Origin of the sequence: Paenibacillus massiliensis subsp. panacisoli DSM 21345, from assembly GCF_000426545.1 — a bacterium.
Taxonomy (GTDB): Bacteria; Bacillota; Bacilli; order Paenibacillales; family Paenibacillaceae; genus Paenibacillus; species Paenibacillus panacisoli.
The window spans coordinates 1-57,671 of sequence record NZ_AUFO01000017.1; the positions used below are offsets into that span (position 1 = coordinate 1).

Sequence of the window (57,671 nt, forward strand, 5' to 3'; positions counted from 1 at the left end):
AAGTGCAGTAATGCATGGAGCTGACCAGTACTAATCGGTCGAGGGCTTATCCTAAAGTAAAATGCAATGATTCGTTTCGGTTCCAGTTTTCAGGGTGTAACACCTTGAGGCATATGCTGTAACATTTATACGCACAGATGTGCTGTACCAAATGTTTCGCATACCGTGTTTGTTTCACAAACACTCGTTTGGTGGCGATAGCGGAGGGGTTCCACACGTACCCATCCCGAACACGACCGTTAAGCCCTCCAGCGCCGATGGTACTTGGACCGAAGGGTCCTGGGAGAGTAGGACGCCGCCAAGCACAAGAACCACTGCCGATCTTCGGTGGTGTTTTTTTTATATTCTGATCAGGTAAAAGAATAGCTATACATACCAATGCCATGGGCCAAAGTAACTGCAACACAGTGCTTTGGTTTCTTTTGTATATTGAGGGTGGTAAGGTTAGTTTACTACCTTTTCTATGGACTAGACTCAGCCAGAATGGCTATTACAGTAAGTCTGGAAGAGACATCTAAGCTTCGGTATCTCATACAAAGGGTAACTCCAAGTAAGTATAATAAATAAAATTTATAATAATTTAGTACCAAGTACTAAGACTTGATGCTATAATTATATCTATAGTAGGATAGTCTAATCTATATCATATGCAAGCTCTCAAAAATCTGTGGGGTGATACGAAATGATGCAATCCAAAGCTATAATTACAGCTATAGGCGCCTATGTACCTGAACGAATATTAAGTAATGCAGATCTGGAGAAGCTGGTGGATACCAGTGATGAATGGATTGTCCAGCGGACAGGGATGAGGGAACGGAGGATTGCAGCTGAGCATGAATTCGTATCTGATCTGGCGACCCGCGCTGTAGAGGATCTGATACGTCGTTATGCCATTCGTGTAGAGGATGTGGATATGATCATTGTAGCCAGTAGTACAGTGGAATATGCTTTCCCCAGTGCAGCATCGCGTGTACAGGCGAACCTGCGTATTCCGCATACAGGGGTCCTCGATGTGAATGCTGCGTGCGCGGGATTCACTTACGGGCTACAATTGGCCAATAGTCTGGTGACCAGCGGTTTACATCGCAAAGTATTGGTGATCGGAGCAGAGACGTTGTCCAAAATCACGGACTATACAGACCGGACCAGCTGTGTGCTATTTGGCGACGGTGCGGGTGCAGTTCTGATCGAAGAAGCGGGTGAGGCCAAGGGAGGCTTTCTGGCTGCAATATCTGGTACGAATGGAGAAGGCGGTATCCATCTTTATAAGGCGGGACTTTCCAACCAGATGAATGGGGTTGCTCTACAAGGAAATGGAGCACTAGTGCAGAATGGGCGAGAGGTCTATAAGTGGGCTGTACGCATGGTGCCTGAGCAATTAACTGCGATGATTACCCAAGCAGGCCTGTTGCCTGAGCAGATTGACTGGTTCGTGCCGCATAGCGCGAATCTACGTATGATTGAAGCAATGTGTGAACGGGGACCGATTGGGCTCGAAAGAACGCTGACCAGCGTGGAGTACCGTGGCAATACCTCAGCAGCATCGATCCCTTTAGCCTTGCAGCTAGCTGTGGATGAAGGACGACTGAAGCAGGGACAGCAGCTTGCCTTGCTCGGCTTTGGCGGAGGACTTACCTATTCAGGGGTAATCGTACGCTGGGGCGCCCCGGATACACATTAGAAGAGACATTACAGCAGGCGTTACAGCAGACGTTACAGCCTCCTTAAGAGGAGACATTACAGTCTTTGAGACTGTGATTATCCGAGCACATGATTGTGTCCCACTGATAGTCCAACAAGAGGGTTCAAACGTCCATCCCCGGCGAGACTATTACCTTCATGCTATAATGGAATAATTGAGGAAAATTCAGCGTTATTCCCTGATGGGCTAGCAGAAAGGAAGAATTTGCATGAAAACGTTAGTGCTCGCCGAGAAGCCATCCGTCGCCAGAGAAATAGCACGGGTGATGGGCGCACGTGATAAGCATAAGAGCCATTTGGAAGGTCCGAAATATGTCGTAACCTGGGCACTTGGACATCTGGTCGGTCTGGCCGAGCCAGAGGATTATGATCATAAATATGGTACCTGGAACCTGGAGGATCTCCCGATCCTGCCCCAGCGAACCAAGCTGAAGGTGCTGAGAGAGACGAATCACCAGTACAAAGCCGTTCAACAGCTCATGAAGCGTCAGGACATTGGGGAGCTGGTCATCGCGACAGATGCCGCCCGTGAAGGAGAGCTGCTGGCACGCTGGATCATGCAGATGGCCCAGTGGAAGAAGCCGTTCAAGCGACTATGGATTTCATCACAGACGGATAAGGCCATCAAGGAGGGCTTCGCTTCCCTGAAGCCAGGTAGCCAGTTCGACCGATTGTATGAATCGGCTCGTTGCCGGGCAGAGGCGGACTGGATGATCGGGCTGAATGTGACACGGGCTCTGACCTGCCGTTTCAATGCACAGTTGTCAGCAGGACGCGTTCAGACCCCATCCCTCGGGATGATTATGGATAGGGAGAAGGAGATAACCGGCTTCCGGTCTCAAGAGTATGACACGGTGACTGTAGATTTGGGAGCATTCCAGGCTACTTGGCGTGCTGCTGGAGGGGATGCGCGGCTATTCGATCCGAAGCAGACGGAGGCGCTCAAGAAGCGTGTAGAAGGACGTAAAGGAACCATTGCTCAGGTCAAGAAGAGCGAAAAGGTCGAGCCACATCCACTGGCCTATGATCTGACAGAGCTGCAGCGGGATGCGAACCGAAAATTCGGCTTCTCCGCCAAGCAGACCTCCAATGTCCTGCAGCGGTTGTATGAGCAGCACAAGCTGGTTACCTATCCACGTACGGATAGCCGTTATTTGACTGCGGATATGGTATCGACGCTCAAGGATCGGATGGAAAGCGTTGCGGTCGGCCCTTATGCGTCACTGGCCAGACCCTTGCTCCGACAAAAGCTTAATATCACAAAGCGAATCGTGGACGACAGTAAGGTGACAGATCACCATGCGATTATTCCAACAGAGCAGACGTTGCTGCTGAACCAGCTTAGCCCCGAAGAGCGCAAGCTGTATGATCTGATCGTGCGGCGCTTCATCAGCCTTTTCTATCCGCCTGCCCGATATGATGCAGTGGCCATTACGGTCCAAGTGGGCGAGGATAACTTCCATGCAAAGGGAACCACGGTCAAGGATCATGGCTGGCGTGAGGTGTATGGAGGAGACTTTACCGATGATGAGGATGAAGCCGACGAGGATGCCCATGAGGGCAGTGGACGACTGTTGCCGGAGGTACAGAAGGGGCAGAGTGTAACGGTTAATCGTTGCCTGGTGAAAAGTGGGCGTACACAGCCACCTAAGAGATATACAGAGGCTGCTCTGCTCGCTCAGATGGAGAAGCATGGTCTGGGTACCCCAGCTACCCGTGCGGATATTATTGAGAAGCTCGTCAGCTCGGACACGATAGATCGGCAGGGGAACAGCTTGCATCCGACAGGAAAGGGCAAGCAGCTCATTGAGCTGGTCGCGGAGCAATTGCGTACACCAGAGCTTACAGCACGTTGGGAGGCTGAGCTGGAGCGAATTGCTCGCGGTCTGGGCAAGCCTGAGCCGTTTCTCGCAGGGATTCGTTCCATGGCGAAGGAACTGGTGGCGTCTGTGAAGGGGAGCAAGGCAGAATATAAACCGCACAATGTCTCCAACAGTCATTGCCCTGACTGCAATACTCGCTTGCTTGAGAAGAAGGGCAAACGCGGCAAATTCCTCGTATGTCCCAATGGAGACTGCGGCTACCGCCGTTCGGCGGAGAAGCGTCTATCCAATCGACGTTGCCCGCAATGTCATAAGAAGATGGAGCTCAAGGAAGGCAAGGCTGGTCTGTATGTGCAATGCTTGCCGTGCGGTATTACGGAGACGCTAGATAAGGATAGACAGCATGTCAATAAGCGGGAGCAACAGAAGCTGGTCAAGCAATATGCCAAGCAGGAGTCGATCGGCTCCAACCTGGGAGATCTGCTCAAGGCTGCGATGGAGAAAAAAGGGCAGTAGGCTGCACAGCAACAGTGATATAGCGATATAACAACGTGAAAAAATAACAATGTAGCAACATAACAACGTAAAAACATAGCAATATAGCGATACTCCATCATCGAAACACCGTAATGCTCCAACATTGTAGTGCTCTAACACTACCAATATTGCAGTATGTGGTGTAAATGAAAATGCAAACTACCTGAGTGTAAAGTATACATTTACTATGATGATAGAGCATGGATTTCATACGTTCTGCATGTTCAGCCAGAGGCTACGCCTCTGGCTTTGTTCATGATGGCTTCACAACAAAGCGGTTGCGATACTCCTTCGGCGTGTAGCCTGTATATTTCTTGAATACCTTGATGAAATAGCTCTGATCATGAAAATTCAGTAAGGAATAGATTTCACTTAGACTGTAATCCGAGAAAACAATCAGGTTCTTCGCTTCCTCTACCCGTTGCTTCTGAATGAAGCTCTTCAGACCCTCCCCGGTCTCATCCTTGAACTTGCGAGATAGATGCGAGGAGCTCATCTTCAAGTAATCGGCCAGACCACACAAATCCAGATCATCGTACAGGTGATCGAATATGTACTCCTGACACAGCAGGATATCCTTGGAAAAGTGGGCTCGCTGCACCTTCTCCACTCGTTCAGTGAAGTCAACGAGAATATCCTCCAGCAAGGGATGAATCGTATCAATCCTCGGCACATGCTCCACATACTGAATGTAATCATCACTCATGGTAAAGGCCAGCTCCGAATAGAGCCCTCCTTCAATAGCTGAGCGAGTGGCGAGGGTGATAGCTGAGATGATCAGGTTTTTCTTGCTACGAAGACTATCATTTTTGGATAGCGTGCCATAGACCCCTCTCATATCCGTATGCTGTTTGAGATAGAGTAGCATTTTCTTCTTGTTGCCTAGTCGGATCTGCTCAAAGATCTTTTTCTCAGCCAAATAGGATTTGTGGAACAGACTGTTCTCGCGCGGAGAGACGAGCTGGAGTTCTAACACGTCGTCTGTCTTGCTGTTCAGCATGCTTTGGTTCTCCTCGATGACCTGCTCCAGGCTAAGGGCTTCATGGTACACCAGATAGTAGATCAGGACGGCTGCGCTCAACAATTGGGTTGTATCGTGAGGGTAAGGAGCCGAGCTCTCCAACTGCTGATTCAGTAGATTCGTATCCAGGAATTTGCGGGAGCTTGGCCACAGCAGCAGTCTGCCTTCACAGTCTGCTGTCTGAACAGGTATGAGAATGATCTTATCAGCCTGCCTGTTGATGTAGGCCAGATGAATTTTCTTGGTGACTGGCATCGCAAGAAGCTGACTAATCCAATCCCGCGAAAGACTACTCTTGTCCGGGTTGGAGGTATAGGTGCTAGTATAGGACCAGGAAGATTCGGGATTAGGCACATTTTCAATATAGAATACAGGAATTTGCGTGGCATCGTAGGCGAGCTTGGCCGCCAATTGTATGTGTGCAGCACTGGGAAGAAGCACAGGGAACCTCCTTATTGAAGTAAAATCAAAAGGTTACTATTTATCGCAAATAAATACCATAATTATAAAAGGAAACGCTTTATATTTCAATTATAGAGTTGAAGCGCTTTCCTTCGTGGGATAAAGGGCTGTAAGCGGATTCTGAACAGGAATAATTAGCTACTGGCCTCAGACTCCCTCTGATTTGATGAAAGCGGTTATACATCAAGGAGGGCTGGGAAATGGAAACACAAGAAGAGGTCGTAACAAGAGTGCCCAAGGCATCAACCGGTAAGCACGATAATGAGAAAATGGCCTTGAAGGAAAAGGTCAGCTATGGCTTGGGGGATGTAGCATCCAACCTGATTTATACCGTCATTACGACGTATTTGACTTTTTATTTTACTGATGTATTCGGTCTGGGGGCTGCCGCAGTCGGTACGATGATGCTCGTCGTTCGCTTCGTGGATATGATTGATAGTCCGATCTTCGGAGTGCTGATTGATCGTACCAATACGAGATGGGGCAAATCCAGGCCATGGATTCTATGGTTTTGTATCCCGTTCGCGCTGTCATCTATGCTGCTGTTTATGGGACCTGATCTGAGTGAGTCGGGCAAACTGGTATACGCTTACATATTTTATATCGCATCGAGCGTGCTGTACGCAGCAGTCAACAATCCTTTAACTACGATGCTATCGAGCATGAGCAACAATGTTCAGGAGAGAACAGTAGCGAACATTTTCCGAATGGTTGGTGGACAAATTGGCGGTCTGATCGTCAACCTCAGTCTGCTTCCACTGGTGGCCTTCTTCGGAAATGGCAATCAGCAACAAGGCTTCTTCTATACGATGACACTCTTCTCTAGTGTTGGTGTTATCATGTTTCTGGTTACCTTTTGGAATACGAGAGAACGGGTACAAGGTGTCGCTGGCAATGAGGCGGTACCGCTGAAGGATGGTCTGAAAGCAATCAAGGGGAACAAGCCGTGGTTGATTGTGTCCCTGCTCGGACTCGTATTTTTCATGATGTATATTATCAAGCTGTCGGCCGGGATCTACTATATAACTTACAACCTTGGACAGCAGGAGCTCGTACCTACCGTCAATACGCTGGGTATGATGACTTTGGTGGGTATGCTGGCGGTACCTTTCCTAACCAAAAAGTACAGTAAGCGTGCGCTAGTAATAGCAGGTATGGTCATCAATATCGCTGGTATGCTGGTCATCTGGGCTGGTGGAGACCAGATCGGATTTATCCTGGCAGGGACAGTCATTTCTGCGATCGGCCTAGGCTTGCCTGGAGGACTGATCTTTACGCTGATGGCGGATACGGTGGATTATGGCGAATGGAAGTCCGGGATACGCTCACAGGGCCTTCTGGTATCCGCTGCCGGAATTGGCATTAAGCTGGGCTCAGGCCTGGGTGGAGCGATTCCAGCCTGGATGCTGGCTGCCGGGGGATATGTTCCTAATCAGGAGCAGACAGCTGCTGCACTCACGGCGATTACGACAAGCTACATTTGGCTGCCTGTTCTGTTCAGTGTGCTTGCCATTGTAATTATGTTCTTTTACAAATTCGAGAAGCCGCATGACGAGATCATTGCTGAGTTGGAATACAGAAGAGCACAGAGCCTGAAGAGACGGAAGAGCCAATAGGAGGTCTTGCCCACCAGTGATATGATCATTGGTGGGCAGGGCTATTTTTTCAAATATGCTGTGGTAGGTTAAATGCATACAAGAGCCAACTGTCGAATAAGTAGATCATCATATTTTGACTATAGGAGTAGGTTATATGTACTTAGTATTGGATATAGGTGGGACATTCGTGAAGTATGCGCTGATGAGCTCGGCAGGGGATATCGTCAGCAAGAACAAGCGTCCTATTGGTAGAACGAGTCTGGAGGAGCTACTGGATACAGTCTACTCCATCATTGATGAGCAGGATCTGACGTCAGTTAAAGGCATCGCTGTATGCTGCCCGGGTGCGGTAGATGTGAAGACAGGTGTTGTATACCACGGCGGCTCCTTCCCTTTTCTGCATGAAGTAAATCTGATGAAGTTGATACGTGATCGCTACGATAAGGATGTATCCATCGAGAATGATGGTAAGTGTGCAGCACTGGCCGAGCTGTGGCTCGGAAGTGTGAAAGGAGCGAAGGATTCTGTCGTGCTTGTGCTCGGTAGTGGAATCGGCGGCGGCATTATCATGGGTGGGCAGTTGCAGCGAGGTGCGAACCTCTCGGCTGGTGAGGTCAGCTATATCATGAGCGCGATGGACCCGGACACCCAAGAGGCGACTTATTTCGGCTTGGAGTGTTCGGCTGTGGAGATGGTACGCAGGATCGGCGAAATGAAGGGTCTTCAGGACCCTACTGATGGAGAGGCCGTGTTTGCCTTCATCAATCAGCAGGATGAGGAGGCGACGGCCATATTCAATGCATATTGCATGAAGGTGGCTGTCCAGATCATGAACCTGCAGTACATTCTTGATCCAGAGCTGTTCGCGATTGGTGGTGGCATCAGTGCCCAGCCTATACTACTGGAGCGATTGCAATGGTCGATTGCCGAGATTAAGCGGCTCAATCCGTTCCATAAGGCTAACCCGCAGGTCACGGCCTGTGCATTCCGAAATGATGCGAATCTGTATGGGGCATTGTATCACTTTTTCGTGGAGAAGGACGAATCTTTTCGCAGTCTGAGAGGGCTAAGGACGCAATAAGGTCCGCATAAGATTGCCCTTTTTCAGGCAACGTAAGCTGAGGAGGTGAATCGCCAATGCCACACAATAAGCCAGAGAAGATTCATAACCAGCAGAACAAGGATAGCATCCGAGAGGAGCATATTGCAGCACGACCCGTGAAGGCTGAGAGACGTCCAGCGAGTCTCAATGGTATTCCCAAGCAGGAATCTTAGTCTGCCGAACAAGTAATGGCAGCGGCTTACTGGCTGTACACTAGCCCCTTTAGATACCTTGATTAGCTGCACCACTGGCTATAGGTGCTGCAACCTGGATACTTTCTGCCTGCTATCGACTATCTGCCCGACTACTGACTATCTGATTGCATAGCGGTTCCTCCTGTTTCCTGCGTTGAACATCCCACCTGTGAGGACTATAATGAAGGTACGGGGAGATGTCCCGGGATAGGGGGACCGCTTGATCCGCATGATTACTGGATTAGTGATATGGTTTATATTTATTAATATTGTAGGTTACCTGGTGATGTCGGATGACAAGGAGCGTGCACGCAAGCGTCGTGATCGTATTCCTGAGCGCACTCTATTCCTGCTCGCGTTCATTGGAGGCAGTCTGGGAGTATGGATTGCGATGTATCGCAAGCGTCACAAGACGAAGCATAACAGCTTTGTGTTTGGTATTCCGCTGCTGTTATTTTTGAATGCTGTCATGTACGGCTATTTCTTGCCATAGGTATTCTTCGCTTACGAGAGTAACCGCAATAGGACAGAGAGCTTATAGAAGGGATGGATGCAACATGTTGTTCTCCAAAATTCTCGTAGCTTACGATGGTTCGAAGGCTTCCAACAAAGCACTGGATCGTGCCATTGATGTGGCCAAGGCTTCACCGGATACTCAGCTTACTATCATTCATGCGTTTGATTTTCCGCGAGTCTTCATTGGTGAGGGACTTGCACCGCTTCCAGCGTCCGTGAACAAGGATTATTATGATCTGGCTGTACAGCTTACCGAGGACGTGAAGACCCGCGTAGGGGAGAAAGGTGTGCAGGCACAGGTAGAGATGATTCAGGGCTCGCCGGCAGCTGTCATTCTGGACTATGCTGAGGAGCAGGGTGCCGATGTGATCTTCATTGGGAGCAGGGGACTCGGTGGCATTCGTGAATTCGTACTGGGCAGTGTCAGCCACAATGTCGTGCAGCATGCGAAGATACCAGTGCTGATCATTAAATAATCAAGCGTATGGAGTAATATGCCCTAATAGCTGCGTGTGCAGCGAATGCTACATAGCTTGGGTAAAGGAGCAGCTTGAAGACGATGCTGTCGAAATTTCAGGCTACTTGAGGTCCGGTCTATAGATGGGTAGCAGAGCGTAATAATTTTACAGGTTACCAAAGAAAACATTCCCGAGAAGTCGAAGATTTCGGCGTCGGGAATGTTTTTTGATTTGAAGGCGAACATTTGGTTCGTAGGAAAGTTTAATGTTCGCCTTTTAAGTTGACATCTGGTGTCGCAAATTGTTAAACTGTTGTATGTATTGTTATGAATTTTAAATGAATGAATCATACTCGTATATGCCGGGGATATGGCCCGGACGTTTCTACCCGGGAACCGTTAATTTCCGGACTACGGGGAATGAATGGGCTGGCTCCATAGTCGTAGTCTCTAGAGGCTTGGCTTCGCTGTCGCGCGCCGTCGAACCGACGGTGTAGATGCCTTCATTTCCTGGATTCCGGTATCTTGAAGATGAGTTTTATTTTCGAGGCCGGATTTTTTTGTGAAATTCATACGGATCTGACGAATAATAGCCGAATGAAGATGTAGAAGACGATGTTGTGGAAGACTAGATGATGTGGAAGATTATGAATGAGGCTGAAGATACCGAGTGCAATAAGATACAGGAGAGTGGACATTCATGACAGTTCAGGTAGGAGTCATCATGGGCAGTACATCCGATTGGGAGACGATGGAGCATGCTTGTACGATCTTGGACGAGCTGAAGATTGGCTATGAGAAAAAGGTCGTATCCGCTCATCGTACCCCGGATCTGATGTTCGAATATGCAGAAGCAGCAGCAGGCCGAGGCCTGAAGGTCATTATTGCAGGAGCTGGCGGAGCAGCCCACCTGCCCGGAATGGTTGCGAGCAAGACAACAGTTCCGGTCATTGGCGTACCTGTGCAGTCCAAGGCTCTGAACGGACTGGATTCCCTGCTATCCATTGTACAGATGCCCGGAGGAATTCCTGTGGCAACGGTAGCGATCGGTAAGGCAGGAGCGACGAACGCAGGCTTGCTGGCGGCACAGATTCTGGGAGCTTTTGACGAGGAAGTGCGGGTACGGGTACAAGCAAGACGCGATCACATTCGTCAGCAGGTGCTGGAGAGCAGTGATACGTTATGAGTGAGGAAAATAGCATGCAACCCGATCCTATGTCATCCACGAACACACAGGTTAATGCCAGCAAGCCAGTCTCCACTGTCATTGAGTCGGGGAGTACCATCGGGATTCTCGGAGGCGGTCAGCTTGGCAGAATGCTCACACTGGCTGCGACACCGCTCGGGTATCGCTGTGTGACGCTCGACCCGACTCCGGATTCGCCATGTGGACAGATTGCTAGGCAGGTGATAGCGGCTTATGACGATGTGGAGGCAGCGCGTGAGCTGGCAGCAAGCTGTGACGTCGTCACCTATGAATTCGAAAATGTAGATGCAGGAGTAGCAGCCTTGCTGGAGCAGGAATCGTATGTGCCGCAGGGAAGCAAGCTGCTCTACACGACACAGCATCGGCTGCGCGAGAAGCGTGCTATCGAGGCAGCGGGCGTACCCGTAGCCCCGTATCGGGAGGTCACCTCTGCGGACAGCATGCAGCAGGCGGTAAAGGAGCTCGGCTTGCCTTGTGTGCTGAAGACGGTCATGGGAGGCTATGACGGCAAAGGCCAAAGGGTCATTCGCCACATGGAAGAGTTACAGGATGCCTATGAGGAACTGAGTGCTGCCGGTGTAGGGCTTGTGCTGGAGAGCTTCGTTCCGTTCCAATGTGAAATATCCGTCGTTGCAGCTCGTAGTACGAAGGGGGAGGTACAGACCTTTCCTCCGGCTGAGAACATTCATGTGAATAATATCCTGCATGCATCTATAGTTCCGGCAAGAGTGTCTGAAGAGCTTCAGGCCAGAGCAGAGCAGCTGGCTGCGCAGCTTATCGAAGGACTGGATGCCGTAGGCTTGCTTGCTGTTGAGATGTTCGTCACCAAGGACGGCGAGATTTACGTGAACGAACTGGCACCAAGGCCGCACAATTCAGGCCATTACACGATGGATGCCTGTGCGACCTCGCAATTTGAGCAGCATATTCGGGCCATCTGTGGATTGCCGCTGGCTGATCCCCGTCTACTCACTCCGGTAGTAATGGTGAATATTCTGGGCGAGCATATGGAAGAGGTACTGGAGCTGCTGACATCGTCAGCCTCGCAGACAGCTACAGAGAAAGTCATACCGAAGCTGCACTTATATGGTAAGAGTGAGTCCAAGAACGGGCGTAAAATGGGACATGTCAATCTGCTCTGTCAAGACACAGAAGCAGCTATGCAGTGGATCGAACAAACCAATATTTGGAGGAATTATTAGTTATGATCGAACGTTACAGCAGACCGGAAATGAGAGCCATCTGGACCGAAGAGAACAAATTCCAAGCTTGGCTGGAAGTAGAACTGTGTGCCTGTGAGGCATGGGCAGAGCTGGGAGTTATTCCGAAGGAAGATACGGTGGCACTGCGCAACAATGCGACCTTCACCATTGAGCGGATTCTGGAGATCGAGCAGGAGACCCGTCACGATGTAATTGCCTTCACCCGTACCGTATCCGAGAGCCTGGGCGCGGAGCGTAAATGGGTACATTATGGCCTGACTTCAACAGACGTCGTGGACACGGCGCTTGGCTATCTGCTGAAGCAGGCGAACGATATTCTGGAGAAGGATATTCTGAACTTCATCGAGATCCTGAAGGATAAGGCGATTGCTTATAAGGATACTCCAATGATGGGCCGTACGCACGGCGTTCATGCCGAGCCGACTACGTTTGGTCTGAAGATGGCTCTGTGGCATGAGGAAATGAAACGGAATCTGGAGCGGTTCCGCAATGCCGCGAAAGGTGTACAATTCGGCAAAATCTCGGGTGCTGTTGGTACGTATGCCAACATTGACCCGTTCGTAGAGGAATTTGTCTGCCGCAAGCTGGGCACATCTCCGGCGCCGATCTCCACCCAGACGCTGCAGCGTGACCGTCATGCCGAATATATGGCGACGCTGGCACTCATCGCGACATCACTCGACAAGTTCGCACAAGAGGTTCGTGCGCTGCAGAAGAGTGAATTCCGTGAGGTGGAGGAAGCCTTCGCGAAGGGGCAAAAGGGCTCCTCGGCAATGCCCCACAAGCGCAATCCGATTGGCTCCGAGAATATTTCCGGTCTGGCTCGTGTTATCCGTGGTCATATGGTATCGGCGTATGAGAACGTACCGCTCTGGCATGAGCGTGACATCTCCCACTCCTCAGTGGAGCGCATCATTTTGCCAGATGCAACGATGCTGCTGAACTACATGCTGAACCGCTTCGGCAATATTGTGAAGAACCTGACGGTCTTCCCGGAGAATATGAAGCGTAACATGAGCCGTACGTTCGGCGTGCCATTCTCGGGCCGTGTCATGACGAAGCTGATTGACAAGGGCATGAGCCGTGAGCAGGCTTACGATACCGTACAGCCGCGTGCGATGCAGGCATGGGAAGAGCAACGCCAGTTCCGCGATATTGTGGAAGCGACGCCAGAGATCACGAATCTGCTGAGCGCTGAAGAAATTCAGGATGCGTTCGACCCTTCCTGGCATTTGAAGCATGTCGATACGATTTTCACCAAGCTTGGCTTGAACTAAGATAACTCTATATCCTACAGAAATGAGGCTGGATGATGGCTGTATCCACCGCTGCTCCTTGGATTGATGCTCCGCTCGTCTATAAGGGCAAAGTAAGAGAGCTATATGATCTGGGAGAGCATTATCTGATCGTCGTAACGGACCGTATTTCCGCTTTTGACTACATTCTGGAGCCGCCTGTACCAGAGAAGGGCAATGTGCTCAATCAGCTTAGTGCCTTCTGGTTCGAGAAGACACGCCATCTGATCGAGAATCATGTCGTGCATACGGATGTGTACCGTCTGGGAAGCATCGTGAAGGAGCCGGAATTGCTCAAGCATCGTATTATGGTGACTCGTAAAGCTGAACGAATCGATATTGAATGTGTCGTGCGAGGCTACATCACGGGGGGCGGCTGGCGTCAGTATTCATCGACTGGCGAGATTAACGGCATTCCGTTGCCGGAGGGACTTCGCAAGAACGAGCGCTTCCCGGAGCCACTCTTCACGCCAGCTGCCAAGAATGATGTAGGTCATGATGAGGATATCAGCCTCCAGCGCATGAAGGAGCTGGTCGGTGTAGAACTGACGGCGGAGCTCGAAGCCAAGAGCCTGGCGTTGTATGAATTTGCCCGTGAATACTGCGAGCAGCGGGGGATCATTTTGGCAGATTGTAAGTTTGAATTCGGACTCATTGATGGCAAGGTCATTCTGATTGATGAAATCTTCACACCGGATGCTTCACGCTTCTGGGCGAAAGAGAATTATGCGCTGGATGTCGAGATTGACAGCATGGACAAGGAGCCTGTACGCACATACCTGGCTGGCTCTGACTGGGACAAGAACAGTACGCCTGCACCGCTTCCTTCCGAGGTGGTCAGTGAGACAACGGCTAGATACACAAATATTTTGGAGCGTCTTACAGCCGAATAACAATTAGGCAGTAGAAGGCAGTGGATTATCAGGCAGTGGAATATCAGCAGCAGAAGCATAGTGAAGTAAGCATCGAGGCTGCAAGCAACGGTTACTCATTACTACGGCTTCACCATCTGAAGGAGGATATGAAGGATCATGATTAAAGCTACCGTCTATGTCACTATTAAACAAAGCGTACTCGACCCTCAGGGCGTAGCCGTACAAGGCGCACTGCATTCCATGGGCTTTGCAGAAGTAGAGAGCGTACGTATTGGCAAATATCTGGAGCTTCAGTTGGACACTACAGATCGTCAAGAGGCAGAGAACCGTCTGACAACGATGTGTGAGAAGCTGCTGGCGAATACGGTGATCGAAGACTACCGCTACGAATTGGAGGACTGACATCCATGAAATTTGCTGTTTTGGTATTCCCGGGCTCCAATTGTGACATTGACTGCTATAAGGCTGTCGAGGTTGCGCTGGGTGAACCCGTAGATTATGTATGGCACACGGCGACCGACGTCTCGCAGTATGACTGCATTCTCGTTCCTGGAGGCTTCTCCTACGGGGATTACCTGCGCTGCGGAGCGATCTCGCGTTTTGCACCCGTGATGAGTGCGGTAGCTGAGGCAGCGGAGCAGGGCAAGTATGTGCTTGGCATTTGCAACGGCTTCCAGATCCTGACCGAAGCTGGGTTGCTGCCAGGAGCGCTGCTGCGTAATCGTTCCATGAAGTTCCTGTGCCATGACACGGTGCTGAAGGTTGAGAATAACCGTACGCCATTTACCCGCGACTACGCCGAGGGCGAGGAGATCGTCATTCCGATCGCTCATGGTGAAGGCAACTATTACTGTGATGAAGAGACACTGGCGGAGCTTAAGGCCAATAATCAGATCGTATTTACGTATACTAACAATCCGAATGGCTCCTTGGCCGATATCGCAGGCATTAGCAACAAGCGCGGCAATGTTGTAGGCATGATGCCTCACCCGGAGCGTGCTACTTCGAACCTGCTGGGCTCAGAGGACGGCAAACGTATGTTTACATCGATTTTGAACGCATGGAGGGATCAGCATGGCGCAGCAAGTATCCGCTAAAGAACCGACAGCTGAGCAGGTCGCTGAGCATAAGCTGTATCAGCAAATGGGAGTATCCGACAGTGAGTATGAGCTGATCTGTGAATTCATGGGTCGCAAGCCCAACTATACCGAGATTGGCGTATTCAGCGTTATGTGGTCTGAGCATTGCGCCTACAAGAATTCCAAGCCACTGCTTCGTCGCTTTCCAACCAGTGGTCCTCGTGTCCTAATGGGGCCCGGTGAAGGTGCGGGGATCGTCGATATCGGAGATAACCAAGCCGTCGTGTTCAAGATTGAAAGCCATAACCACCCTTCAGCGGTTGAGCCCTTCCAAGGAGCAGCTACAGGTGTAGGCGGCATTATTCGTGACATCTTCTCTATGGGAGCCAGACCCGTAGCGGTGCTGAATTCTTTGCGCTTCGGCAAGCTGGAGAGCGATCGTGTGAAGTATCTGTTCGAGCATGTAGTATCCGGTATTGCAGGGTACGGTAACTGTATCGGTATCCCTACAGTAGGCGGAGAGGTTGTCTTTGACGAGGCTTATGAAGGTAATCCGCTTGTAAATGCGATGTGTGTCGGCCTGATTGATCATGACAAGATCCAACGTGGTGTTGCCAAGGGTGTAGGTAACCCGGTCTTCTATGTCGGTCCTCCGACTGGACGGGATGGCATTCACGGAGCAACTTTCGCTTCGGTAGAGCTGACAGAAGAATCGGAAGCGAAGCGTACAGCGGTGCAGGTCGGTGATCCGTTCATGGAGAAGCTGGTCATGGAATCCTGTCTGGAGCTGATTGACAGCGGTATTGTGTTGGGAATTCAAGATATGGGTGCAGCGGGTCTGACTTGCTCCAGTGCGGAAATGGCGAGTAAGGCGGGTAACGGACTAGAGCTGTATCTCGATCAGGTGCCACAGCGTGAGGAAGGCATGACGCCTTATGAGATGATGCTGTCGGAGTCCCAGGAACGGATGCTCTTCGTGGTGGAGCCGAAGGATGAAGCTCAAGCCAGAGAGATCTTCGAACGTTGGGGCGTCATCTGCGCGAAGGTCGGCAAGGTGACGGATGATGGCCGTCTGCGTCTATATCATCATGGTGAGGTAGTCGGTGATATGCCAGTCAATGCACTGGTGGATGAGTGCCCGATCTATGATAAGCCATCTTCGGTACCTGCATATTATGAAGAGCAAGCTAAGGTGGATACATCCAGCTATGCAGAAGTGAAGGAGCTCGGTGCAGCCTTGAAGCAGGTGCTTTCTTCTCCTAGCGTGGCAAGCAAGAAGTGGGTCTACGAGCAGTATGACTATATGGTTCGCACGAATACAGCAGTTCGCCCTGGCTCAGATGCGGCTGTAGTTACGATTGACGGCACACGCAAGGGACTGGCGATGACGACGGATTGCAACGGGCGCTATGTCTATCTGGACCCGGAAATGGGCGGCAAGATTGCTGTCAGCGAAGCTGCACGTAATATCGTTTGCTCGGGAGCAGAGCCGCTTGCCATTACGGATAATCTGAACTTCGGTAGCCCGGAGAAGCCGGAAATCTTCTGGCAGATGGAAAAGGCTGTAGACGGCATGGCAGAGGCCTGCCGTGTGCTCGATACGCCTGTCATTGGCGGTAACGTGAGTCTGTACAATGAGAATACCAAGGGAGCAATCTACCCGACACCTGTCGTTGGTATGGTCGGACTTGTGCATGATACGGATCACATTACGACGCAAGACTTCAAAGCCGAGGGCGACGTCATCCTGCTCCTGGGAGCTACGCAGGCAGAGCTTGGTGGCAGTGAGTTCCAGGCTGTCGTACATGGTGTGACTGAGGGTAGACCTCCAGTGCTCGACTTGGCCACAGAGCAGAAGCTGCTGAAGGGATTACTAGGTGCCATCCAGCAGGGCTTGGTTCACTCGGCGCATGACTTGTCTGAGGGCGGTCTGGCTGTAGCACTAGCCGAATCCTGCATTAGTGGGGGCATCGGGGCGCAAGTGAATGTTGAGACTGCTTTACGTGCAGATCTGGCGCTGTTCAGCGAGAGCCAATCACGCATTCTGCTATCTGCTGCACCTGAGCAGGTAGCTGCTCTGGAGTCCTACTTGCGTGAGCAGGATGTTCCAGTAGCTGTGATTGGACGGACGGAAGGCACAGCCTTGAATATTGAAGTGAACGGACAGCCTGCTGTAGCCGAGCCCGTAGCTGGCCTCAAGCAACTGTGGGAGGATGCCATTCCATGTCTGATGCAAGCGTGAGTGGTCTCATGACGGGGAAGGACATTCAGGCGAAGACATTATGGACGGGCGATTATTATAATGAAGGCTCGGGCAAGGAAGGACTCGACAAGCTCAAGGAGGAGTGCGGTGTATTCGGGGTGTTTCGGCATCCTGAGGCCGCTTCCTTGTCCTATTACGGACTTCATGCTCTCCAGCATCGCGGGGAGGAAAGTGCTGGCATGTGTGTCAGTGACAACGGCGAGTTTCGCTATCACCGCGGAATGGGGCTGGTCAAGGAAGTATTCGACAAGGATATGATGGCTTCCCTGACAGGAGATATCTCTATCGGGCATGTCCGTTATTCTACTAGCGGTGACAGTAAGCTGACGAATGCGCAGCCACTCGTATTCAAGTATCGTGATGGCGATCTTGCTGTAGCGACGAACGGAAATATTGTCAATGCGATCCAGATTCGACGTGAGCTGGAGCGTAGCGGATCGATCTTTCAGACGACCAGCGATACGGAGGTCGTCGCACATCTGATCGCCCGTTCCTCCAAGGAGCTGGTGGAAGCGGCTAAGGATGCTTTCCGGCAGATTGTAGGCGGCTTCGCCTTCCTGATCATGACGAATGATCGTCTGATCGTGGCCTCTGACCCGCACGGCTTGCGTCCGCTGACGATGGGGCGACTGGGCGATGCCTATATATTCGCGTCCGAGACATGTGCCCTGGAGACGATCGGTGCTGAGCTGGTACGCGATATTGAGCCTGGAGAGCTGCTGGTGCTGGATAAGGACGGCCTTCGTGAGGACCGCTTCGATCATGGCAAGCACCGCAAGGCGTTATGTGCGATGGAGTACATTTATTTTGCCCGTCCGGATACGGATCTCAACGGGGCCAACCTGCATTCGGCGCGTAAGCGCATGGGTAGTCAGCTCGCTATTGAGTCGTTCGTCGATGCAGATGTGGTAACGGGTGTTCCCGACTCCAGTATCTCCGCGGCTATTGGTTACGCAGAGCAGACAGGCATTCCCTATGAGCTGGGCATGATCAAGAACAAGTACACAGGACGGACCTTCATTCAGCCGAGCCAGGAGCTGCGCGAGCAGGGCGTCAAGATGAAGCTGAGTGCGGTACGCCGAGTCGTCGAGGGCAAGCGCGTTGTGATGATTGATGACTCCATCGTGCGGGGAACGACGTCGCGCCGGATCGTGAATATGCTGCGTGATGCGGGGGCCACTGAGGTGCATGTGTGTATTACTTCACCACCGTTCAAGAATCCTTGCTTCTATGGTATTGATACGCCAGACCGGCGAGAACTGATTGCCTCCTCCAAGACGATTGAGGAGATTCGTGCGGAGATTAATGCGGATTCTCTATATTTTCTCAGCACAGAGGGGTTAATTGAGGCGGTCGGCGGATCTAATCAACAGGATTATAAAGGTGGGCTGTGTATGGCCTGCTTCGACAACGATTACCCGACTCACGTCAGCTTCGACGGCGAAGAGAAGTTCGGATGCAGCTGTTAATTAAAGGTGTGATGCCGAAGTTCATGGTCTGATCTGGAAATGAAGGCCTGGCCTCATCAGCAGAGCGGATCATGGATTGTCGGACTATATATTGCTTCATGGCATTAACATATGGCAAGGGCTGATTGTTGGGGATAGCGATGGTGCGAACCATTGTGCCAATGTATAGATTGTTGCTATAGCTAAGCCAGCTAAGAGCGGGAATTCAATAATGGCCATGTAGGTATTGCATGAGTGATCCAAGAGTAAGGCATGAGTGATTCAAGAGTAAGGCATGAGTGATTCAAGAGTAGTCCATGAGTAATGTATGAGAAATGTAGGCAATGCACGAGCAATGAAATATAAGCGATAAGCATCCCTCAAGCGAGCAATAGTAAAGGTTGCACATTTTGATATCTGATAAGGAGTGGATCCCTAGTGTCCGATGCTTACAAGCAGGCTGGTGTCGACATAGCAGCTGGTAATGAGGCTGTCGAACGAATGAAGAAACACGTGAAGCGTACGTTTCGTCCGGAGGTCATGACTGACCTAGGCGGCTTTGGTGCCTTGTTCGGCTTGAATAAGGATAAATATGAGGAGCCAGTGCTTGTATCCGGTACAGATGGTGTCGGTACGAAGCTGAAGATTGCCTTCGCGATGGATCGCCATGATACGATCGGTATTGATGCGGTGGCCATGTGCGTAAATGATATTGTCGTACAGGGAGCGGAGCCGCTGTTCTTCCTTGATTATCTTGCCTGTGACAAGGTCATCCCAGAGAAGATCGAAGCCATTGTAGCCGGCATTGCCGAGGGCTGTCATCAATCTGGCTGTGCACTGATCGGCGGAGAGACGGCAGAGATGCCTGGCATGTACAGTGAGGGCGAATACGATATCGCGGGCTTTACTGTTGGTATCGTGGACAAGCATAAGATTATTAACGGCACTTCCATTGCTCCTGGCGATACGGTCATTGGACTGGCTTCCAGCGGCGTGCACAGCAACGGTTTTTCCCTGGTGCGCAGGCTGCTGTTGGAGCAAGAAGGCTATCGTCTGCAGGACGAGCTTCCTGAACTGGGTGGTACATTGGGGGATGTACTGCTGGAGCCAACCAAGATCTATGTGAAGCCTGTACTGTCCCTGCTGGAGAAGGTGAAGGTCAAAGGAATGGCACACATTACTGGCGGCGGCTTCATTGAGAACATTCCGCGTGTGCTGCCAGAGCATGTGAATGTGGATATTCAGTACGGTTCATGGCCTATTCTGCCGATCTTCCGTCTTCTTCAGGAGAAAGGCTCGGTATCCAATCGTGATATGTTCACGACCTTCAATATGGGAATCGGACTTGTGCTCGTCGTGGATGAAGCAGATGCAGCTCTTACCCTGGAGCAACTGCGTGCAGCTGGCGAGACCGGCTACATTATTGGCCGCGTGACTGAAGGGGCAGCACAGGTAACCTTTAATGGAGCGGAAGTATAATGAAGTCCTTTCGTATAGCTGTATTTGCCTCTGGAGAAGGTACGAACTTTCAGGCTCTGGCAAATGCTGTTCGAACAGGAGCTTTGCAAGCGACGATTGAACTGCTAGTCTGTGACAAGCCTGCGGCCCGTGTCGTACAGCGTGCCGAGGCGGAGGGAATTGCCCGCCACACCTTCATTCCCAAGGAGTATGCCAGCAAAGAAGCCTATGAGCAAGAGATCGCCAACATCCTAGACAACAGGGGAGTGGATCTCATTGTGTTGGCAGGCTATATGCGACTGCTCTCTCCGGTGCTTGTGGAGCGTTACGAAGGTCGAATCATCAATATCCACCCTTCGCTTTTGCCTGCTTTTCCAGGTAAGGATGCGGTGGGGCAGGCTGTGCGCTACGGTGTGCGATGGACGGGAGTGACGGTGCATTTCGTGGATGGCGGTATGGATACAGGGCCGATCATTGCTCAGGAGCCTGTAATAGTACATCCAGATGATACGGTCGAATCCCTTGCTGAATCTATCCATGCGGCTGAGGTGAAGCTATATCCTCTGGTTGTATCCTGGTTTGCCCAGGGACTGGTGCAATTGGATGGACGCAAAGTAACGGTTGCCAGAGCGCATGAGGCAGCGGATAAATAGTCCTTATTAGAATGAAACAAAATGCTCGTCGAATGATGAGACGCAGGAAATGATATTTCTCGGGAAATAAACGAACAGCCTTTCGTCAGGAAGTGCTAAGTTGCGAATTAGCAAAAGGAGGAAGCGAAGCGTGGCTATTAAAAGAGCATTGGTCAGTGTATCGGATAAACGCGGAATCGTTGAGTTCTGCCGTGAATTGTCCAACTTGGGCGTAGAAATCATCTCAACAGGGGGAACCAGTAGCCTGCTAGCGAAGGAAGGAATCCCGGTCATCGGTATTTCGGATGTAACTGGCTTCCCGGAGATTATGGACGGACGGGTTAAGACACTACACCCCGCTGTTCATAGCGGCCTGTTGGCAGTACGTGACAATGAGGAGCATCAGCGTCAGATGAGTGACCTGGGTCTTGACTATATTGATCTCGTGGTTGTGAACCTTTATCCGTTCGCTGAGACGATCGCCAAGCCAGACGTGACCTATGAGGACGCTATCGAGAATATCGACATCGGTGGGCCTACCATGCTGCGTTCAGCTGCCAAAAATCATGCATTCGTCACGGTTGTTGTCGACGCAGATGATTACAGCCAAGTGTTGGACGAGATTCGTGGCGGTGGAGACACCGAATTGAATACACGTAAGCGCCTTGCGGCCAAGGTGTTCCGTCATACCGCATCATATGATGCTCTAATCTCTGACTATCTCTCCAACGTAACGGGTGACCCACTGCCCGAACGCTATACTGTGACCTATGAGAAAATTCAGGATCTGCGTTATGGCGAAAATCCACATCAGCAAGCAGCCTTTTACAGAGAGCCGCTTGCGGCGAACGGCACACTGACGACAGCCAAGCAGCTGCACGGCAAGGAGCTGTCCTACAACAACATCAATGATGCGAATGCTGCGCTGCAGATCGTGAAGGAATTCAGCGAGCCTGCTGTGGTTGCCGTTAAGCATATGAATCCATGTGGCGTGGGTATTGGTAGCAGTATCTTTGAAGCCTACAGCAAGGCTTATGCAGCTGATCCGACCTCGATCTTTGGCGGCATCGTAGCGGCGAATCGGATTATAGACAGCGATACAGCGAAGAGATTGTCGGAGATTTTCCTGGAAATTGTGTTAGCCCCAGGCTTTACACAGGAAGCGCTTGATATTTTGACACAAAAGAAGAATATCCGTCTGCTCGACATGGGCGAGCTGTCCAGCGAGAGTAGCCAAGAAAGTCGCTATGTTGTGACCTCGATCGAAGGCGGTATGGTCGTACAGCAAAGTGATGTGCATGCGCTAGATCCAGCTGCTCTTCAGATCGTAACAGAGCGTGCTCCTTCCGAGGAAGAGTTGAAGCAGCTTCTGTTCGGGTGGAAGGTCGTTAAGCATGTGAAATCCAACGCCATCGTACTGGCAGCAGATAATATGACTGTAGGTGTCGGAGCTGGGCAGATGAATCGTGTAGGTGCAGCCAAGATCGCGATTGAGCAAGCGGGTGACAAAGCGAAGGGCGCCGTATTGGCTTCGGATGCTTTCTTCCCGATGGGAGACACGCTCGAAATGGCAGCAAAAGCCGGAATCACGGCGGTCATTCAGCCAGGTGGCTCAATCAAGGATGAGGAGTCCATCAAGGTAGCTAATGAATACGGAATTGCCATGGTATTTACAGGCGTCCGTCATTTCAAGCACTAGGATAACCAGGAGGTCTAGCAGAGCATGGATATACTCGTTATTGGCGGTGGTGGACGGGAGCATGCCATAGTGTGGTCGCTCAGCCAAAGTCCGCAGGTCGGAAAAATCTACTGTGCACCGGGCAATGCAGGTATTGCACAGCTGGCGGAATGTGAACCAATCGGTGTATTTGAATTTGAGCGTCTGGCAGCCTATGCCCTGGAGAAGCAAGTGGGACTGGTTGTAGTTGGACCGGATGATCCGCTCGCAGCAGGGATTGTCGACGTCTTCGAGGCCCACAACATTCCGGTGTTCGGCCCGAGAAAGAATGCCGCTGAAATTGAGGGTAGCAAGGCCTTCATGAAGGATCTGCTGCATAAGTACAATATTCCGACGGCTGCTTATCGCAAGTTCCATCAGTATGAAGAGGCGCTCGCGTATTTGCGCGAGCAGTCAGTACCAGTAGTCATCAAGGCTGATGGTCTGGCAGCTGGTAAAGGGGTCGTCGTCGCTCAGACGCTGGAGGAAGCCGAGAAGGCGCTCAGCGATATGATGGTAGGTAAGGTATTCGGCAGCTCTGGTGACCAGGTGGTAATCGAGGAGTTCCTGGCAGGCCAGGAGATGTCGATTCTGGCCTTCGTGGACGGGGAGACCGTACGCCCGATGGTCGCTGCCCAGGATCACAAGCCGGCCTATGATGGTGATAAGGGTCCAAATACAGGCGGAATGGGAACCTATTCTCCGCTACCGCATATTGCCGACAGTATTATCGAAGAGGCGATTGAGACGATCATCAAGCCGACAGCAAAGGCTATGGTGGCTGAAGGAAGACCGTTCCGCGGTGTGCTCTTTGCGGGACTGATGATCTCGCCTGACGGGAAGCCGAAGACGATTGAGTTCAATGCACGCTTTGGAGATCCGGAGACACAGGTGGTGTTGCCGCGCCTGAAGTCAGATCTACTGGACATTTTCCTGGCTGCGGTGAACGGTACGTTGGATACGGTGGATATTCAGTGGAAGGATGAGGCTGCCGTCTGTGTTGTGCTGGCTTCCGGTGGCTACCCGGCCTCCTATCCAAAAGGAATTGCGATTCATGGTCTGGATCAGGTGGAGGATGGCATCGTATTCCATGCGGGGACAGCGGTCAACGAGCAAGGCGAGTGGATCACGAATGGTGGGCGCGTACTCGGTGTCGTCGGCCTGGGAGCAGATATTGCTGCCGCACGTGCCAAGGCCTATGAGCAGGCTGAGCGCATTACCTTCGAAGGTAAGCATCAGCGTACGGATATTGCGCTCAAAGCATTGCAATCATGAGATGTTTCCAAGCAAGTTAAGATACACAAAGCTCTTTTTATATAGAAATGCTTACTAATATATAGAAATTTGCTGAGCGAAAATGTCTAAAGGATTTCCCCGGGTCAATGACCTAGGGAGATCCTTTTTTTTATAAGCATGAACTAATTGAGAAAATGAAATGTAACCGCACACATGTTAAATTGATGATATTTTATATGACGCAATCTATGGCACAAATGTGAAAACAGGACAAATAGTAAGGAATTGAACCAAAAGTGAATTGACCAGAATGAGAGGTCTCTCTAAGATGTAAGTATATTCCAGACATTGTAGTGCAGATACGAGTCAGAAAATATGACATGGATAGGGGGGAGGGAATGTCTCTTCATGAATTCACCGATAGCTGTACCACGGGCTCGCCTACGTTAGCGGAGATGCTCATGCGTCATCCTTGCTACAACGAAGATGCACACCGATATTTTGCCCGTATGCATTTGCCGGTAGCGCCAGCGTGCAACATTCAATGTCATTACTGCAATCGTAAATTCGATTGTGTCAACGAGAGCAGGCCCGGGGTAGTCAGCGAGCTGCTGACTCCGGAGTTAGCAGCCCGCAAGACCATCGGAGTAGCTGCCCAGTTGATGCAATTATCTGTCGTTGGGATTGCGGGTCCTGGTGATCCACTGGCTAATCCAAAGGCTACATTCGAAACGTTCCGTCAGGTACGGGATTCGGTCAAGGATGTGATCTTCTGTCTTAGCACGAACGGTCTGACGCTGATACGGCACGTGGAAGAGATCGTCAACCTCGGCATCTCTCATGTGACTATCACCATTAATGCCGTAGATCCATGCATTGGGAGTCAGATTTATGGCTGGGTCTATGATGAAGGCGTTCGCTACGAAGGTGAGGAAGGGGCTGCATTGCTGATTCAACGCCAGTTGGAAGGCTTGGGCATGCTAGCATCCCGAGGGGTCTTGGTCAAGGTGAACTCGGTGTTGATTCCTGATGTGAACGATGTTCATCTGCCAGAGGTTGCAAGAGTAGTGAAGGAGTATGGCGCCGCGATTCATAACATCATGCCGTTGATCATTGCCCCTGGCAGTCGCTATGAGCAGGATGGAAGGAAAGCGCCGAGGCCACAGGTCGTTCGCCAGGTGCAGGAGCAATGTGCGGGGGCCGGGGCTGTCATCATGCGGCACTGCCGCCAGTGCAGAGCGGATGCCATCGGGCTGCTGGGAGAGGACCGCAATGCGGATTTTACATGGGAGAAGCTGGAGGAAGGACCCGCTCTGGATGAACAGGCGAGGATCAGGCTGCACAGGGAGTTGGATGAGAGGGTGAGGGTCCGAATGGAGCGGAAGGAAGCAAGGAATCAAGGAAACGCAACACAAACAGGCGTAGGCTGCAGCTGTCCGTCCAATGGAAGCGGCCCGGGTACTGAATTTGCTTCAAGCCCGGTCCTGGTGGCAGTGGCCTCGCGCGGTCATGGGAAGGTGAATCAGCATTTTGGACGTGCGAAGGAATTCATGATTTATGAAAGTGATGGCACGGTCGTTCAATTCGTCGGTATTCGTAAGGTCCAGTCCTATTGTCATGGGACAGCCGATTGTAACGGCGACAAGGCCGAGACAATGAAGGAAATCATCCAGATCGTACAGGATTGCGCGTTGCTGCTATCGTCCGGCATCGGTGATGCACCTAAGGAGGTACTGCAGGAGCATGGTGTGCTTCCCATCGTGTGCGGAGGAGAGATCGAGGCGTCGGTTCTGGAACAGGTTAAATTCCTGCGATATATGTTCCCTATGCGGGCCGTCAAGCAGGGGAAGAGTCACAGGGCACAGACAACCAATTGAAAATTGTGGAGGCTGATGGAAGATGAGACAAATCGCGTTCTATGGTAAGGGCGGTATCGGCAAATCAACGACCTCACAGAATACATTGGCTCAGCTGGCTACCAAGTTCAATCAGAAGATCATGATTGTAGGCTGTGATCCCAAGGCGGATTCAACAAGATTGATTCTGAATACAAAGGCACAACAGACAGTGCTGCATCTGGCGGCCGAACGAGGAACCGTCGAGGATCTGGAGCTGACGGACGTGGTACAGCAGGGCTTCGGGAGCATTCTGAATGTGGAGTGCGGCGGTCCAGAGCCAGGGGTAGGCTGTGCCGGACGTGGAATTATAACTGCGATTAACTTTCTGGAGGAAGAGGGAGCGTATGAGGGGCTGGACTTCGTATCCTACGATGTGCTCGGGGACGTCGTCTGCGGTGGCTTCGCCATGCCGATTCGGGAGAAGAAGGCGCAGGAAATCTACATTGTCTGTTCCGGTGAAATGATGGCGATGTACGCAGCCAACAACATTGCACGTGGAATTCTGAAATATGCCAACAGTGGCGGGGTGCGGCTCGGTGGCTTGATCTGCAATAGCCGAAATACGGACCGCGAGGCTGAGCTGATCATGGAGCTGGCCAGACGCCTCAATACGCAAATGATTCATTTTCTGCCCCGTGACAATGTAGTTCAGCATGCCGAGCTGCGCCGGATGACAGTAACGCAGTACAATCCAGAGCATAAGCAGGCGGCTGAATACGAGGCGCTGGCCGGAAAAATTCTGAACAATGACATGTTGACCGTTCCCACGCCAATTACGATGGAAGAGCTGGAGGAATTGTTGATGGAATTCGGCATTATCGAGGATGAAGAGACGGCACTGAATAAGCTGGAGGCTTCGGGCCAATAAGAGCGGAAGTTAGCATTTGCTGATCCGTCCAAAACGATTGTTCTATTGGTCTGATCGACTCGAATGAGACGTGTATATCTGTGCAGGAGGGGAGGGATAGGTCGTGAGCCGTGTGGTAGATAAAGGCAAGCAGATCGTGGAGGACATTCTGGAGGTATATCCCAAGAAAGCGAAGAAGGACCGTGTAAAGCACTTTGAGGTGGTGGATGAGGATCAGGCCAGCGCCAGCAGCTGCAGTACCTGTTCGATAAAATCCAACCTGAAATCACGTCCCGGCGTTATGACAGCTCGCGGCTGTGCCTATGCAGGCTCGAAGGGTGTCGTCTGGGGGCCTATTAAGGATATGGTGCACATCAGCCATGGACCCATCGGCTGCGGGCAGTATAGCTGGGGAACACGACGCAACTATGCGAATGGGATACTTGGCATTAACAATTTTACAGCGATGCAGATTACCAGTGATTTTCAGGAAAAGGACATTGTTTTTGGCGGGGATAAGAAGCTGGAGGTCATCTGTCGAGAGATTAAGGAAATGTTCCCCCTTGCCAAGGGGATCAGCGTACAGTCGGAATGTCCGGTAGGGCTGATCGGTGATGATATCGGTGCTGTCGCTAAAAAGATGACCCAGGAGCTGGGAATACCCGTAATTCCCGTACGCTGCGAAGGCTTCCGTGGTGTCAGTCAATCATTGGGCCATCATATCGCGAATGATGCGATTCGTGATTTCCTGATGGGACGGATGGAGCTGGAGGAGTGCGGGCCGTACGACGTGTCGATTATCGGGGATTACAACATTGGGGGAGACGCATGGGCTTCGCGAATATTGCTGGAGGAAATGGGGCTGCGCGTCATCACTCAGTGGTCTGGTGATGGCACAATTAATGAGCTCGGCATCGCTCACAAATCCAAGCTGAATCTCATTCACTGCCATCGCTCTATGAACTATATGTGTACGACAATGGAGGAGGAATATGGCATTCCGTGGATGGAATACAACTTCTTTGGTCCAACGAAGACGGTCGAGAGTCTGCGCGCGATTGCGGCCAGGTTCGATGAGACGATCCAGGCCAACTGCGAAGAGGTGATTGCCCGCTATATGGTGGAGATGGAGGCAGTCATTCGTAAATATCGTCCACGTCTGGAGGGAAAGAAGGTCATGCTCATGATCGGCGGTCTGCGGGCCCGGCATACCATCGGTGCCTACGAGGATCTTGGTATGGAGATTGTGGCGACAGGCTATGAATTTGCCCATAAGGATGATTATGAGAAGACCTTCCCGGACTTGAAGGAGGGAACGATTCTGTACGACGATCCTACCGCCTATGAGCTGGAGGAACTGGCTCAGCGTCTGAACATTGATTTGATGGGAGCGGGCGTCAAGGAGAAGTATGTGTATCACAAAATGGGGATTCCTTTCCGCCAAATGCACTCGTGGGATTATAGCGGTCCTTATCACGGCTTTGATGGCTTCAAAATCTTCGCCAGAGACATGGATATGACTGTGAATAGCCCGGTATGGAGCCTGCTGCCCTGCCGCGAGAAGGTGGAGGTGTCGGTATGAGTGAACGTCTCCACATTCCGGATCACAACAAACTGTTCCAGGAGGATAAATACGTTCGTCAGCGTGAGCATAAGCGAGAATTCGAGGCCCCTTGCTCGGAGCAGGAGGTCCAGGAGACGCTGGACTACAGCCGCTCCAAGGAGTATAAGGATAAGAATTTTGCACGCTCCGCAGTAGTCGTGAATCCCGCGAAAGCCTGCCAGCCGCTCGGTGCAATCATGGCCGCGCTCGGCTTCGAGAAGACCCTTCCATTCATCCACGGCTCGCAAGGCTGTACTGCATATTTTCGCAGCCACCTCTCCCGGCACTTCAAGGAGCCTGTCCCCGCCGTATCTACCTCGATGACTGAGGATGCAGCCGTATTCGGCGGAATGAGCAACCTGATCGACGGAGTAGAGAACAGTATCGCGCTTTATAAGCCGAAAATGATTGCGGTCTGCACCACCTGTATGGCAGAGGTCATCGGGGATGACCTCTCCGCCTTTCTCGGCAATGCCCGTCAGGCGGGAGCACTGCCTGAGGATATGCCGGTACCTTTTGCCAATACTCCTAGCTTCTCCGGCTCTCATATTACAGGCTATGATGCCATGCTTCGCTCTGTACTGGAGACGTTGTTCAATCAGTCCACCGAGGTGGCACAGCCAGGGACATCGGGCAAAGTGAACGTGCTGCTTGGCTTTGACAGCTATACTGGCAATTTTGCAGAGATCAAGAGAATTTTGGCCTTATTCGGGGCCGATTACACCATTTTGGGAGATCATAGCAGTAATTTTGATTCCGGCGCGACCGGAGACTATACCTACTACTATGGGGGGACGCCATTGGCAGAGGTGCCAAAGTCCGCGAATGCCCTAGGTACGCTGGCACTGCAGAAATTCTCTCTCCGCAAGTCATTAAGCTACATGAAGAATACGTGGGGACAACAGATCGTCGCCATGTCTACTCCACTGGGGATTGTGGCTACCGATGATTTGCTGGATGAGATTAGCCGCTTGACCGGGCAGGCGGTGCCGGAGGCGTTGATCCAGGAGAGAGCCAGGATCGTGGATGCCATGACGGATTCGCATGCATATCTGCATGGGAAAAGGCTTGCGCTCGTCGGTGATCCGGATCTGCTTCTGGGCTTGATTACGTTCTGTCTGGAGCTGGGGATGGAGCCGGTGCATATCATCTGCTCCAATGGTGATGCCAAATTCAAGAAGGAGGCGGAGCAACTACTGCAAGTAAGTCCATACGGCTCCGAGGCTACGGTGCATGCCGGTCAGGATTTGTGGCATCTACGTTCGTTGCTGTTCGACGATCCGGTCGATCTGGCCATGGGCAGCTCACATGTCAAATATGCAGCGAAGGAAGCGGGGATACCGCTAATACGAGTGGGCTTCCCGATCTTCGACAGGCATCACATGCATCGTTATCCGATCATCGGCTACCAGGGAGCGCTGAACCTTCTGACACTGATGGTGAATACGATCCTGCAAGTCATGGAGGACGAGGCTCCAGACCATAGTTTTGATCTTGTGCGATAGGCCCCTTGCGTACCGAGTGCTCCTGTGCTGAATGAAATATGCAGGAGCTGGTAGTGATGCCAGCGGATCAGTGGAGGATGAATATATAGGAATGCATTTTGCATAATTCGATTAGTGACGCTATGAAGTGCAATATATTGTGGCTTGAAAAACGCTCGATGGATTGATGCAAAATGCTCATACAAAGAATAAGGAGGGATGTACGGATGGAGGTAGCTGCGGCAAATGGTAACCCGAAGGTGTCCTGTGGTACCCAAATACCCAAGGGCACGCCATGTCCCCGGCCGGTACCGGGCGAGGCAGCAGGGGGATGCAGTTTTGACGGTGCCCAGATCACGCTGCTTCCTATTGCAGATGCGGCTCATCTTGTTCATGGGCCGATAGCATGTCTGGGGAATAGCTGGGAGAGCAGAGGCAGCCTATCCAGTGGGCCTGAGCTGTCCGCCTATGGATTGGCCACAGATCTCAAGGAGCAGGATATTGTTTTTGGCAGTGAGCGTAAGCTTCAGGAATCCATCCGTTACATTGTGAGCCGTTTTGCTCCCCCTGTTGTATTCGTATATACCACGTGCGTAACAGCTTTGATTGGAGAGGATATGGACGCCGTATGTAAGGCTGAGACGGAGCAGCTGGGGATACCTGTCATTCCAGTGAACAGCCCTGGCTTTGTAGGAAGCAAGAATCTTGGCACCCGTCTTGCTGGCGATATCCTGCTGCAGCATGTCATAGGCAGAGCCGAACCGGAGCAGACAACGCCGCATGATGTCAATCTGATCGGTGAGTATAACATTGCAGGGGAACTGTGGCATATTGAACAGTTGCTGCAGCAGACAGGCATCCGCATCCTGTCGCGGATTACAGGAGACGGGCGCTTCCGCGAGATCAGTTGGGCTCACCGTGCTAAGGTTAATATGGTTGTCTGTAGTCGCGCACTGCTGGGGCTGGCCGTACAGATGGAACGAAAGTACGGCATTCCCTACTTTGAAGGCTCCTTCTACGGGGCGAAGGAGACGAGTTATTCCTTGCGACAGATCGCCTATCTGACTGGAGATCGGGAGGTGGAGTACAAGGTAGATAAGCTGGCAGCGCGTGAGGAGTTGCGGTTGCAGCGAGAGCTTCAACCATATCGCAGGATTTTGAAGGGCAAGCGTGTGGTGCTTTATACTGGCGGCGTTAAGAGCTGGTCTGTCATTACCGCATTGCAGGAGCTAGGAATGAAGGTGGTTGGGGTAGGCACCAACAAGAGTACTGTGGAGGATATATCGCGGATTGCCGCGCGTATTGGCGATGATGCTGATTATATCCCGGAGGGTGGTGCGCGGCAGATTCTCAAGACGGTACGAAATCGGCAGGCTGATATGGTCATTGCCGGGGGACGTAACATGTATATGGCCCTGAAGGAGCAGATTCCGTTCGTGGATATTAATCAGGAGCGACACACAGCCTATGCAGGCTATGAAGGCTTGCTGACACTTGCCAGACAGCTGGCTTATAGTCTTGAGCATCCGGTATGGAGGCTGGCTGCCAAGCAGGCGCCATGGGAGGAGGAGATTGGTCATGCCGATTAGACAGGTCTCCAAGCCTCTTAGTGTCAATCCGCTGAAGGTTGGCCAGCCTCTAGGCGGTGTGATGGCGCTGCAGGGAGTGTATCGTTCCATGCCGCTGCTTCATGGTGCGCAAGGATGCTCGGCTTTCTCCAAATCACTCTTGACCAGGCATTTCAGAGAGCCCATCGCTGTGCAGACATCTGCGCTGCAGGAGATGGATGTTATTTTTGACGCCGATCGCAATCTCGAAGAAGCGCTGGATTCCATCTGGTCCAAGCACCATCCTGATGTCATAGGCGTATTGAGCACAGCGTTGACTGAAGTAGCAGGAGTTGATTTCCAGAGCAGGGTCAAGACCTTCAAGCGTGAGCGCTCCATGAAGGACAGTCTTTTATTCCCGGTGTCACTTCCCGACTTTCAAGGCTCTCTGGAAACGGGGTATAGCAGCACTGTGGAGGCCATGATTGATGCCGTCCTTGGGCACATGGGAGGGAGACTTCCCAGGAAAAAACGCACGGGTCAGGTGAATCTCCTTCCGGGCTCCCATCTGACAGCAGGGGATGTTATGGAGATCAAGGATATTATCGCGTCCTTCGGTCTGGAGGTCATTACTCTCCCGGATCTATCCACCTCTCTGTCAGGGCATCTGCTCACAGGCTTCTCGCCATTGACCCGTGGGGGTGTGCCTCTGGATTCTATGTGTCAGATGCTGGAGTCCTCCTGCACGATAGTTGTTGGAGCCAGCATGGAACGATCTGCCCGTCGCTTGGAGAATTCGGCAGGCATCCCCTATCAGCTGTTCGCAGGCTTGTCAGGCCTCGCGGCTAGTGATGAATTCATGCGCTTTCTCCAGCACATCAGTCGGGAGACGACCCCGGTGCGCTTCAGGTGGCAGCGTGAGAACCTGCTGGACAGTATGCTGGATGCCCATTTCTACTATATGGGGGTCTCCGCCGTAGTTGCACTTGAGCCGGATCACCTGCTATCCACGGCTGAATGGTTGGGAGAAATGGGGGTTCAACTGAAGCGACTGATTACATCCTGCCGTACATCAGCGATCCTGAACAGCAGCTTGGACATCTGGATCGGGGATCTGGATGATGCTGAGGATGCAGCAGTCTCTGCCGATCTATGGATCAGCAATTCACACGGAAAAAAGGGTGCGATGCGTTCGGGTACTGCTTTTGTGCAGGCTGGCTTTCCCGTCTACGACGAGCTTGGGGTGCACACGTCGATAAGCGTGGGCTACCGCGGGACCATGACGCTGGTTAATAAAGTCGGCAACTCGCTGTTACACGGAAGGAGCAGAGGAGGATGAAGGTAGCATTTTCAACAGACGACGGTATTCAGGTCAATGCCCATTTCGGCCAAAGCCCGATGTTCGCCATCTATGAGGTGACACCAGCCGGGATAGAACTTCTGGAGCACAGGCAGGTATTATCGGAGAACGAGCTGCATGAAGCGGGAAAGATTGCAAGCCGTATTCGTCTAATTGAGGATTGTGTGCTCGTCTTCCTCGTACAAATTGGAGCCTCCGCTGCAGCTCAGGTGACCAAACGCACAATTATGCCTGTCAAGGTGGCGATCAATAGTCCCATTGAAGATCAGCTACAGCGGCTGCAACAAATGCTGCTCCGCAAACCGCCTATGTGGCTGGCCAAGATCCTGCATGCGGAGAAGCTAAAGAGAGAATCAGAATGAGGAACGTAGCAGGGACTCTCAATAGAAATCCTGATTAAGAATCCTGATTAAGAATTCTGATTAAAGATTTTACTTAAGAATTCATAGTAAGCATCAGCGATGTGACGGAGCAAGCCTGAGATCGAGGGGGCCTGTTATGGAACGACAAGGGTCGAAAGGTAGATATGAGAGACAGCTGAAGCTGCTCGGCATGGAGGGACAAAGCAAGCTGCAGCAGGCCTCTGTCCTGGTGGCCGGGATAGGCGGGCTGGGTGGAACGGCGGCTATATATCTGGCGGCAGCAGGTGTAGGCAAGCTGATGTTGGCTCATGAAGGCGTAATTCATTTGCCTGATATGAACAGACAAATCCTCATGGATAGCGAGCGAATCGGGGCTGAGCGAATGTCGACAGCAATTGAGCACCTGCGCAGGATTAATCCGGAGCCGCAGATTGAAGGCTATGCCGAGAGAATTACGGATGAAGGCTCCGGTGCATGGGTGGAGGCTGCGGATATTGTGATTGATGCTCGTTATGATTTTCCCGAACGCTATGCACTGAATCGATTATGTGTGCAGTATGGTACACCGATGGTGGAAGCGGCTATGTATGGATACGAAATATCTCTGACAACAGTAGTCCCAGAAGAGACAGCCTGTCTGGAATGCATATACCCGGCGGGAGATCAATCCTGGGAGCCGCTCGGATTCCCCGTACTGGGAGCGATCTCGGGGATGGCTGGTTGCATGGCCGCATTGGAGGCTATCAAATGGATCACAGGGACAGGGGAGCTATTCACGAATCGCATGTATCGTATGAACGCGCTGGACATGAAGGACTATAGTATAAAGATCCGGCGTAATCCGAGTTGTCGATGTTGTGGAGCGGAGGTGAGGGCTGATGAGAAGATTGCGTATTTGTGACACGACGCTGCGTGATGGTGAGCAGGCTGCTGGCGTCGCTTTTTCATTGGAGGAGAAAGTGAAGATTGCATTTATGCTGGATCAGGCTGGTGTAGAGCAGGCCGAGATTGGTATTCCTGCTATGGGAAAGGAAGAGTGCAGGGCTATGTCCAAGGTGGCAGAGCTGGGACTCGATATGTCCCTTGTGACCTGGAACCGTGCTGTACGCTCAGATCTTGATGCTGCACAATCTACCGATATACGCTGGTCCCATATTTCTATCCCAGTCTCTCCCGTACAAATGAAGGCCAAGCTAGGAATGACTGCTGCCGAGGTCATGGAGTTGATCCGCGGAGTAGCCGATTATGGATTGCGAAAAGGGATGACCGTATCCGTGGGATTTGAAGATGCGTCCCGTGCGGACTTCCCATTTCTGGAGAAGCTGGCATGTCAGCTATACTCGGATGGCATTCGTCGCTTTCGTTACGCAGATACGCTGTCGGTGCATCATCCTGCAGCTATTGCTGAACGTATTGCTGGACTTGTCCTTGCTTTGTCCCCAGATGCGGAGCTGGAGGTGCATTGCCATAACGATTATGGTCTGGCTCTTGCCAATACGCTAGCCGCATTGGAGGTGGGGGCTGTATGGGCAAGCACGACAGTATCGGGGCTGGGTGAACGTGCGGGCAATACAGCTCTGGAGGAGCTTGTAATGTCCTGGAGAGACCTGTACGAGGAGAGCTGTGATATTCGCCCTGAACTGCTAAAGCCACTCGCTGAGCTTGTATCGCGTGCCTCTAATCGATTAATACCGGAGGCTAAGCCTATCATTGGAGAGCTGGTATTCGCTCATGAATCAGGTATCCATGTGGATGGTCTATTGAAGGAAAGGAGGGCGTATCAGGCGCTGGACCCGACGGAGCTTGGGATCGATCACTCGTTCGTGCTTGGCAAGCATTCGGGTAGACGGGGTGTAAAATACATGCTGGAGTGTGAGGGCATTCAGGCAACCTCTGCAGAGATTAACTTTTTGGTAGAACGACTCCGCGTGCTGGGAGAGAGCCCAAAACGGGCCGTCAGCAGCACAGATCTCAAATGCTGGCTGGATCATTATGCAAAGACCACGTGTACTCAATATAACTGACTTAAATGACCTACCTACGCGTACTCAGTAACTGACTTAGCGATATGGTGTTTGTAACTAATTATGGTTACTCGTAGAAAAGTTTTTTCAGAAGAGCAGTGAAGAATATTACACATTTCGTAATATCCTCATCGTTACTGTCGAGCGTTCCTTACCCGGTATCCCGTGGTATGAACGCTTATTTGTTGTTGCTGCCAGCCTGTGGGAAAGAGACAAATCTACAGTTCCATCCGTTGCAGAAGTAGGGATTGCAGAATGCTGAAAAGTATTTTATAATATAACAAAAGTAAGAATCTTAATTTTGAAATGAATAAGAGTATTAACAATTCAGTAAGATAGTGAACGGATTACAAATGCTTCTAAGGAAGCTACAAAGGAAGCTACAAAGGAAGCTACAAAGGAAGCTACAAAATTTCTGGCTCGTGTTGTCTGTATTCGTGGCAACAGATATATCCTAAATCCTGAGGAGGTTATAATTATGAAGCATATTTTCAAGCAAGGTACGAATCAAGAGGCTCCGGTATTGCTGCTCCTGCATGGCACAGGTGGTAACGAACAAGATTTGCTGCCTTTGGCGGATATGATCTCGCCCGAGTCCTCCGTGTTAGGTGTACGCGGGAATGTTCTGGAGAATGGCATGCCGCGCTTCTTCCGACGTCTCGCTGAAGGAGTATTTGATCTGGAGGATCTGGTCTTCCGCACACGTGAGCTATCTGCCTTCATTGATGAAGCTGCGGAGCAGTATGGATTCAATCGCGGGAACGTAATTGCCGTCGGTTACTCCAACGGTGCCAACATTGCAGCCAGCATGCTCTTCCATGACAAGGATGCCCTTCGGGGTGCGATTCTGCATCATGCGATGGTGCCGCTACGTGATATCCAGCTTCCTGATCTGAAGGGTACGGCTGTATTCATTGGCGCGGGTGAGAATGATCCGTTGATTCCGGCACAGGGCTCCAGAGAGTTGGAGGAGCTCCTCACAGGAGCAGGTGCTGAGGTGGAGACTCATTGGGAGCGAAATGGCCATCAGCTCACTCGTACAGAGGTAGAGGCGGCAGCAGCCTGGTTCGCACGACAATATGGTGCTGGTGAATAAGTCAACGAGCTCACTCGCAGCTAATTAGCGAATACAAAGTAAATTAACAAATACAAAGCAATTCAATAAATGCAAGGCTTGTTTAACCTTAGAATATTGATTCCTAATAGCAGCGATTCTCCATGTGAGGGTCGCTGCTGTGCTATTAGGTAGCAGGAGCAAGATCTAATGCTCAATCTCGCATAGCTACCGCTAGCAGCCCGCGCAATTCGACCCAAAACGTGGTATGATAATCGGTACAAACTATAGAACCAGCTTAACGGAGTGTGGAGTGAGCATATGAAATCAGCAGATAGTCCCCGGACGGATGTCCCTTCCGTGGGTATGGAGGATATTATTCGCGCGCATCATATGCTGCGTGAAGTGATTGTCAAGACGCCGTTACAGCGTGATGCTGTATTGTCGGCAAAATATGAGTGTGAAGTGTATTTGAAGCGGGAGGATCTGCAGGTGGTGCGCTCCTTCAAGATTCGTGGTGCGTACAACATGATTCGCAGTCTTACGCCAGAGGAAATGGAGAAGGGGATCGTCTGTGCCAGTGCAGGAAATCATGCGCAGGGTGTGGCGTTCTCATGTAATGCGCTGGGCATTAGGGGCAAGATCTACATGCCAAGCACTACGCCTAACCAGAAGGTGAAGATGGTTCGCCGCTTTGGTGGGGAGAGCGTAGAGGTCATTCTTACAGGCGATACCTTCGATGATGCGTATGCGGAGGCGATCAAGCGTTGTAATGAGGATGGTATGACGTTTATTCATCCTTTCGATCAGCCGAAGATTGTAGCTGGTAATGGCACCGTGGGCATGGAAATTCTGGAGGATCTGGGCATGCCGGCAGACTATGTGTTCGTGACGATCGGCGGGGGCGGACTCGCAGCTGGCGTCGGAACCTATGTCAAAACGGTCAGTCCGGCCACACGTATCATTGGCGTTGAGCCGCTCGGAGCTGCTTCGATGAGTGAGGCCATACGCTTGAACGGAGTGGTTACACTGGATCAGATCGACAAATTCGTGGATGGAGCCGCCGTCAAACGTGTTGGAGAGCTCACCTATGATATATGTACACGCGTACTGGACGACATTGTGAAGGTCCCTGAAGGCAAGGCTTGCACGGCCATTCTGGAGCTATATAACGAAAATGCGATCGTGGTAGAGCCAGCTGGCTCTCTGCCTGTGGCTGCACTGGATTTTTGCAAGGATGAGATAAAAGGCAAGACGGTCGTCTGTATCGTCAGTGGCGGCAACAATGACATTGACCGGATGCAGGAGATTAAGGATCGTTCCTTGATGTACGAAGGCCTCAAGCATTATTTCATGGTTAACTTCCCGCAGCGGGCGGGTGCTCTTCGTGAATTCCTGCAGGAGGTGCTGGGACCGGATGATGATATTACCCGTTTCGAGTATACCAAGAAGAATGATAAGGAGAATGGCCCTGCTCTCGTCGGCGTTGAGCTGATGTACAAGGAGGATTACTTCCCACTGATTGATCGGATGAATCGGAGAGGTATTCAGTATACGGAGCTCAATAAGAACGAGAATCTGTTCAATATGTTGATCTGAGGAAGCCAGTGTTGTTAATTAGTACCTGGACTCGATCCAATAGAAGTGTATAGCTGCTGCTGATCATTATCACCAGTAATCATATCCAGTCGAGGTATTAGGAACTAGGTATTTACTGTTCAACTAGATAAATAAAGCTCAGTTAGATAAAAAACAAAGCCGTATGCTGATCTGGAATCAGTGTACGGCTTTTGCTGTCTTTATAGCTGCCTAGGCTGCATATTCAGTATAAGACAGGACAGTCAACCCAATACCTAGGCAACCAACACTGTGTGCTCTAGGTAATAAAAATTGAATGAAATGAAAGAGCTAAGGATAGTGCTTTTGATCTCGGACAAGGTGATAGCATTTCTGTTATGATGGCTGCAATCAAGTCAGCCTTGCGCTTATGAACCTGCAATATCAAGATGAACATGATTCCCGACATGAGGAGGATATAATGTCTTCATTTCGTTTGTTTCGTTCGCCACCATCGCGTATGCCCCTACATCTCTACTGTGCAGGGATAGTTCCGAAGAAGCAGCAGCATCATCCAGAGGGCTTTCCTGAGCATCTTATGATATTGTCACACCATGGCTCTGCGCTGCTTGAGCGGGAGGATGGCTCGACACGTCGCTTGCGTCCGTTCCAGATCACGACTGTATCCAAGGAGCTTGCCTATACCATTAGGCCAGATGACAGTAAGGTATGGGATCAGCGTTATGTCGGATTTGGCGGCACCCTCTCAAGTACACTACTGCGCACTCTTCAGGATCTTGAGCACGTTGAATTAGACCAAGACGGATTCATGAAGCTGTGGCTGCAGCTGATCAGGCTATGGGAGCTGGACCTGCGTAATCCCCGTCTGCATGAGCAAATGAACGAAGTCACTTATCGGCTCCTGCCGGGAGCAGTAGAGGCACTATTATCTTCTGAAAGCTACAGGAAGGCAAGCGAAGGAGAATGCCAGTCCTTGAGGCCGGAATGCGATACCGAGCAAGAATCCTCAGACCTAAGCAATCGTGAGGGCTTCCGACAAGCACTCGCCTATATGCATGCCCATTATCGCGAAGAGCTACTCTTGCAAAATGTAGCCGAGATCGTCGGGTACTCCGTGCAGCATCTGAATCGACTGTTCCACCAGGAATATGGTATGACCGGCCACCAATATATGCAGCGTCTGCGACTGGAGCATGCCAAGCAGTGGATGCTTGATCGTCCTTTGGCAACGATGCGCGAGGTAGCGGATGCCGTTGGGATGGAGCTGAATTATTTCATCCGCATGTATAAGCGTAGATTCGGCGTGACGCCTGGCGAGCAGGCCAGAATAACTCGTGATGGCACGCTGGACGAACCGATCGGATAACGGTCGGGACTTATCCAACAGCTCAAGCTACAGCTAGTACTACAACCAGTACTACAACCAGTACTAGAGCTAAGAGCAACAGGTAGTGCTGCAACTGTGTTAAGTGTTAAGTGCTAGGACTAATGTAGTTCATCCTACTGCTCGTCCTACTGCTATTGTTAATACTGTTCAATGCTCCAATATAGGAGTTGGCATAGTTATAGCTTACCTATCCAGCGATCCTTTAGCATAGACCTACCACCACTCTCCAGTTGTTCTCCAGTGCTATGGTAGTTCGTTAACCTAAACCGAGGCCTTCCGACGTTGATTTCGTCTCCACATGATGATGATGAGCACCACCCAGCCGACGATCCCGATGACAAGACTGGTCCATGGCGAGATGGTGAATACAGGCAGAGAGCCTCGTAGCAGCAGGCCACCTATGAGAATTACGGCTACCAGCACTACGTAGGCCAATATGGATCTGATGTTCATGCTGGCTCGCTCCGGGACATGGGGACGCTGATCTGCGGAATCTTGATCCGTCTCATCGTCCTCCGGTCTAACCATGAATTTGGTCAGGGCCTCAATGAGAACAATGGCTCCTCCAGCGATCAGAACGAGTGTAGAGATTCCCACCTTCGTGTAAGGCTCCACATTTCCCCCTGTAGATTGTACAACCAGCCCTACCAGGGCAATCGTCGTAAAAAAGAATGTCAGTGCAATCCAGGCAATCAGCACATAGCTGCTATAGCTTTTATTGGCTTGCTTCTGATCCGTGTGCGTATCAGGCACGTGTACTCCTCCTTGCTGTTATCAGGCTATGAAGAAAGTATACCATTCCGCGAGTCCGTGTCCAGAATGTGGCGGAATGTTGACAAATGAAGAATAGCTGACTGAATTTCATTCTTGTAAGTATAATGTGAACGCTTCCCGTTGAAAATTACCCCATAAAGAGATTACAGCAAGCAAGCATAGCAACCGTACTTGTACAGTATATGCTGCTGTTGGACCTCTCTACACGACTATTAAGGACGGGAGCGTGAAGCAGATGAAGGATGAAGGCACAGGTGATATTCAGCCAACCGCCAACCATGTCCATACGGACAAGACCTCACTACCAGGAGCAGGCAAAGGGGCCCCAGTATACCGTATTCTGGATCAGGAGGAATTCTCCGATGAATTGGGGCAGCAGCCGTCAGTGAATCTGTGGGATGAGCATCGCCTAAGCCAAGAGCATGGATGGATGAATGCATGGGAGGGACGGAGTGAGACCCACAGTATGTTCCGTCAGAGCTATGAGTGATCTCTAGCTATAGTTCCTCGTAACAGACGGAGCATAGCTGATGTAGCTATTAGTAGGCTCAAGTGGAATGTGCCGCTAGTAAAAGATGAATGGCCCCTGAGTGTATGTGCACCAGTTGCAGACTCACATCAGCTGATATGGAAGTAGGAGCAAGAACACTAAGGTATATGAAAAGACGTCTACAGTAAAGGCGTCGAACAGTAAAGATCAAGGTCCTGGAGGTTACCTCCAGGGCCTTATCTTGTGTTCTAGCCGAGCTCATTGACAGAGGACGCATCAAGGTGATATATTTTCTCATATAATCTAATACCAATTAAACTAATCGGAATAATTAAATATTTAGAAATGGCCATCGTGACTTTCACTGTTAACAGTAGAATAAATGGAACATACGTGGGAAACGGGAGGAAGAGAGTATGGAGCGACAGATCAGTATTCGATACGAGGGAGAAGAGTTGGCAGCAACCTTTCATTATCCCAGCGATAACGGGGAATCGAAAAGACAGAATAGAGTACCGCTTATCATCATCTGCCATGGCTTCGTAGGTAGTCGCATAGGTGTGGATCGGCTGTTCGTACGGACCGGGCGTGAGCTTGCAGCTAAGGGCTACGCCGTGATCCGTTTTGATTACGCAGGGTGCGGAGAGAGCTCAGGCGAATATGGTGAGCAAAGTCTGGAATCCATGATCAATCAGACACGGGCTGTGATAGATTATGCGATGAACTGCATTGATGTGGACCCGAGTCGCGTCACGCTACTGGGGCATAGTCTTGGCGGTGCAGTCGCTGTTCTGACGGCTGTGCGTGACAAACGCGTGCAGAACCTGATCATGTGGTCAGCTGTTGGCTATCCTTTCAATGATATTGTCAAAATCACCGGGCGGTCCACCTACGATGAAGCAGTTCAGCAAGGCAAGGCAGACTACCTTGGCTATAAGTTCACACCTGTGTACTTTGACTCGCTGGCCCAATATCAGCCGTTCCAGGAGGCGGTGAAGTTCAACGGCAACGTGCTCGTTGTTCATGGGACCTCCGATGATATTATTCCAGTGGATTATGCCTTCTTGTACCAGAAGGTGTTCTGGATGCGCAGCGAGGGACGGTGCGATAAGGAGATCATTTTCCAAGGAGATCATACCTTCTCATCGGGCAAAGAGCGAGATCAGCTTATCACATCGACCCTCCAGTGGCTGACGAACCAGGAGCGTCTGGAGGAAGAATGGCAGCACTGGATGATATGATATTGGAAAAACCGCGTGCGCAGGAGTAAAATAGAGAGGTAAGGCATATTTCCGAAAGTCAAGCACCGCCGATAGCTGATGAAGGCCAGCATTGATCTAGGACGATATTTGGCTTGGACGATATAGTCTTCGTAAGCTCACGCGGTATGCATTCGGAATAGCCCTCACCATCATTTTGCGTGTGGAGGTTGGCAGCGATGACAATACCAGCACTATTCGTGGCGCATGGTTCGCCTACACTGGCTGTGGAGGACAATGCTTATACCCGCTTTTTGACCAGACTGGGTTCACGGCTGCCGCGTCCCCGCGGGATTGTCGTATTCTCAGCGCACTGGGATTGTCCCGATCAGAGCATCGGAGTGGACGACCAACATACAGCCATGCACGATTACTACGGCTTCCCCGATGACATGTATCAACTGACCTATGATCCTCCGGGTGATCAGGAGCTTAGCGAAGAGATCATGGCCATGTTCAAGCAGCAAAATCTATTCGTTCGTCCTGTACAGGGCAGGGGGCTGGATCACGGAGCCTGGGTTATTCTGCGGCATCTGTACCCTGAAGGAGATATTCCTGTCATTCCGTTATCCGTAGACTCACGCCGTTCGCCTCAAGAGCAGTACAATATCGGGCGCATGATCAGCGCTCTACGTGATCAGGATATTCTGATTATTGGCAGTGGAGGGCTCGTACACAACCTTCGCTTGCTGCGGGAGACCGATGAGCCTGAAGCCTGGGCTGTAGCCTTCGATGACTGGATCGGGGAGCAGCTAACCGTGTGGAATCTGAGGCACCTTTTCCTGTATGACAAGAAGGCACCACATGCCCGTGAGGCCGTGCCGTCTTATGCCAGAGAGCATATAGCGCCCTTGTTCTATGCGATGGGCACAGCAGACAATAACGGGAATGCCGTGAAGCTGTATCAGGAGTATGCGCATGGATCGCTGAGCTTGAATTGTTGGGTGTTCGGAGCTGAGCCTGATTTTGGGCTGGAGGATTAGCAGTAGCATTTTAACTACAGACAACTCTATATTCAAAGCAATATTTGCAAAAACAAAACTAGATTACAAACAAGAATATATTCCAAACAAGACCGTATTCCAGAACAAGACTATATTCCAGAACAAGACTATATTACAAAAATAAGAGGCAGTTACCGCACTTGGCGGTGTCTGCCTCTTGGTGAATCTGGAAGCTGAGAGCATCAGTTATGAGGTCTCAGGTTATGCCCCTTTGAAGGCTGGGTCCTGACTGGTACCGCCTTTGCGGAACAATTTGCGAAGGTAAGGAAGTACCCAGTAGTCGAAGCCGATGCGACCAGCGTTAGCACCTGCAACTACGATGAAGATTTCAGCCAGCACCAGGATTGCGTTGGTGCTTACAGTGCCCGAGAACAAGAATGCGAAGTTCATGACCATAGCCATCAGTGCAGCCAAAGTAGTGAATGTACCCAAGATCAGTCCGAGACCTACCAGGAATTCGCCCAGCGGGATCAGGAAGTTGAAGAGGCCAACGTTAGGCAGTGCGAAAGTCTCCAGGAACGCTCCCCACCAGCCTTGTACGGTTGGGCTTTCGCCCGTCGATTTTGCGATCGCTCCGGTAATGAAGCCGCCTGCGTCGAAGCCTCCACCAACGAGTTTCTTCCAACCGTGATCCATCCAATCCCAACCAATGTATACTCTCAGTACTGTCAGTAACCACATTGCAACCTTATTTTCTCTCAACCAATTGTTAAACATATGAACCACTCCTTTTTTATAATCAATAATTTGTGTTATTAATGCTGTTGTTACTAGTGCTTTTTGCTTTTGTGTGATGATCATCTTGGCTACATCCTTATTGTAGTGTAGGGAAGGGCGAATATTTGTGATATAAATCACAAAGTCGGAAATTTCTTTTAAATTTTAATTTCTCCTTGTTCAGAGAAAATTTAAGATGTCAAATGTTGGAGTTCTCAATGCCGGAATATCCTTATTTAACAGGACAAAATCGGAAGTCGGAGTTTATAATGAGAAAAAAAGTTGGAGGAAGGAATGTTGACCCAGATGAAATTTAAGCATTGGTGCATCGGTGCACTCCTCGTCACAAGTTCGTTGCTGCTCGCGTCCTGCTCAGAATCTGTACAGGAGCCAACAGTGACACCCCCTGTCGTTACCCCGGAGCCAGAGCCTGTTAAGGAAGAGACTCCTGTGGAGCCTGTCTATGCATACAGTGCGCCGCTAACGGGACTGGGATCGGATGAGCCTGTAAAGCAACGCCCGCTTGCGGTCATGATCAACAATGCCCCGGCGGCTAGGCCGCAATCCGGTCTGAGCGGAGCCGATATCGTATATGAAGTGCTGGCGGAAGGCGGTATTACCAGACTTGTAGCGATCTTCCAGAGTGGTGGCAGGGATGTGAACATCGGTCCGGTCCGCAGCATTCGTCCTTATCTGATCGAGCTCGCAGAGAGCTATAACGCCCTTCCAATACATGCAGGAGGAAGCAACGACGCCTATGCCATTTTCCAAAGACAAGGCAAGCAGCATCTGGACGAGATCACGAATGCAGGAACGTCCTTCTGGCGAAGCAAAGACCGTAAGGCGCCACATAATCTGTACACAGACCTGGACAAGCTGGTAGTGGGTGCGGAGAAGCGCGGTTATCCAGTGGAGGCAGAGGCTCCTGCGTATACCTTCGATGATCCGAAGACACATCAGATTGCAGGAGAGGAAGCGACTGCACTGGATATTCGATTCCTGCTCAATAGCTATCGGGTATCCTATACATATGATGCGGAGCAAGGACTATATAAGCGCATGATTAACGGCAAGCCGCATGTCGATCTGAACAATAATGAACAGCTCACAGCTACGAATTTAATTGTATTGTCTACGAATCATCGGGTACTGGATGATGTAGGCCGATTGGCAGTGGATCTGGATCGCGGAGGCGAGGCAGCCATTTTCCAGCAGGGTCGGATGATTCAGGGAACGTGGAGACATAATAAGGGAGATTCCATTCGCTTTGACGTGGACGGCAAGGAATGGCCATTGCTTCCGGGCAAAACCTATATACACATTGTCCCTACTGACAACAATGGGGTAAGCGGACATATTACGATTACGGAGCCAGCGGCTGCCTCGACGGATTCAACGGATTCTAAGGACTCTAACGGCACTAAGGACACTAAGAACTCAAGCGACTAAAGAGACACATATCAGTAGGAATTCGGATGCAATAGGCGGGAAATGTAATTATAAGGTAAAACTAAGTCAATATAATGTAAAGGAATTGCCCTATTGTATCCGTTTTCAATGAAAAACCGCTTAGAACTTTACAAAGCCTTTACAAAAAACCTGTTACTTGTGATAAGATAGCAAAGGTTGTTTTTATCTGTCCGCGTTCAAGCAGTAACAATTTGTAAAGGGGTAATCGTTATGAAACTGAAGAAAAAGGATATCTTTTTTCAGACGCTGGAGAATATGGCAGATACCATTGTACATGCCGCTGACTACTTCTCCCAGCATGTTTCGAATCTTCAAAATGTAATTGAGTTTACAAGTGAAATGAAGAGATATGAGTCCAAGTGCGATGAATTCACGCACACGATCATCAAAGAGCTTAACAAAACATTTATTACACCGATTGAACGCGATGATATTATGGATCTGACAACCACTATGGATGATGTATTGGACGGTCTTGAGGCAACAGCATCTCGTTTCTATATGTATCATTTGACTGAGCCGGATGAGTATATCATTCAATTCGCGGATATTCTGCGGCAGTCTGCGTACGAGATTCAGAAGGCTGTTCACTTGCTGTCCCAGAAGAAGCTGCTGGCGATTCGCGAGCATACGATCCGACTGAATGATCTGGAGAACCAAGGGGACGAGCTGCTGCGCAAATGCATCAATAACCTGTTCGCCACCGTGAGCGACCCGATCGAGCTCATTAAGCGCAAAGAGATCTATGAACGGCTTGAGACGACTACAGATGCTTGTGAGCATGTAGCGAACAGACTGGAATCGATCATCATGCGTAACTCGTAAGGGGTCCTCTCACATGGAAACAAGTTTACTCGTTCTAGGTATTGTTATATTTCTAGCCTTGGCCTTTGACTTTATCAACGGATTCCACGATACAGCCAATGCGATTGCTACATCCGTCTCTACCCGAGCTCTGACGCCACGCCGTGCTATTATACTGGCTGCTGCGATGAACTTCTTAGGGGCCATGATGTTCACTGGAGTCGCAAAGACGATCGGAGGAAGCGTTGCAGATCCGACGAAGCTGACTAATGGTATAGATATTGTCATTTGTACCCTGATTGCAGCAATTATATGGAATTTGGTAACCTGGTGGTTCGGCATTCCATCCTCGTCTTCCCATGCGCTGATCGGTGCGCTGGCAGGTGCTGTATATGTAGGGGCTGGTTCGGACATGGTGAATTGGTCAGGCTTCATTGATATTGTTGAGGCACTGGTCTTCTCTCCACTAATTGCATTTGTAATCGGGTATATTGTGATGATGATTCTCAAATATATCTTTGCCCGTCGCAGTCCGCATACCGTTAACAAGGGTTTTCGGATGATGCAGATTTTTACGGCGGCACTGCAGTCTTTTACACACGGAACGAACGATGCCCAGAAAGCGATGGGGATTATTACCTTCGCACTGGTCTCCGCCAAGTATCAAGATCATCTGGAGGTACCGCTCTGGGTTAAGATCGCAGCGGCTACTGCGATGGCACTGGGTACGTCAATTGGTGGCTGGAAGATCATCAAGACCATGGGGACGAAGATCTTCAAGATTGAGCCGATTAACGGCTTTGCCGCAGATATCTCGGCTGCGTCCGTTATCTTTACGTGTACGATTCTGCACTTGCCTGTCAGCACGACGCATGCCATTACCTCTGCGATCCTTGGTGTTGGTTCAGCGAAGCGCTTCTCCGCTGTGCGCTGGTCACTGGCAGGGCGAATTGTAGTAACGTGGTTCATTACGATTCCGATCTCCGCATTGCTGGCGGGAGCGGTATTCAAATTATTCTTTGCCTAGTACTTCGACCAAATCAAGATGGGTGCAGAACTGCTAAACATTGAATCAGATTCGGTCAAGGTACTAGGTTAGGACAAGCTATGAAGCAAGGCAGTATGATGACACTCACATGTTGACATGTTGTATTAGCGAAATCATGCTCTGTCCGTCTTCGCTAACGAAGTCCTGCTATATAGTTGTATATCTGCAAGCTACAGGGGCCAACCGTCAGGATGGCTTCTTTTGCTGTGCACGTACGGATTATGGTAGATTGGGGTGTGGCTATATTGATCGAACGGATATAGATCGAACGGATATAGCTTGAACTGAAAATGTTAAGGGCTCAGGTCCGTGCAACTGCGGAGAACGTTTGAACCTCCGGCCACTGTTGTCTCCAGATTTCTTTCATGTACACGGCTTATAGCTCGTAGAAATCCAGAGACAAAGGCGGTCGCTGGCGCTCCTTCCCTTCCAAACTTCCCCTCCGTTGCTCACTCCCCTGCTCAATGTAACAGGATCAATTTATATAGTACCTTGACCAGTTCAAAAGAGAGTCGGTGGCTGCAAGCGGGGGGAGCTCTGTCGACCAATGTTCAGCTTGTTTAATCGAGACAACGTAATAGGTTAAGGTACTATGAACTATATGAACTACGGATAATAATTAGGAGTTGTACATAAAGGGAGGGATCGCCTTGATCCGCACGCTAGCTATCGGACATGCTCATGAAGTCATCGCAGGAATCCCGCTTCAGAATATAGATGTGGAGAAATACGCTTGGATATGGGTGGATTTTATTGAGCCAAGTGAAGAAGAGTCCAAGCTGCTGGACAGTTATTTTCATTTCCATCCGCTGGCTATCGAGGATTGTATGCATGTACTGCAGCGCCCCAAGCTTGACCATTATCCGGAGACGGAGTTCATGGTAATCCATGCGCTCAGGGAGCATACGCTGGAGGTAGAAGAGGTCGGCGTGTTCATGAGAGAGCGTCTCCTCGTCACGTATCACCATGCGCAGCTGGCTGAGGTGGACCGGGTATGGGATCGGCTGGCTGACGGTCATACGAATACCGTCTCGACCAAAGGGCCACTGGCTGCGGCTTATGAGGTGCTGGATGAACTGGTGGATCAATATTTCCCCTGTGTATACGCGATTGAGGATGAGCTAGCCGAGCTGGAGAATCAGAGCGGGAATGAGTCTGTTGAGCTACTGATGACGCAGGTCTTCCAGCTGCGGAGTCGTCTGCTGAAGATTCGCCGCACGGTCGTGCCGATGCGCGATCTGCTCTATCGCATCCTTAACTCCGGGCATGTCCAGGGTGCGGGGGAGTACAAAGCGTATTTCACAGATATCTATGATCACCTGCTCAAGCTGGCGGACATGATTGAGGCCGACCGCGAGATGACGGCCGACCTGAGAGATGGATATATCTCGTTGAACTCTAACCGGATGAATTCGATCATGAAGACGCTGACGGTTATCACGACGATCTTCATGCCACTAACGCTGATCGCAGGCATCTACGGAATGAACTTCGTGAACATGCCTGAGCTACACTGGACCTATGGCTATGCGATCGTCATGGTGGTGATGGTGGCCATGTCGGTCGGTATGGTGCTGTGGTTCTCCAGACGCGGATGGTTCAAATAGTCAGTAGCACTATTCGTGTGAAGCTACCACTAGTTATCGTCTGCGTCTTTTGCTGGAGCGCTTGCGCGGGGTTCCCCGCTTTGGCGCTGTTTTTTTGCGTCGTCTGGGCGGATCGTAATCGTCGTAGGAATCATCAGTGGCTAGCAGTCCTTTGCCGCCGCCCTTGCCGAAGGGCAGGGAGCCCATGATTAATTTGGCCATAGGAGCGAATTGCTGCATCGTGCTCATGACCTTCTGGACCTTGCCAATGGTGGCAATCATGCCGTCAATGCCGCCCATGCGGTCGATGAAGCCCTTGATCTCGCCGAGGCTTGCAAGACCACCTAGTAAGCCTCCTTTGCTGTCTGTGGCCGCCGAAGTAGCTGTCAGCAGATCAGAATCTTGGGGAGCATATGGAACGAGGCCGGGTGAATCGACCTGTGGAGCTTGCTCGTATGGGCTGACCCCTGGGTAGGATGGAGAGGAATAGGGATCAGAGAGGGACCTATGTGAATGCGGTCTCCGGTAACGATTATCGCGCATGCAGATCACTTTCCTTTGTTATGTGATACTATACCTTATGTCACAGATGCACAGGACGATTAGGCGCGTGTCCCATAATTATGGATAAAAGCGGATTTGGGCGTGGGTGATGGCCCAGGTCAGCAGGGATAAGAGCGGAGCGACAAGCTAAGTACGGATAACAAGGAAAGGTGAAGCCAAGCACGAATGGCTGTAGAAGGCTCGTATGAACTGACAGCTCGTGGACTGGTGGGGGCCCATCTGGAGGGGACTAGCAGAAACGATTTTTCATAGATGCACATGGATAGCGCCGGGTGTGAAGAACTGGTGTCCGACTAAGGTCCTGATATTGCTATTCTGTAATGCGTGAAACCGTTAACGCTTGAAAAACTTAGTGACACTCAGTTACAATGAAAGAACAAGTATCGGTGGGAGATGATTATACATGCAGCTTAAGAAGCTTAATGATAAAAGTATAGATCAATTATTTGAGGCCATTCTTACATTGAAGGATCTGGAGGAGTGCTACGTCTTCTTCGACGATCTGTGCACAATTAACGAGATTCAGTCGCTGTCGCAGCGTCTGGAGGTAGCGCGTATGCTCGGCAAAGGTAGTACTTACAACCAGATTGAAGCCGAGACGGGTGCAAGTACAGCTACGATCTCGCGCGTAAAGCGTTGCCTGAACTATGGTAACGATGGCTATAAAATGACGTTGGAACGACTGGGACGCTAAGATGAGCCGGCCGGGAATCCTGATCATCGGGCATGGCTCCATGACGGCTTCATGGGTCGCGCAGGTCGATGAGGTTGCTGGACGGCTGCAGCTACCTGCCGGGGTACCGGCGGTGGTTGCTTTTCTGGAGCAGGTAGAAGGGCGTTCTATTCAGGATGGTATAGATAGGCTAGAAGAACAAGGGGTGACGGATATGCTCGTCGTCCCGTTCTTTGTGTCCTCTGGTAGTACACATGTCGATGAGATTGGGTATGCACTGGGGACAAAGGCAGAGCCAGAGAAGGAGACGGATCTGGAGCCTTTTCGGATTCAGGCGCGTGTCTATTGGGGAAATCCGATCGACGCTGGCCCCGCTGTAGCTGAGATTGTATGGTCGAAGGCGCGGCCGTTATCGGTCGATCCAGAGCACGAGGTTATTCTGCTAGTCGGTCATGGCAGTGTGCATGAGGGGTTCCGGCAGCGCTGGGAGTCCGGCATGGCTTCGCTGATGATTGATGTGGCGGTACAAAGTGGAATACACACGGATTTTGCCTTGCTGAACCCGCTATCGGTGCGCGACAAAATCGTATATTGGACCGAGGAACGGGGAATGGCTGTTATTGTGGCCCCGTTATTTTTGAGTTCAGGGTACTTCACGGACGTCGTTATTCCAAGGAAGATGGAGGGCCTGAATTATCGCTATAATGGTGAGGCTTTGCTGCCGCATCCGCTACTGACAGCCTGGCTACAGGAGCAGGTCGATGCTCTGTTCCTTCGTTATGAGCAGAATTTGGATAAGGCAGATGAAGTGAGGGGCTGACAGTGGCAACAGCATGTTGGCGCAGGTGTGTGCATTATTACAGCTAGATACCTAAGCTAGGGTAGCTGCAATAAGTCTAGGCTAAAATAGCTACTAAGGCTGGAATGGAGTTGCCTAGGCACTGGAATAGAACTAGGCTGGAATAGAGCTATCTAAGGCTAGAAAATGGCGAAGTGAAGAAGCTATCTGAGGTCTACTTCATACTTGCTTGCTGATAGGAAGGCAGTAGCTCCAATATGACAGCTAACATGGGTTAGATGCACATAGGGTTATGAGGTAGTATTTTCGGCTATGCTGATATAAGATGAATGCTTCTGGATGTAGTCTGAATATGCATGGAATGGGTTGCCCTTTAAGGCATGCCCATTGTAAAAGAGTCTTTTTTCCAGTATGATAAAGCCTTGAAGATAGCGTATGATGCTTCAATGTGTGAGCTTGTCTGTGGTGATGCTCGGCTGTAATGAGTGGATCAACAGGCAGGGGGATAGACATGATACGCCAGGTGATGGCCTGGGTATACACTTGATATGGACATACTGCTGTGTAGTCTATTCATGCTTGGATTCATCATCAAATAACAGGTGGAATACGTGAATGAAAAGAGCCAGATTAATCTATAATCCTACCTCCGGACGAGAGGAAATGAGACGCAGACTGCCTGATATCCTGCAGCGGCTGGATCAGGGCGGTATTGAGGTGTCGGTCTATGCGACGACCGGTGAAGGGGATGCAACACGTGAAGCGACCGCAGCTGTCGAGCGTGGCTGCTATGATATGATCATTGCCGCAGGCGGAGACGGCACATTATATGAAGTAGTGAATGGTATGGCGGAGAGGGAGAATCTGCCTGCCTTGGGCGTATTCCCGCTAGGGACTACGAATGATTTTGCTCGTGCGCTGGGCATTCCGCGGCAATGGGAGGAGTACTGTGATCTGGTCATACGTCAGGAGGCTAGACCTATTGATATCGGTAAGGTCAATGACAGATACTTCATCAATATTGCAGGCGGCGGCTCGTTGACCGAGCTGACTTATGAGGTGCCAAGCAAGCTGAAGACAATGATCGGGCAGCTGGCCTACTACTTCAAAGGGCTGGAAAAGATGGTCAGCCTCGCACCACAGGAGCTGACGATTCAGGCGGCAGGTCATGAGACATTGCATGATGAGTTCATGCTATTCCTGATTGCCAATACGAATTCGGTAGGCGGCTTCGAGAAGCTGGCACCAGGGGCCTCGATCGACGATGGCATGTTCGATGTCATCGCTGTGCGCAATTGCAATCTGGCGGAGATGATTCGTCTAGTCACGCTGGCGTTGCGCGGTGAGCACTTGAATGATAAGAAGCTGGTCTACTTCAAGACCGATTACATGGAGGTTACCTCTCCGGGCCACGTGCAGCTGAATCTGGACGGCGAGCTGGGCGGGACACTGCCTGCGACGATTCGGAATCTGAAGCAGCATATTCAGGTATTTAGATGAGAAGAGTCTAGTTGTGTTCAGGAAGAGCTGAGCTTACTGAGTGGGTCGAGAGGTTGCTTTTGAAGAGTGCTTATTCGTATGCGGGTATGCTTGTACCATGGCATATGGCATTGCATCAGGGCATTTGATCCAGACACCAATACTTCATCCAATACCAAGACTCGCTAAAAACAGCTTGAAGTGACCGATTCCATTCATGGAAACATGAATGTAGAGCAATTATTATAGGCTTGATGTAACTCACTGTAAGCTGGTCACATCAATGCCATTAACAAGTCGCATAGGTAGAGTAGATTGAAATGTCGTTCTTCCGTCAGGAGCAGCGGCATTTTTCGAGTTGTAGGAATGTCTGTGGTTATAGGGATGCCTGTAGTAATAGGAAGCTCAGTGTATGAAGATACAGTTGTTGAATGAAAGATTCGATAACTCTAAAGATTAATTTGGTGTTTATAACAATTGAATTGATGATTCTTACGATTAAGTCGATGATAGGTCGATATGTAGAAGGGAATGTGCAGCATGAGTAATCACCGCAGTGGCCGTGGAAAAAGCCGCCGGAACGCGAATGGATCTGACAAGGAAGCAGGACGTCAGAGACCAGCAGCAGAGAGAAATCGATCAGGGAATGAACGTGGGAGTCAGCAACAGGATGCCGGGCAGAAGAGACAGCAATCCGCTTCCCAAAAGGGACAGGTTGGTTACAGTGCAGGTGATAGTACCAGTACCAGTATGACCTTGAGTACGAGTAAGAGAACGGATAAGAGCAAGGGGAAGAGCAAGGATCAAGTAAGGACAAGAGCCCCGCGCCCAGCCAAGCAGCGTGCAGCAGCTGAGATTAGTGGACTGCCTGTAGAGAAGAATCAGGAGGTGGTCGTGGACATCATCGGGATGAACCACGATGGCGAAGGCGTAGGTCGTGCTGAGGGCTATACTTTGTTCATTCCGGGAGCACTGCCGGGAGAGCAGGTCCGCGTCAAGGTGCTGAAGACGAAGAAGCAGTACGGCTATGCGAAGCTGCTGAATGTGGTGCAGGCAAGCCCTGACCGGATTGCGTCACCTTGTCCGATCTATGACCAGTGCGGAGGCTGTCAGCTTCAGCATATGAGCTATGCAGGGCAGCTGGAGTGGAAACGTCAGCATGTCGTGGATGTGCTGGAGCGCATCGGTAAGCTAGAGATCGAGGGTAGAGAGCGGACGAGTGTGGGAGCGCAAGAGAAATTGAGTCTGAGTGATTCGAAAGCTCAGGATGATCAAGGCGCTCAAAATGTACTGGATACACAAGATAATCAGGATAACCAAGGCAATCAGGACAGCTTAAATAGTTCCCAAGCTGCTAAAAACAGAGGGGCGGTTGTCGTGCATCCTACACTTGGTATGCAGGAGCCGTGGCGCTATCGTAATAAGGCGCAGGTACCGATGGGGGCAGCAGATGGTGGACTCATTGGTGGCTTCTATGCCAAGGGAAGTCACCGGATTGTCGATATGGAGACGTGTCTCATTCAGCACGAGCATAATGATGAGGTCGTCGCCAAGGTGAAGGAGATCGGCAGCCATTTGGGCATCAGTGCGTACAACGAAGAGACGGGCCGGGGCTTGCTCCGACATGTCGTCGTGAAGAAAGCCTTCCGTACAGGTGAGATGATGCTGGTGCTAGTCACCAATGGTCACGATATCCCGCATCGCGATGCCTGGATCGGCAGTATTCGTGAGGCCATCCCTCATGTAGTTAGCATCTGCCAGAACGTCAACACGAAGCGGACCAATGTTATTTTCGGAGATGAGACCCGTGTCCTGTGGGGCAGGGATGTTATTTATGATTATATCGGCAACGTGCAATTTGCGATCTCGGCTCGTTCCTTCTATCAGGTCAATCCAGTGCAGACCGAGGTTCTGTACGGCAAGACGCTGGAATACGCTGCACTGACAGGCAAAGAGACAGTCATTGATGCCTATTGCGGCATTGGTACGATCTCGTTGTTCCTAGCACAGCATGCCGATCAGGTGTATGGAGTGGAGATTGTGAGAGAAGCCATTGAGGATGCCCGCAGCAATGCACAGCTGAATGAGCTTCGTAATGTCCGCTTCGAGGTGGGCGCCTCAGAGGACGTCATCCCACGCTGGAAGGAAGAAGGCATCACCGCAGATGTGATCGTTGTCGATCCGCCGCGCAAGGGCTGCGACCCGAGGCTGCTGGACACGATTTTGGAGATGAAGCCGGAGCGTGTAGTGTATGTGAGTTGTAACCCGAGCACACTGGCGCGGGATTTACGGATTTTGGAGGATGGCGGGTATCGTACGGTGGAGGTGCAGCCCGTGGATATGTTTCCACATACGGTGCATGTGGAGTCGGTAGTCTTAATGCTTAGAAATAAAAGATGACAGAAAATGTTTGAGATTGTTGGCAGGGGTCACCAACCAGTAATCTAAGGAAATAAGGGATGTAAGGTGTGAGATCAGAGTGGGTGCTCTGATCTTTTTTGTTTTAGAGGGGCCGGTATGCAGAAAATTTTTCTCTAACCTGTGTTATTATTATGGTGAGAATTTCTCTGTTTCGCGGATATTGGATAAACAAGTTGGTACTTGATTGAATTCCAATAAACATATGTAAAAAGTTGTATGATTACATTAAATTCATTGAAGGTGACTTTATTATGTGGATCTCTGAATATATCAGATCACTAGATGAAAATGAATTCAGAAGGCTTTTCTTAGAAGCGTTAACAAGAAAGGGACCGGATTATGTAAAGTTAACTCACAGTCCAATCGAATATGGGCGAGATATTATTGCGGTCTTTAATGATGAACTAAACCTTTATCAATTAAAAACCGGAAATATTGATACAAAGATGTGGGAAAAAGTTGTTGAACCACAAGTTCGAAAAATGTTTTCAGTTCCGATTGATGATGTTCGTGTTGATGAAAAACAATTAAATAAGAAGGGCTTTATTGTATTTACTGGAGTGATAAATATTTACGTTGATAAGCCAATAAAGTACTTAACTGAGTTTTACAAAGAACAATTTACTTGGGATATTGTATTCTGGGATATTACATCGGTATGTAACTTTTTTGTTGAAAACAAACTGGAGAATTTATTAATATGTAAGACCATCTGGTATGAGCTTCAAACATTGCTATCAAAGCTTGAAGCTGTAGAATTAGAACTTGAAGAATTTTTTGCATTCACTAATAAACTTATTGAGAAATGTACCCTCGTATCTTATAAATCTTTTCGAAAATGGTTCATTGATTATGTGATTAATGAAATTAAAACTTGCATAAATAATGCAGAAGATGATAATGCAAAAATATCCTATAAGTTTTTTGAAGTTTGTTTTCTCGAGTTTGCTATTACAAGACTGAATCTGAACTACAAGGAGTACTATGACGAGTATTTTAAACTAGGCGATGCTTTAAATTTAATAGTATTGGATTATAAATTTTTTGGTGCAACATGGTCAGATTTTAAAGAGGTCAGAAGGAACTTTGCTTTGACATTATTGGTTATTAGTACATCAATTCATTATATACAGAAAAATAAAAAAGATACGTCTCAATTATTTGTTGAATTAACAAGAACTGTTGAAGCTTCTTTTAGTAATTTGTGGTTTTATGTAGGAAACATAGGACGTAATTTTAATAGTAATATTGAAGAACTTGAAACAATAACTTGGTTTTCTTTGCCTATTTTATTGTTGAAAAAAAACGGGGGAAGTGACTTATCTGAACTTTGGCTACGAAGAATAGGGCAATATCTACGGGGGGCAACTAAAGTTCCAATGTTGGATGAATATACTTCAAATATAAATTTCATCTTCCTGGAATTAATAATTCTTATTAATTCTTCTAGAGTTTTCAATGAATTTATAGATGTTCTTTCATATAATCCTCTGATTTATTACTTAGATGAGTCTGAGATGGCCTTTAACGTAGATGAAAGTTTTGTGATTACAGTTGAGGGGTATAAAAAACTCTGGAATAAAAATTACTTGAATCAATTTGATAATATTCAAATACAACCTTTGATTGAAATTATTTCTTCATTTAGAGGTGGGAACCATAATACAACAATTGATTATATTCTTGGTCACATTCGCAGAGTTAATTGCTATGAGAGATAGACCATTACATTACCCTGGAATTCCAACGACGGGGAAGAAAGAACCGTCCTACAGTTAGCCTGAGATGTTTAGGAGAATTTAGGGTCAGGCAAGATAAGTATGCATTGGCTTGGTTAAAGCCACGAGTGCCGGTTAGGGTTCAGTGAACGGTCTAAAGTTACTTGAAGGATAATTATTATGAGGGATACTCGGGGCAGATTTATTAGAAAAAGTGAAATTCAATGACAGATATTTATAGGAGAACCAGTTCAGATTGAGTGGGCATCCATGCAAAACGAATTCGATTTTTCGATATATTCTCCGCGAATAGATGTAGCTGTTGGCTTATTTGCTACTAATACGAGTATAAGGTTAGTAAAATTGAAGATAGATAATTCGAATAAATTGAAAGATATCTATCTTCAAAATTGTAACTTCTTCAAAATTAGAGACATTCAAAATATTAAAAATTATAGTTAGTAGTTTTTTGAAGAAAAAAATATTAGTTTTAAGGTGTTCAATTTAAGGTTAAACAATTTTTTTATGATTTCTCAAGTTGAAAATTTGAAATAAATAACTCTTTTCCGGTATTATCCTTTTTTTTTGAATGAACAGTATAGAACCATGTCTCTTGATTGTAAATGAAATCATCTGATTTATATATTTCTCTTGTATGTTCATTGTCATCTATAGTTAATAGAAATTTATGGGTTGTTTCTTTTAATAACCTGGCCAGTGCACGGTGTTCGTCTGGTTTCATTCCGATTGGGTATAACGAATTGCCTTTAACGTAATAAGGTGGATCTATTAATAATAGGACATCTTCACCTGGTGCAAGAATTAAGTTGGAAAAATCTTGATTGGTAATCTTTATTGATTGTAATTTGTCTGAACAAAGTTGAATCCTGGAACAAAGCATTTCAGGGTTCCATCTACAATCAATTTTATACTTTGAATTTTGGTTGAGCCCTCCTATTGGATTAGCATTATAGATACCTGAGTAATTTGTTCTATTAAAAAATAGAAACTGAAACGCCTGAAATACTTTATCTTCCGATGCCGCCATACTACGAAATTCTCTCCACAATTCTACGGTTGGTTGTGTCTCTTTTATCATTTTACATAGATGATCTGGGGAATCCCGTATAACGTTGAAAAAATTGAACACCCTGAAATCCTTATCGTTAATCCAGTTGATCGAACTCAATGGTTTACTTAAGAATATTGACCCTCCCCCTAAGAAGGGTTCTCTGTATTCCTTATGATGTGTCAGGAGATATGGTTGTATTCGATTTAATACTTTACTCTTTGAGCCTGGAAACCTGAGGGGTGATCTTATCACATTATTGTTTCTCATGTAAGTACTCCGATTTTTAATGTATTCATCATTTTATCATACATTAAATATGTTAGCCATGCCCGTAAATTATGCAGGAATATATGTTAATTTGTCGAAGAAGTATAATACATAATATTCCACTGAGGTGTTAGTATGATTGATGAAATAACTAGACTTGTCGACAAGGGCGGACCAATTTCTTTCTTTTTAGGGGCAGGGTTTTCGATTGGAAAGTGGAACAGTCAAACTAAGAAAAGAGAAGGACTCGGCACTGGAGAGGAGCTAGCCGAGTATCTTGTAAGTAAAAACCACTTATTAAGTGGTGATATGAAAAATTTGATGAGCATCTCTGATGAATACAGTTTTATAAATGAATCTGAGTTTCGAGAGGAAGTACAGCGTTATTTAGGTGAAGGTAAAATTCAACCTGCTCATAATTTAATGGTAGATATAATACATGCATTAGGGGAACCCAAAGATTCCATTTTAACAGTAAATGTTGACTATCTTTTGGAACAAGCTTATCAGGAGAAACATGGGAAAATGCTAAGCGTGG

50 protein-coding genes, 1 rRNA gene and 1 riboswitch (1 of these 52 running past the window's edge) are annotated in these 57,671 nt (G+C 49.7%); of the genes, 46 read left to right on the top strand and 5 right to left on the bottom strand.

Features of this window, described 5'->3' with window-relative positions:
• Window positions 1-187 precede the first annotated feature (187 nt).
• The 3 genes from rrf to K331_RS0114295 all read left to right on the top strand — a co-directional run bounded on the left by rrf (window position 188) and on the right by K331_RS0114295 (window position 4,040).
• Window positions 188-304: ribosomal RNA gene (gene rrf, locus K331_RS0114285) — 5S ribosomal RNA — on the top strand.
• Window positions 305-682: 378 nt separating this feature from the next.
• Window positions 683-1,681 carry a ketoacyl-ACP synthase III gene (locus K331_RS0114290; protein WP_028590837.1) on the top strand — a complete coding sequence of 333 codons (999 nt, stop codon included), beginning with the start codon at window positions 683-685 and terminating at the stop codon, window positions 1,679-1,681.
• A 229-nt stretch (window positions 1,682-1,910) separates the two neighbouring features.
• On the top strand, window positions 1,911-4,040 hold the full coding sequence (locus K331_RS0114295) for a DNA topoisomerase III (RefSeq protein WP_028590838.1): 2,130 nt from the start codon (window positions 1,911-1,913) through the stop codon (window positions 4,038-4,040).
• A 274-nt stretch (window positions 4,041-4,314) separates the two neighbouring features.
• On the opposite strand, the gene K331_RS29595 is transcribed toward K331_RS0114295, so the two are convergent.
• Complete coding sequence (locus tag K331_RS29595; protein ID WP_051289845.1) at window positions 4,315-5,523, bottom strand: helix-turn-helix domain-containing protein; 1,209 nt, start codon at window positions 5,521-5,523, stop codon at window positions 4,315-4,317.
• Between the two features lie 221 nt (window positions 5,524-5,744).
• On the opposite strand from K331_RS29595, the gene K331_RS0114305 reads away from it, so the two are divergent.
• The 30 genes from K331_RS0114305 to K331_RS31015 all read left to right on the top strand — a co-directional run bounded on the left by K331_RS0114305 (window position 5,745) and on the right by K331_RS31015 (window position 38,967).
• Window positions 5,745-7,160 (top strand): MFS transporter, encoded by a 1,416-nt coding sequence (locus K331_RS0114305; RefSeq protein ID WP_028590839.1) that lies wholly within the window; start codon window positions 5,745-5,747, stop codon window positions 7,158-7,160.
• 136 nt (window positions 7,161-7,296) lie between these two features.
• Window positions 7,297-8,223: an ROK family protein gene (locus tag K331_RS0114310; RefSeq protein WP_028590840.1), complete on the top strand. Its 927-nt coding sequence runs from the start codon at window positions 7,297-7,299 to the stop codon at window positions 8,221-8,223.
• Window positions 8,224-8,279: 56 nt separating this feature from the next.
• Entirely contained in the window at window positions 8,280-8,417 is a 138-nt protein-coding gene (locus K331_RS32215) for a hypothetical protein (RefSeq protein ID WP_018885389.1), read from the top strand.
• Window positions 8,418-8,667: 250 nt separating this feature from the next.
• On the top strand, window positions 8,668-8,931 hold the full coding sequence (locus tag K331_RS0114320) for a DUF1294 domain-containing protein (protein WP_025681111.1): 264 nt from the start codon (window positions 8,668-8,670) through the stop codon (window positions 8,929-8,931).
• A 64-nt stretch (window positions 8,932-8,995) separates the two neighbouring features.
• The gene (locus tag K331_RS0114325; protein WP_025681110.1) at window positions 8,996-9,430 is read left to right on the top strand and encodes a universal stress protein; all 435 of its coding nucleotides are present in this window, start codon (window positions 8,996-8,998) and stop codon (window positions 9,428-9,430) included.
• Between the two features lie 314 nt (window positions 9,431-9,744).
• Window positions 9,745-9,845, top strand: a riboswitch (purine riboswitch).
• A gap of 266 nt (window positions 9,846-10,111) precedes the next feature.
• The gene (gene purE / locus K331_RS0114330) at window positions 10,112-10,597 is read left to right on the top strand and encodes a 5-(carboxyamino)imidazole ribonucleotide mutase (RefSeq protein ID WP_025681109.1); all 486 of its coding nucleotides are present in this window, start codon (window positions 10,112-10,114) and stop codon (window positions 10,595-10,597) included.
• Window positions 10,598-10,626: 29 nt separating this feature from the next.
• Window positions 10,627-11,820, top strand: coding sequence for a 5-(carboxyamino)imidazole ribonucleotide synthase (gene purK, locus K331_RS0114335; protein ID WP_051289851.1), 1,194 nt, complete (start codon window positions 10,627-10,629; stop codon window positions 11,818-11,820).
• Between the two features lie 2 nt (window positions 11,821-11,822).
• Entirely contained in the window at window positions 11,823-13,118 is a 1,296-nt protein-coding gene (gene purB, locus K331_RS0114340) for an adenylosuccinate lyase (RefSeq protein ID WP_028590842.1), read from the top strand.
• Window positions 13,119-13,153: 35 nt separating this feature from the next.
• Window positions 13,154-14,029 (top strand): phosphoribosylaminoimidazolesuccinocarboxamide synthase, encoded by an 876-nt coding sequence (locus K331_RS0114345; protein WP_028590843.1) that lies wholly within the window; start codon window positions 13,154-13,156, stop codon window positions 14,027-14,029.
• 20 nt (window positions 14,030-14,049) lie between these two features.
• Entirely contained in the window at window positions 14,050-14,175 is a 126-nt protein-coding gene (locus K331_RS32955) for a hypothetical protein (protein ID WP_264177753.1), read from the top strand.
• Window positions 14,168-14,413 (top strand): phosphoribosylformylglycinamidine synthase subunit PurS, encoded by a 246-nt coding sequence (purS, locus tag K331_RS0114355; RefSeq protein WP_018885382.1) that lies wholly within the window; start codon window positions 14,168-14,170, stop codon window positions 14,411-14,413. The genes K331_RS32955 and purS overlap by 8 nt, the downstream gene beginning before the upstream one ends.
• 5 nt (window positions 14,414-14,418) lie before the next feature.
• Window positions 14,419-15,108 (top strand): phosphoribosylformylglycinamidine synthase subunit PurQ, encoded by a 690-nt coding sequence (gene purQ / locus K331_RS0114360; RefSeq protein ID WP_018885381.1) that lies wholly within the window; start codon window positions 14,419-14,421, stop codon window positions 15,106-15,108.
• On the top strand, window positions 15,086-17,332 hold the full coding sequence (purL, locus tag K331_RS0114365; protein WP_028590844.1) for a phosphoribosylformylglycinamidine synthase subunit PurL: 2,247 nt from the start codon (window positions 15,086-15,088) through the stop codon (window positions 17,330-17,332). The genes purQ and purL overlap by 23 nt, the downstream gene beginning before the upstream one ends.
• The gene (purF, locus tag K331_RS0114370; RefSeq protein ID WP_211237339.1) at window positions 17,314-18,822 is read left to right on the top strand and encodes an amidophosphoribosyltransferase; all 1,509 of its coding nucleotides are present in this window, start codon (window positions 17,314-17,316) and stop codon (window positions 18,820-18,822) included. Before purL ends, purF begins: the two co-directional genes overlap by 19 nt.
• 417 nt (window positions 18,823-19,239) lie before the next feature.
• Window positions 19,240-20,280 (top strand): phosphoribosylformylglycinamidine cyclo-ligase, encoded by a 1,041-nt coding sequence (gene purM / locus K331_RS0114375; RefSeq protein ID WP_028590846.1) that lies wholly within the window; start codon window positions 19,240-19,242, stop codon window positions 20,278-20,280.
• Window positions 20,280-20,912, top strand: a complete 633-nt coding sequence (gene purN / locus K331_RS0114380) for a phosphoribosylglycinamide formyltransferase (protein WP_028590847.1) — start codon at window positions 20,280-20,282, stop codon at window positions 20,910-20,912. The genes purM and purN overlap by 1 nt, the downstream gene beginning before the upstream one ends.
• 130 nt (window positions 20,913-21,042) lie before the next feature.
• Window positions 21,043-22,590 carry a bifunctional phosphoribosylaminoimidazolecarboxamide formyltransferase/IMP cyclohydrolase gene (purH, locus tag K331_RS0114385; protein WP_018885376.1) on the top strand — a complete coding sequence of 516 codons (1,548 nt, stop codon included), beginning with the start codon at window positions 21,043-21,045 and terminating at the stop codon, window positions 22,588-22,590.
• Window positions 22,591-22,614: 24 nt separating this feature from the next.
• Window positions 22,615-23,883, top strand: a complete 1,269-nt coding sequence (purD, locus tag K331_RS0114390) for a phosphoribosylamine--glycine ligase (RefSeq protein ID WP_028590848.1) — start codon at window positions 22,615-22,617, stop codon at window positions 23,881-23,883.
• Window positions 23,884-24,242: 359 nt separating this feature from the next.
• Window positions 24,243-25,721 (top strand): nitrogenase cofactor biosynthesis protein NifB, encoded by a 1,479-nt coding sequence (nifB, locus tag K331_RS0114395; RefSeq protein WP_028590849.1) that lies wholly within the window; start codon window positions 24,243-24,245, stop codon window positions 25,719-25,721.
• Between the two features lie 22 nt (window positions 25,722-25,743).
• A complete protein-coding gene (gene nifH / locus K331_RS0114400) occupies window positions 25,744-26,610 on the top strand; it encodes a nitrogenase iron protein (protein ID WP_025681097.1) in 867 nt (288 codons plus the stop codon).
• A gap of 103 nt (window positions 26,611-26,713) precedes the next feature.
• Window positions 26,714-28,171 (top strand): nitrogenase molybdenum-iron protein alpha chain, encoded by a 1,458-nt coding sequence (gene nifD, locus K331_RS0114405; protein ID WP_028590850.1) that lies wholly within the window; start codon window positions 26,714-26,716, stop codon window positions 28,169-28,171.
• A complete protein-coding gene (nifK, locus tag K331_RS0114410) occupies window positions 28,168-29,697 on the top strand; it encodes a nitrogenase molybdenum-iron protein subunit beta (protein ID WP_028590851.1) in 1,530 nt (509 codons plus the stop codon). The genes nifD and nifK overlap by 4 nt, the downstream gene beginning before the upstream one ends.
• Window positions 29,698-29,903: 206 nt before the next feature.
• Complete coding sequence (gene nifE, locus K331_RS0114415; protein WP_028590852.1) at window positions 29,904-31,265, top strand: nitrogenase iron-molybdenum cofactor biosynthesis protein NifE; 1,362 nt, start codon at window positions 29,904-29,906, stop codon at window positions 31,263-31,265.
• Window positions 31,255-32,562 (top strand): nitrogenase iron-molybdenum cofactor biosynthesis protein NifN, encoded by a 1,308-nt coding sequence (nifN, locus tag K331_RS0114420; protein WP_028590853.1) that lies wholly within the window; start codon window positions 31,255-31,257, stop codon window positions 32,560-32,562. The genes nifE and nifN overlap by 11 nt, the downstream gene beginning before the upstream one ends.
• Window positions 32,559-32,945, top strand: coding sequence for a NifB/NifX family molybdenum-iron cluster-binding protein (locus K331_RS0114425; RefSeq protein WP_028590854.1), 387 nt, complete (start codon window positions 32,559-32,561; stop codon window positions 32,943-32,945). Before nifN ends, K331_RS0114425 begins: the two co-directional genes overlap by 4 nt.
• Before the next feature lie 136 nt (window positions 32,946-33,081).
• Window positions 33,082-33,846, top strand: coding sequence for a HesA/MoeB/ThiF family protein (locus K331_RS0114430; protein WP_028590855.1), 765 nt, complete (start codon window positions 33,082-33,084; stop codon window positions 33,844-33,846).
• A complete protein-coding gene (locus tag K331_RS0114435; protein ID WP_028590856.1) occupies window positions 33,824-34,969 on the top strand; it encodes a homocitrate synthase/isopropylmalate synthase family protein in 1,146 nt (381 codons plus the stop codon). The genes K331_RS0114430 and K331_RS0114435 overlap by 23 nt, the downstream gene beginning before the upstream one ends.
• Window positions 34,970-35,447: 478 nt before the next feature.
• Window positions 35,448-36,065 carry an alpha/beta hydrolase gene (locus K331_RS0114440; protein WP_028590857.1) on the top strand — a complete coding sequence of 206 codons (618 nt, stop codon included), beginning with the start codon at window positions 35,448-35,450 and terminating at the stop codon, window positions 36,063-36,065.
• Window positions 36,066-36,344: 279 nt separating this feature from the next.
• A complete protein-coding gene (ilvA, locus tag K331_RS0114445; RefSeq protein WP_028590858.1) occupies window positions 36,345-37,622 on the top strand; it encodes a threonine ammonia-lyase IlvA in 1,278 nt (425 codons plus the stop codon).
• Window positions 37,623-38,061: 439 nt separating this feature from the next.
• Window positions 38,062-38,967: an AraC family transcriptional regulator gene (locus K331_RS31015; protein WP_051289846.1), complete on the top strand. Its 906-nt coding sequence runs from the start codon at window positions 38,062-38,064 to the stop codon at window positions 38,965-38,967.
• Window positions 38,968-39,249: 282 nt separating this feature from the next.
• On the opposite strand, the gene K331_RS0114455 is transcribed toward K331_RS31015, so the two are convergent.
• The gene (locus tag K331_RS0114455; RefSeq protein WP_028590859.1) at window positions 39,250-39,741 is read right to left on the bottom strand and encodes a hypothetical protein; all 492 of its coding nucleotides are present in this window, start codon (window positions 39,739-39,741) and stop codon (window positions 39,250-39,252) included.
• Between the two features lie 256 nt (window positions 39,742-39,997).
• On the opposite strand from K331_RS0114455, the gene K331_RS29605 reads away from it, so the two are divergent.
• The 3 genes from K331_RS29605 to K331_RS0114470 all read left to right on the top strand — a co-directional run bounded on the left by K331_RS29605 (window position 39,998) and on the right by K331_RS0114470 (window position 42,494).
• On the top strand, window positions 39,998-40,252 hold the full coding sequence (locus K331_RS29605) for a hypothetical protein (RefSeq protein ID WP_036634951.1): 255 nt from the start codon (window positions 39,998-40,000) through the stop codon (window positions 40,250-40,252).
• 416 nt (window positions 40,253-40,668) lie between these two features.
• Window positions 40,669-41,493, top strand: a complete 825-nt coding sequence (locus tag K331_RS0114465; RefSeq protein ID WP_028590860.1) for an alpha/beta hydrolase — start codon at window positions 40,669-40,671, stop codon at window positions 41,491-41,493.
• A 197-nt stretch (window positions 41,494-41,690) separates the two neighbouring features.
• Window positions 41,691-42,494, top strand: a complete 804-nt coding sequence (locus tag K331_RS0114470; protein WP_028590861.1) for a DODA-type extradiol aromatic ring-opening family dioxygenase — start codon at window positions 41,691-41,693, stop codon at window positions 42,492-42,494.
• Between the two features lie 222 nt (window positions 42,495-42,716).
• Here the strand turns inward: K331_RS0114470 and K331_RS0114475 are convergent, their stop codons facing one another.
• Window positions 42,717-43,232: a DoxX family protein gene (locus tag K331_RS0114475; protein WP_028590862.1), complete on the bottom strand. Its 516-nt coding sequence runs from the start codon at window positions 43,230-43,232 to the stop codon at window positions 42,717-42,719.
• A 306-nt stretch (window positions 43,233-43,538) separates the two neighbouring features.
• On the opposite strand from K331_RS0114475, the gene K331_RS29610 reads away from it, so the two are divergent.
• From K331_RS29610 to corA, 4 genes are all read left to right on the top strand, one after another.
• Window positions 43,539-44,681 carry a DUF3048 domain-containing protein gene (locus K331_RS29610; RefSeq protein ID WP_226383601.1) on the top strand — a complete coding sequence of 381 codons (1,143 nt, stop codon included), beginning with the start codon at window positions 43,539-43,541 and terminating at the stop codon, window positions 44,679-44,681.
• 231 nt (window positions 44,682-44,912) lie between these two features.
• Window positions 44,913-45,527, top strand: a complete 615-nt coding sequence (locus K331_RS0114485; RefSeq protein ID WP_018885365.1) for a DUF47 domain-containing protein — start codon at window positions 44,913-44,915, stop codon at window positions 45,525-45,527.
• 13 nt (window positions 45,528-45,540) lie between these two features.
• Window positions 45,541-46,533 carry an inorganic phosphate transporter gene (locus K331_RS29615; RefSeq protein ID WP_036634960.1) on the top strand — a complete coding sequence of 331 codons (993 nt, stop codon included), beginning with the start codon at window positions 45,541-45,543 and terminating at the stop codon, window positions 46,531-46,533.
• 671 nt (window positions 46,534-47,204) lie between these two features.
• Window positions 47,205-48,161 (top strand): magnesium/cobalt transporter CorA, encoded by a 957-nt coding sequence (gene corA / locus K331_RS0114500; protein WP_028590864.1) that lies wholly within the window; start codon window positions 47,205-47,207, stop codon window positions 48,159-48,161.
• 33 nt (window positions 48,162-48,194) lie between these two features.
• Here corA and K331_RS0114505 read toward each other — a convergent pair whose 3' ends face one another.
• Window positions 48,195-48,683, bottom strand: coding sequence for a hypothetical protein (locus K331_RS0114505; RefSeq protein ID WP_028590865.1), 489 nt, complete (start codon window positions 48,681-48,683; stop codon window positions 48,195-48,197).
• A gap of 424 nt (window positions 48,684-49,107) precedes the next feature.
• Here K331_RS0114505 and K331_RS0114510 point away from each other — a divergent pair, with 424 nt between their 5' ends.
• The 5 genes from K331_RS0114510 to K331_RS0114535 all read left to right on the top strand — a co-directional run bounded on the left by K331_RS0114510 (window position 49,108) and on the right by K331_RS0114535 (window position 55,797).
• Window positions 49,108-49,398: a YerC/YecD family TrpR-related protein gene (locus K331_RS0114510; RefSeq protein WP_018885361.1), complete on the top strand. Its 291-nt coding sequence runs from the start codon at window positions 49,108-49,110 to the stop codon at window positions 49,396-49,398.
• A gap of 1 nt (window position 49,399) precedes the next feature.
• Window positions 49,400-50,197: a sirohydrochlorin chelatase gene (locus tag K331_RS0114515; protein WP_028590866.1), complete on the top strand. Its 798-nt coding sequence runs from the start codon at window positions 49,400-49,402 to the stop codon at window positions 50,195-50,197.
• Between the two features lie 594 nt (window positions 50,198-50,791).
• The gene (locus K331_RS0114520) at window positions 50,792-51,676 is read left to right on the top strand and encodes a diacylglycerol kinase (protein WP_028590867.1); all 885 of its coding nucleotides are present in this window, start codon (window positions 50,792-50,794) and stop codon (window positions 51,674-51,676) included.
• 519 nt (window positions 51,677-52,195) lie between these two features.
• The gene (gene rlmD, locus K331_RS0114530; RefSeq protein ID WP_028590868.1) at window positions 52,196-54,055 is read left to right on the top strand and encodes a 23S rRNA (uracil(1939)-C(5))-methyltransferase RlmD; all 1,860 of its coding nucleotides are present in this window, start codon (window positions 52,196-52,198) and stop codon (window positions 54,053-54,055) included.
• A gap of 272 nt (window positions 54,056-54,327) precedes the next feature.
• Window positions 54,328-55,797 (top strand): hypothetical protein, encoded by a 1,470-nt coding sequence (locus K331_RS0114535; RefSeq protein ID WP_028590869.1) that lies wholly within the window; start codon window positions 54,328-54,330, stop codon window positions 55,795-55,797.
• 520 nt (window positions 55,798-56,317) lie between these two features.
• Here K331_RS0114535 and K331_RS29620 read toward each other — a convergent pair.
• Complete coding sequence (locus K331_RS29620) at window positions 56,318-57,133, bottom strand: DNA adenine methylase (protein WP_036634962.1); 816 nt, start codon at window positions 57,131-57,133, stop codon at window positions 56,318-56,320.
• Between the two features lie 135 nt (window positions 57,134-57,268).
• On the opposite strand from K331_RS29620, the gene K331_RS0114550 reads away from it, so the two are divergent.
• Window positions 57,269-57,671, top strand: the 5' end (the start) of a protein-coding gene (locus K331_RS0114550) for an SIR2 family NAD-dependent protein deacylase (RefSeq protein ID WP_028590871.1). 410 nt of this gene lie beyond the right edge of the window; the window shows 403 of its 813 coding nt (coding positions 1-403); it begins with the start codon at window positions 57,269-57,271; its stop codon lies off the right edge, out of view.

Coding starts and splice junctions, on each gene's coding strand:
- K331_RS0114425 (WP_028590854.1), top strand. CDS start 32,559: ATGAAGGTAGCATTTTCAACAGACGACGGTATTCAGGTCAATGCCCAT.
- purQ (WP_018885381.1), top strand. CDS start 14,419: ATGAAATTTGCTGTTTTGGTATTCCCGGGCTCCAATTGTGACATTGAC.
- purD (WP_028590848.1), top strand. CDS start 22,615: ATGGATATACTCGTTATTGGCGGTGGTGGACGGGAGCATGCCATAGTG.
- K331_RS0114485 (WP_018885365.1), top strand. CDS start 44,913: ATGAAACTGAAGAAAAAGGATATCTTTTTTCAGACGCTGGAGAATATG.
- purN (WP_028590847.1), top strand. CDS start 20,280: ATGAAGTCCTTTCGTATAGCTGTATTTGCCTCTGGAGAAGGTACGAAC.
- K331_RS0114535 (WP_028590869.1), top strand. CDS start 54,328: ATGTGGATCTCTGAATATATCAGATCACTAGATGAAAATGAATTCAGA.
- K331_RS0114310 (WP_028590840.1), top strand. CDS start 7,297: ATGTACTTAGTATTGGATATAGGTGGGACATTCGTGAAGTATGCGCTG.
- K331_RS0114305 (WP_028590839.1), top strand. CDS start 5,745: ATGGAAACACAAGAAGAGGTCGTAACAAGAGTGCCCAAGGCATCAACC.
- nifB (WP_028590849.1), top strand. CDS start 24,243: ATGTCTCTTCATGAATTCACCGATAGCTGTACCACGGGCTCGCCTACG.
- rlmD (WP_028590868.1), top strand. CDS start 52,196: ATGAGTAATCACCGCAGTGGCCGTGGAAAAAGCCGCCGGAACGCGAAT.
- K331_RS0114510 (WP_018885361.1), top strand. CDS start 49,108: ATGCAGCTTAAGAAGCTTAATGATAAAAGTATAGATCAATTATTTGAG.
- K331_RS0114475 (WP_028590862.1), bottom strand. CDS start 43,232: ATGTTTAACAATTGGTTGAGAGAAAATAAGGTTGCAATGTGGTTACTG.
- purL (WP_028590844.1), top strand. CDS start 15,086: ATGGCGCAGCAAGTATCCGCTAAAGAACCGACAGCTGAGCAGGTCGCT.
- nifE (WP_028590852.1), top strand. CDS start 29,904: ATGGAGGTAGCTGCGGCAAATGGTAACCCGAAGGTGTCCTGTGGTACC.
- K331_RS32215 (WP_018885389.1), top strand. CDS start 8,280: ATGCCACACAATAAGCCAGAGAAGATTCATAACCAGCAGAACAAGGAT.
- K331_RS0114465 (WP_028590860.1), top strand. CDS start 40,669: ATGGAGCGACAGATCAGTATTCGATACGAGGGAGAAGAGTTGGCAGCA.
- K331_RS0114325 (WP_025681110.1), top strand. CDS start 8,996: ATGTTGTTCTCCAAAATTCTCGTAGCTTACGATGGTTCGAAGGCTTCC.
- purE (WP_025681109.1), top strand. CDS start 10,112: ATGACAGTTCAGGTAGGAGTCATCATGGGCAGTACATCCGATTGGGAG.
- K331_RS0114430 (WP_028590855.1), top strand. CDS start 33,082: ATGGAACGACAAGGGTCGAAAGGTAGATATGAGAGACAGCTGAAGCTG.
- ilvA (WP_028590858.1), top strand. CDS start 36,345: ATGAAATCAGCAGATAGTCCCCGGACGGATGTCCCTTCCGTGGGTATG.
- K331_RS29610 (WP_226383601.1), top strand. CDS start 43,539: ATGAAATTTAAGCATTGGTGCATCGGTGCACTCCTCGTCACAAGTTCG.
- purB (WP_028590842.1), top strand. CDS start 11,823: ATGATCGAACGTTACAGCAGACCGGAAATGAGAGCCATCTGGACCGAA.
- K331_RS0114290 (WP_028590837.1), top strand. CDS start 683: ATGATGCAATCCAAAGCTATAATTACAGCTATAGGCGCCTATGTACCT.
- K331_RS29615 (WP_036634960.1), top strand. CDS start 45,541: ATGGAAACAAGTTTACTCGTTCTAGGTATTGTTATATTTCTAGCCTTG.
- K331_RS0114505 (WP_028590865.1), bottom strand. CDS start 48,683: ATGCGCGATAATCGTTACCGGAGACCGCATTCACATAGGTCCCTCTCT.
- K331_RS0114435 (WP_028590856.1), top strand. CDS start 33,824: ATGAGAAGATTGCGTATTTGTGACACGACGCTGCGTGATGGTGAGCAG.
- K331_RS0114515 (WP_028590866.1), top strand. CDS start 49,400: ATGAGCCGGCCGGGAATCCTGATCATCGGGCATGGCTCCATGACGGCT.
- purS (WP_018885382.1), top strand. CDS start 14,168: ATGATTAAAGCTACCGTCTATGTCACTATTAAACAAAGCGTACTCGAC.
- K331_RS0114345 (WP_028590843.1), top strand. CDS start 13,154: ATGGCTGTATCCACCGCTGCTCCTTGGATTGATGCTCCGCTCGTCTAT.
- purK (WP_051289851.1), top strand. CDS start 10,627: ATGTCATCCACGAACACACAGGTTAATGCCAGCAAGCCAGTCTCCACT.
- K331_RS31015 (WP_051289846.1), top strand. CDS start 38,062: ATGTCTTCATTTCGTTTGTTTCGTTCGCCACCATCGCGTATGCCCCTA.
- K331_RS0114320 (WP_025681111.1), top strand. CDS start 8,668: ATGATTACTGGATTAGTGATATGGTTTATATTTATTAATATTGTAGGT.
- K331_RS0114440 (WP_028590857.1), top strand. CDS start 35,448: ATGAAGCATATTTTCAAGCAAGGTACGAATCAAGAGGCTCCGGTATTG.
- K331_RS29605 (WP_036634951.1), top strand. CDS start 39,998: ATGAAGGATGAAGGCACAGGTGATATTCAGCCAACCGCCAACCATGTC.
- purF (WP_211237339.1), top strand. CDS start 17,314: ATGTCTGATGCAAGCGTGAGTGGTCTCATGACGGGGAAGGACATTCAG.
- K331_RS0114470 (WP_028590861.1), top strand. CDS start 41,691: ATGACAATACCAGCACTATTCGTGGCGCATGGTTCGCCTACACTGGCT.
- K331_RS29620 (WP_036634962.1), bottom strand. CDS start 57,133: ATGAGAAACAATAATGTGATAAGATCACCCCTCAGGTTTCCAGGCTCA.
- K331_RS0114520 (WP_028590867.1), top strand. CDS start 50,792: ATGAAAAGAGCCAGATTAATCTATAATCCTACCTCCGGACGAGAGGAA.
- nifK (WP_028590851.1), top strand. CDS start 28,168: ATGAGTGAACGTCTCCACATTCCGGATCACAACAAACTGTTCCAGGAG.
- nifN (WP_028590853.1), top strand. CDS start 31,255: ATGCCGATTAGACAGGTCTCCAAGCCTCTTAGTGTCAATCCGCTGAAG.
- K331_RS0114295 (WP_028590838.1), top strand. CDS start 1,911: ATGAAAACGTTAGTGCTCGCCGAGAAGCCATCCGTCGCCAGAGAAATA.
- nifH (WP_025681097.1), top strand. CDS start 25,744: ATGAGACAAATCGCGTTCTATGGTAAGGGCGGTATCGGCAAATCAACG.